This is a genomic window from Bacillus sp. EB600 (assembly GCF_024494385.1).
Lineage (GTDB): Bacteria > Bacillota > Bacilli > Bacillales > Cytobacillaceae > JAEVLT01.
In genome coordinates, this window is record NZ_JAEVLT010000036.1 from 1 (window position 1) to 46,509 (window position 46,509).

At 37.5% G+C, this 46,509-nt stretch carries 42 protein-coding genes, 3 pseudogenes and 1 other annotated feature; of the genes and pseudogenes, 34 read left to right on the plus strand and 11 right to left on the minus strand.

The window, feature by feature from the left end; all coding sequences use genetic code 11:
* Positions 1–99: 99 nt before the first annotated feature.
* From JN080_RS23165 to JN080_RS23175, 3 genes are all read left to right on the plus strand, one after another.
* The gene (locus JN080_RS23165) at positions 100–1,845 is read left to right on the plus strand and encodes a GMC family oxidoreductase (protein WP_256238347.1); all 1,746 of its coding nucleotides are present in this window, start codon (positions 100–102) and stop codon (positions 1,843–1,845) included.
* Between the two features lie 361 nt (positions 1,846–2,206).
* Positions 2,207–2,476: a hypothetical protein gene (locus JN080_RS23170; RefSeq protein WP_256238349.1), complete on the plus strand. Its 270-nt coding sequence runs from the start codon at positions 2,207–2,209 to the stop codon at positions 2,474–2,476.
* 1,434 nt (positions 2,477–3,910) lie between these two features.
* The gene (locus JN080_RS23175) at positions 3,911–4,762 is read left to right on the plus strand and encodes a D-alanyl-D-alanine carboxypeptidase family protein (protein ID WP_256238350.1); all 852 of its coding nucleotides are present in this window, start codon (positions 3,911–3,913) and stop codon (positions 4,760–4,762) included.
* A 241-nt stretch (positions 4,763–5,003) separates the two neighbouring features.
* On the opposite strand, the pseudogene JN080_RS23180 reads toward JN080_RS23175, so the two are convergent.
* Positions 5,004–5,771 (minus strand): annotated as a pseudogene (locus tag JN080_RS23180) (IS3 family transposase).
* A 53-nt stretch (positions 5,772–5,824) separates the two neighbouring features.
* On the opposite strand from JN080_RS23180, the pseudogene JN080_RS29985 reads away from it, so the two are divergent.
* From JN080_RS29985 to JN080_RS23215, 8 genes and pseudogenes are all read left to right on the plus strand, one after another.
* Positions 5,825–6,037 (plus strand): annotated as a pseudogene (locus JN080_RS29985) (AAA family ATPase); the annotation flags it as partial.
* 35 nt (positions 6,038–6,072) lie between these two features.
* A pseudogene (locus JN080_RS29990) lies at positions 6,073–6,299 on the plus strand (D-alanyl-D-alanine carboxypeptidase); the annotation flags it as partial.
* Between the two features lie 107 nt (positions 6,300–6,406).
* Positions 6,407–6,856 (plus strand): DUF2935 domain-containing protein, encoded by a 450-nt coding sequence (locus JN080_RS23190; protein ID WP_256238351.1) that lies wholly within the window; start codon positions 6,407–6,409, stop codon positions 6,854–6,856.
* Positions 6,857–7,061: 205 nt separating this feature from the next.
* Positions 7,062–7,706, plus strand: a complete 645-nt coding sequence (locus JN080_RS23195; RefSeq protein ID WP_256238353.1) for a LytTR family DNA-binding domain-containing protein — start codon at positions 7,062–7,064, stop codon at positions 7,704–7,706.
* A gap of 126 nt (positions 7,707–7,832) precedes the next feature.
* Positions 7,833–9,347 (plus strand): succinyl-CoA:acetate CoA-transferase ScpC, encoded by a 1,515-nt coding sequence (scpC, locus tag JN080_RS23200; RefSeq protein WP_256238354.1) that lies wholly within the window; start codon positions 7,833–7,835, stop codon positions 9,345–9,347.
* A 374-nt stretch (positions 9,348–9,721) separates the two neighbouring features.
* Positions 9,722–10,939, plus strand: coding sequence for a DEAD/DEAH box helicase (locus tag JN080_RS23205; protein WP_256238355.1), 1,218 nt, complete (start codon positions 9,722–9,724; stop codon positions 10,937–10,939).
* Positions 10,940–10,986: 47 nt separating this feature from the next.
* A complete protein-coding gene (locus tag JN080_RS23210) occupies positions 10,987–11,619 on the plus strand; it encodes a branched-chain amino acid aminotransferase (RefSeq protein WP_256238356.1) in 633 nt (210 codons plus the stop codon).
* A 75-nt stretch (positions 11,620–11,694) separates the two neighbouring features.
* Positions 11,695–12,459, plus strand: a complete 765-nt coding sequence (locus tag JN080_RS23215; protein ID WP_256238357.1) for a cobalamin-binding protein — start codon at positions 11,695–11,697, stop codon at positions 12,457–12,459.
* A 120-nt stretch (positions 12,460–12,579) separates the two neighbouring features.
* Here the strand turns inward: JN080_RS23215 and JN080_RS23220 are convergent, their stop codons facing one another.
* On the minus strand, positions 12,580–12,864 hold the full coding sequence (locus tag JN080_RS23220; protein ID WP_256238358.1) for a hypothetical protein: 285 nt from the start codon (positions 12,862–12,864) through the stop codon (positions 12,580–12,582).
* Positions 12,865–13,121: 257 nt separating this feature from the next.
* Here JN080_RS23220 and JN080_RS23225 point away from each other — a divergent pair, with 257 nt between their 5' ends.
* Complete coding sequence (locus JN080_RS23225; RefSeq protein WP_256238359.1) at positions 13,122–13,607, plus strand: PaaI family thioesterase; 486 nt, start codon at positions 13,122–13,124, stop codon at positions 13,605–13,607.
* 62 nt (positions 13,608–13,669) lie between these two features.
* Here JN080_RS23225 and JN080_RS23230 read toward each other — a convergent pair whose 3' ends face one another.
* On the minus strand, positions 13,670–13,969 hold the full coding sequence (locus JN080_RS23230) for a hypothetical protein (RefSeq protein WP_256238360.1): 300 nt from the start codon (positions 13,967–13,969) through the stop codon (positions 13,670–13,672).
* 323 nt (positions 13,970–14,292) lie between these two features.
* Between JN080_RS23230 and JN080_RS23235 the strand changes: the two genes are divergently transcribed.
* From JN080_RS23235 to JN080_RS23280, 10 genes are all read left to right on the plus strand, one after another.
* On the plus strand, positions 14,293–15,240 hold the full coding sequence (locus JN080_RS23235; RefSeq protein WP_256238361.1) for a phosphotransferase: 948 nt from the start codon (positions 14,293–14,295) through the stop codon (positions 15,238–15,240).
* A gap of 339 nt (positions 15,241–15,579) precedes the next feature.
* Positions 15,580–16,728 (plus strand): cell division protein FtsZ, encoded by a 1,149-nt coding sequence (gene ftsZ, locus JN080_RS23240; protein WP_256238362.1) that lies wholly within the window; start codon positions 15,580–15,582, stop codon positions 16,726–16,728.
* 529 nt (positions 16,729–17,257) lie between these two features.
* Entirely contained in the window at positions 17,258–18,199 is a 942-nt protein-coding gene (locus JN080_RS23245; protein WP_256238364.1) for a metal ABC transporter substrate-binding protein, read from the plus strand.
* 91 nt (positions 18,200–18,290) lie between these two features.
* Positions 18,291–19,439 (plus strand): stage II sporulation protein P, encoded by a 1,149-nt coding sequence (spoIIP, locus tag JN080_RS23250; protein WP_256238365.1) that lies wholly within the window; start codon positions 18,291–18,293, stop codon positions 19,437–19,439.
* Between the two features lie 31 nt (positions 19,440–19,470).
* A complete protein-coding gene (locus JN080_RS23255; protein WP_256238366.1) occupies positions 19,471–20,286 on the plus strand; it encodes a uroporphyrinogen-III synthase in 816 nt (271 codons plus the stop codon).
* Positions 20,287–20,656: 370 nt separating this feature from the next.
* Positions 20,657–21,796, plus strand: coding sequence for an acyl-CoA dehydrogenase (locus JN080_RS23260; RefSeq protein ID WP_256238367.1), 1,140 nt, complete (start codon positions 20,657–20,659; stop codon positions 21,794–21,796).
* 53 nt (positions 21,797–21,849) lie between these two features.
* On the plus strand, positions 21,850–23,187 hold the full coding sequence (locus tag JN080_RS23265) for an acetyl-CoA carboxylase biotin carboxylase subunit (protein ID WP_256238368.1): 1,338 nt from the start codon (positions 21,850–21,852) through the stop codon (positions 23,185–23,187).
* Positions 23,188–23,227: 40 nt separating this feature from the next.
* A complete protein-coding gene (locus JN080_RS23270; RefSeq protein ID WP_256238369.1) occupies positions 23,228–23,440 on the plus strand; it encodes an acetyl-CoA carboxylase biotin carboxyl carrier protein subunit in 213 nt (70 codons plus the stop codon).
* Between the two features lie 94 nt (positions 23,441–23,534).
* Positions 23,535–24,317 (plus strand): enoyl-CoA hydratase, encoded by a 783-nt coding sequence (locus JN080_RS23275; RefSeq protein WP_256238370.1) that lies wholly within the window; start codon positions 23,535–23,537, stop codon positions 24,315–24,317.
* Between the two features lie 31 nt (positions 24,318–24,348).
* On the plus strand, positions 24,349–25,893 hold the full coding sequence (locus tag JN080_RS23280) for an acyl-CoA carboxylase subunit beta (RefSeq protein ID WP_256238371.1): 1,545 nt from the start codon (positions 24,349–24,351) through the stop codon (positions 25,891–25,893).
* A gap of 124 nt (positions 25,894–26,017) precedes the next feature.
* Here JN080_RS23280 and JN080_RS23285 read toward each other — a convergent pair whose 3' ends face one another.
* A complete protein-coding gene (locus JN080_RS23285) occupies positions 26,018–26,542 on the minus strand; it encodes a hemerythrin domain-containing protein (protein WP_256238372.1) in 525 nt (174 codons plus the stop codon).
* A gap of 377 nt (positions 26,543–26,919) precedes the next feature.
* On the opposite strand from JN080_RS23285, the gene JN080_RS23290 reads away from it, so the two are divergent.
* From JN080_RS23290 to JN080_RS23300, 3 genes are all read left to right on the plus strand, one after another.
* Positions 26,920–29,160: a DEAD/DEAH box helicase gene (locus JN080_RS23290; RefSeq protein ID WP_256238373.1), complete on the plus strand. Its 2,241-nt coding sequence runs from the start codon at positions 26,920–26,922 to the stop codon at positions 29,158–29,160.
* Between the two features lie 363 nt (positions 29,161–29,523).
* Positions 29,524–30,648 (plus strand): glutamate 5-kinase, encoded by a 1,125-nt coding sequence (proB, locus tag JN080_RS23295; RefSeq protein ID WP_256238375.1) that lies wholly within the window; start codon positions 29,524–29,526, stop codon positions 30,646–30,648.
* On the plus strand, positions 30,645–31,886 hold the full coding sequence (locus JN080_RS23300) for a glutamate-5-semialdehyde dehydrogenase (RefSeq protein ID WP_256238376.1): 1,242 nt from the start codon (positions 30,645–30,647) through the stop codon (positions 31,884–31,886). Before proB ends, JN080_RS23300 begins: the two co-directional genes overlap by 4 nt.
* Before the next feature lie 238 nt (positions 31,887–32,124).
* Here JN080_RS23300 and phaC read toward each other — a convergent pair whose 3' ends face one another.
* From phaC to JN080_RS23315, 3 genes are all read right to left on the minus strand, one after another.
* Positions 32,125–33,213, minus strand: coding sequence for a class III poly(R)-hydroxyalkanoic acid synthase subunit PhaC (phaC, locus tag JN080_RS23305; protein ID WP_256238377.1), 1,089 nt, complete (start codon positions 33,211–33,213; stop codon positions 32,125–32,127).
* 77 nt (positions 33,214–33,290) lie between these two features.
* Complete coding sequence (gene fabG, locus JN080_RS23310) at positions 33,291–34,070, minus strand: 3-oxoacyl-[acyl-carrier-protein] reductase (RefSeq protein ID WP_256238378.1); 780 nt, start codon at positions 34,068–34,070, stop codon at positions 33,291–33,293.
* A gap of 43 nt (positions 34,071–34,113) precedes the next feature.
* On the minus strand, positions 34,114–34,566 hold the full coding sequence (locus tag JN080_RS23315) for a poly(R)-hydroxyalkanoic acid synthase subunit PhaE (protein ID WP_256238379.1): 453 nt from the start codon (positions 34,564–34,566) through the stop codon (positions 34,114–34,116).
* A gap of 461 nt (positions 34,567–35,027) precedes the next feature.
* On the opposite strand from JN080_RS23315, the gene JN080_RS23320 reads away from it, so the two are divergent.
* The 7 genes from JN080_RS23320 (at position 35,028) to JN080_RS23350 (ending at position 39,754) form a co-directional block, all read left to right on the plus strand.
* Positions 35,028–35,576: a hypothetical protein gene (locus JN080_RS23320; protein ID WP_256238380.1), complete on the plus strand. Its 549-nt coding sequence runs from the start codon at positions 35,028–35,030 to the stop codon at positions 35,574–35,576.
* Positions 35,577–35,843: 267 nt separating this feature from the next.
* Entirely contained in the window at positions 35,844–36,263 is a 420-nt protein-coding gene (gene phaQ / locus JN080_RS23325) for a poly-beta-hydroxybutyrate-responsive repressor (protein WP_375141742.1), read from the plus strand.
* Between the two features lie 136 nt (positions 36,264–36,399).
* A complete protein-coding gene (locus JN080_RS23330) occupies positions 36,400–36,927 on the plus strand; it encodes a hypothetical protein (RefSeq protein WP_256238382.1) in 528 nt (175 codons plus the stop codon).
* Positions 36,928–37,306: 379 nt separating this feature from the next.
* Positions 37,307–38,377, plus strand: coding sequence for a branched-chain amino acid aminotransferase (locus tag JN080_RS23335; RefSeq protein ID WP_256238383.1), 1,071 nt, complete (start codon positions 37,307–37,309; stop codon positions 38,375–38,377).
* A 167-nt stretch (positions 38,378–38,544) separates the two neighbouring features.
* Complete coding sequence (locus JN080_RS23340) at positions 38,545–39,057, plus strand: hypothetical protein (protein ID WP_256238384.1); 513 nt, start codon at positions 38,545–38,547, stop codon at positions 39,055–39,057.
* Between the two features lie 47 nt (positions 39,058–39,104).
* A complete protein-coding gene (locus JN080_RS23345; RefSeq protein WP_256238385.1) occupies positions 39,105–39,347 on the plus strand; it encodes a hypothetical protein in 243 nt (80 codons plus the stop codon).
* A 158-nt stretch (positions 39,348–39,505) separates the two neighbouring features.
* Complete coding sequence (locus JN080_RS23350; RefSeq protein WP_256238386.1) at positions 39,506–39,754, plus strand: hypothetical protein; 249 nt, start codon at positions 39,506–39,508, stop codon at positions 39,752–39,754.
* Between the two features lie 573 nt (positions 39,755–40,327).
* On the opposite strand, the gene JN080_RS23355 is transcribed toward JN080_RS23350, so the two are convergent.
* The 3 genes from JN080_RS23355 to JN080_RS23365 form a co-directional block, all read right to left on the minus strand.
* Positions 40,328–41,506 (minus strand): glycosyl hydrolase family 18 protein, encoded by a 1,179-nt coding sequence (locus JN080_RS23355; RefSeq protein WP_256238387.1) that lies wholly within the window; start codon positions 41,504–41,506, stop codon positions 40,328–40,330.
* Positions 41,507–41,607: 101 nt separating this feature from the next.
* The gene (locus tag JN080_RS23360) at positions 41,608–43,140 is read right to left on the minus strand and encodes a 2-isopropylmalate synthase (RefSeq protein WP_256238388.1); all 1,533 of its coding nucleotides are present in this window, start codon (positions 43,138–43,140) and stop codon (positions 41,608–41,610) included.
* Between the two features lie 41 nt (positions 43,141–43,181).
* Positions 43,182–43,415, minus strand: a binding site (T-box leader).
* A 165-nt stretch (positions 43,416–43,580) separates the two neighbouring features.
* Complete coding sequence (locus JN080_RS23365) at positions 43,581–44,645, minus strand: phosphodiester glycosidase family protein (RefSeq protein ID WP_256238389.1); 1,065 nt, start codon at positions 44,643–44,645, stop codon at positions 43,581–43,583.
* A 249-nt stretch (positions 44,646–44,894) separates the two neighbouring features.
* On the opposite strand from JN080_RS23365, the gene JN080_RS23370 reads away from it, so the two are divergent.
* Both JN080_RS23370 and JN080_RS23375 read left to right on the plus strand, forming a co-directional pair.
* Complete coding sequence (locus JN080_RS23370; RefSeq protein ID WP_256238391.1) at positions 44,895–45,116, plus strand: hypothetical protein; 222 nt, start codon at positions 44,895–44,897, stop codon at positions 45,114–45,116.
* Between the two features lie 51 nt (positions 45,117–45,167).
* The gene (locus tag JN080_RS23375; RefSeq protein WP_256238392.1) at positions 45,168–45,335 is read left to right on the plus strand and encodes a hypothetical protein; all 168 of its coding nucleotides are present in this window, start codon (positions 45,168–45,170) and stop codon (positions 45,333–45,335) included.
* A gap of 75 nt (positions 45,336–45,410) precedes the next feature.
* Here the strand turns inward: JN080_RS23375 and JN080_RS23380 are convergent, their stop codons facing one another.
* The gene (locus JN080_RS23380) at positions 45,411–46,247 is read right to left on the minus strand and encodes a methyl-accepting chemotaxis protein (protein ID WP_305474855.1); all 837 of its coding nucleotides are present in this window, start codon (positions 46,245–46,247) and stop codon (positions 45,411–45,413) included.
* Positions 46,248–46,509: the final 262 nt, after the last annotated feature.

The following is a 46,509-nucleotide window of genomic DNA, read 5'->3' on the forward strand; positions in this document are numbered from 1 at the left end:
ATGGCAGGTCAGTGCAATAAGACACAATTTATTACAAATTGATTAATCTCCATTATCTTGGACTTTCATAAGCTGTTGTATGAAAGGAGTTTGATATTTTTGGGTAAAAAACAGGGCATTGTTAAAGTTATATTTGATTATATAGTCATTGGTGCTGGAACAGCTGGAGGGGTAATCGCTAAGGAATTAACAGATGACAAAAAAACTTCCTTACTCGTACTTGATGCAGGAACAAATATGACGAATGAACTAATCAGCCCTTCTCTTGAGACAGCAACCATTTTTGCTGCCTATAATAAGTTTTCATATAATATACTTTCTCAAGAGGAGCCAGCCATTGGACGGCAGCTTAGATTAACAGGTGGCAGAGTATTAGGGGGAAGCTCACAATATAATACTATGTATGCAGTTCGTGGCAGCCGAGACCTTTATGATGCGTGGGCTGAAATCGGAGGAAAGCAATGGAGGTATGATAATATTCGTTCTTTATTTAAAAAAAATGAGGCTTATACTGGAACGACACAAAGCTCAATCGAAAGGGGAAAAAAAGGTCCGATTTTTGTTAGACAACAAATCATTCCGAATAATGGACTAATACAAACTTTAGCAGAAGCTACCTCAACTATTTTAGGAATACCAATTGTCGAAGATTATAATACAGGCGTAAGCGATTGTACATTTTTCAAATCACAATTTACCCAAAAAGAAGTGGACGGGATGTTTGTCCGTTCATCAACGGCAACCGGGTATTTAAATAGTAATATTCTAACCCACGGAAATCAGTTAAATCCGTATGAGTTTGGCGTTGGTAATAGAAAATTAGTCATTTTTGCAAAAACAACAGTGAATAAAATTCTTTTTAAAGAAAGAAATGGGGTTCAAATTGTTGTTGGTGTAGAATATGTGAAAGATGGAGTGTCTCAAATCGTTTTTGCCCGAAAAGGAATCATTGTCTCTGCTGGTAATTTCTCCTCGGTCATTCTGCAACGTTCAGGAATCGGAAAATCGACCGATTTAGCAGAAGCAGGGATAACAACATTGGTGGAAAGCCCCAATGTTGGTCATAACTTTCAGGCTCATCATTTTGTTGGAATGGGAGTAGAAGTAGAAACAAAACGACTTCAACAGGTATTGGATGCTGATCCTAACCAGCCAATTACAATCGGTGCTTTCAAAAAAGAAACTGGAGCAGGTCGCCGTCTTCAATTAGTGGGCGTTCCAGTACCACTGTTTCTCCCAGTCCAGGAAGTGTTTATTAATAATTGGAAGTTTGATCCAGTAAAACCTAGCAATATAATGAGTATAGCGATTATTGATCTAAACCCTAAAAGCAAGGGTACGATAACGGTAGCACACAGCGATCCCGAGGCTTATCCTTCGGTTACGTTTAATCCACTTGAAAATCCGGATGACTTAAACTTTTTAGTGGATCATTACATTGAAACGTTCAAAATTATGATGAAGGCCCGTGAACTGGATCCAGGCGGTATTTATAAGGTTGTATTCCCTCCTGAAAATATATTCAATCTACCGAATGAAGTAGAAAAACGAAACCAACTTGCTGCATATGCCAAGGCATATTATGCGAATTTCGACCATTTTGGAGGGCAATGTAAAATGGGAAGGAATATTGAAGAAGGAGTTGTTGACGGATTTCTAAATGTCTTTGGTACCAAAAATCTTAAAGTTGCTGATCTCTCCATTGCCCCTATATTACCAGACGGTAACACGTCCATGCCTGCTCAGATGATCGGTTTAAATGCTGTAAAATTTATTCAAACTAATCCTCACGCTTTTGTAGTTGATGATGATGAATTTGAGGATTACCCAACAACAAATAGATAGAAAGAACAGGAAAAAGCATGGCTACTATGGATACCATGCTTTTTTTTTATAGTTCTTCTATAGAATTGAGAAATTCAACTAGTCTAGCTTTCAATTTTAAAGCGTTTGGCCCAGTTATTTGCTTGGTTACACGTTTCCGTAACTCCTGTGCGATCAGAATATTTTCCGAATCCTCTTGTTCATACTTATATTTTCCGGAAAGGGTGTTTGTCTAATCAAAATGTTATTTAAAACGTATTTTGAATAAAGAGCATGTTATTGAATCCAGTCAAAACCTTTTCTTAGAATATAAGGGGTGTTTACTTAATGTTTCCCTATCAAGGAGATGAAATCCAAAGTGCAGTTGACACGATGACTGAAAATGGATTATACGATTACCTATACCAAGAACCTTTTTACAATAGAACCAGTCGGTCTCGAAGAGCAAGCAGCAGTAGCCGTTCCCGGAGTAGATCTAGAAGATCAAGCAGCAGTAGCCGTTCTCGGAGTAGATCTAGAAGAGCAAGCAGCAGTAGTCGTTCTCGGAGTAGTGCTAGAAGATCACGTAGTTCCTACAGCAGATACAGAAGGTCACGTCAATCCCGCAGGAGCCGTTCAAGTCGAAGTTCGAGCCGTCGTTCACGTTTGTTGATTATATTTAGATCGCGTAGAAGTCATTCAAGGAGTAGATCAAGCCATCATTTTAGCCGGAGTTCAAGAAGTCGTTCGAGCCGAAGTCGTTCAAGCAGAAGTCGATCTAGAAGTTTCCGTCGCAGCAGAAGTTCAAGATCCCGCCGTTCCAGCAGTTCCAGAAGTTCTAGAAGTTCCAGAAGATCCAGATCAACTGGTCGTGGTCGTCGATCAAGCTCTAACACTTCTTTTCAAACGAGATTTTGGGAAAACGGCAATATGGAAGAATTACGCTTACGGAGATTATTATGACGCCTAAGGGCAAAGGGCTGCTCGATGCCCTCTTGCCATGTTCGCTTTAGGATCGGACGAAAGGGAGCCTTCTTAGATCTTTTCAATAATGAATGCGCTAATTATCACGTGAAGAGCGGGCATAAGGCAAACAAAATCGGCAAAGTAGGATAATGGACAGTAAGGAAGCAAAAAAGCTTCCAATCTGCCCATATTCATTCCTAGGTTTTCTATGGATCTTACTAAGGGGTCCTAAGTTGCTTTGTTCTTCTCACTGTTATAGATTCATTCATTTCCATTTATTATTGCCTCAAATAGATTCGAGTTCCTACCAAGGCAAAAGGAAAAAACAAAAAACAAAAGCAGCCGATTTCGTCATCTTTTCTTTGGGTATTAGAGTCACCTTCTTATTTTATTTTTCATTAAATATGGTGTACAAGTACTAAAATATACACTGGAGGGAACGTTTTTGTTGAAAAAAAAGAAGGAATCTAAATATGATCGAATAAAAAACGTCAAGAATAAAGGCTATAAAGTTGGAAGTATAAAAATCTTATTATAAACTTCCTAAACAACAGAAATCCCCTAATAACCAAAAACATAAATGACGCAGGCATTTCTAAAATATTTGTTAGACTTTGAACGAGTTAGGAGAGACTTTGCAAGAGCGTACGAAATTTGGAATGGCAAATTGTAGCTATGTTGCGCCGGATGGGATATGAACCCCCAAATACAGATGTATTAGGAACAGAAGATAAATTTATTTAAGACTAAATGGTTTTGAGTTTTTTACATTGTTTTACCTCCAGGTGCAAGAGTTGAAGAGAGCTAGTGCCATTATGGGTAGCTATTTCTTTTTGAACAAAAAATTTGTGAAGGGTTCTACTTAAACAAACGGGAGCTTATTCAAAAAATGAATTCGGTTGAAGGATATAAAATATATTAAGTTAGCAAAAAATCAGGGAAATTTATATAAGGAGCATTGGTTCAAGTAAAACCGATGCTCTTGTTATTTATCTCAAATTTTTTGTGAACGTAAACACACATTTAGGAAGTAATTCTAACTGTATTGAGCAAAATAAAATGGATAAATTGATGAATACCACATTAGGTAATTTACTTCCATTAGAGGATGAATTAAGGTTTAAAAAACTGGAGGTACAACATGCCAAAGAATATGAAAGTTGTTGTAACAACACTGTTAGTCGTTTTTTTATTGAATGGAATGGTAACAATACAGGTCGGTATGGCAGAAGAATGGGTCCCGCAAATTAAGGGGGAATTTGGAGTCGCTATAGACGCCAAAAGTGGCGAGATTTTATACAACAAAAATGCCAATTCAAAAGCCTATCCTGCGAGTATGACTAAAGTATTAACGGCCATTATTTTAGATGAGCGAATAAAAGATGGGGAAAAGTTAACGGCTAGTTTAAATGCTGCCAATCAAGAATGTGTCTGTTATGGGCTGGCAGTTGGAGAAATGATTTCTAAGGAAGATGCTATGAAAGCTCTGTTATTGTTAAGTGCCAATGATGTGGCCGTTGCAATTGCTGAAAACGTAACTGGAAGCGAAGAGAGATTTGCAAAACTTATGAATCAAAAAGTGAAAAAATTGGGGCTTAAAAACACCCATTTTGTTACCGCAAGTGGGCTGACCGACCCCGAACATTATACAACCCCTTATGATATGGCCCTCATCGCAAAAGAAGCGTTGAAACACCCAAAAGTTTTAGAGGACATGTCCACACAAGCAGCATTCATTAAAACAAGCATACAAGAAAAGAACATCATTAATCGGAATATAAAGTATTGCAGAAATAATGTCATTGCTAGTAAAACAGGGTATACAGATGCAGCTCAATATACGCTTGTACAATATTTAATGAAGGACAATAAAGAGATCATTTGTGTTGTGATGAAGTCGGATGAAAAGTCTCGATTTAACGATATTCAAACCATGGCAAACTATTCATTTGCTCATATGAAAGCCCCTGAAACTGATTCCGAAGATAATTAGTGAATATGAATAAGAAAAACTTTGCGAGCACAAAAATTTGCTCGTTTTTTTATATTCATTTTTTCTTGTTAACACATTGGAAATCCATTACATTTGATTTAGTCAATCAATGTTGAGGTGAGTAAATTGAAAATCGTTATTGGTATGAATAGGATAAAATTAACTGCTGTTCCAGATGAATCTGAGTTAAGTAAAGAGCCCATATATTATGTTTACAAATGGTTGGATTGTCAACACCAAACTAGACAACTTTTTTAAGGTGTGTAAGTTTGTATTCAATCGCGCTTAAATAGTCTAGCGTACCGTGAATACGAAGAAGATTAAACCAATGTATATAATCATGTAACTCACGTGTCAGATCTTCCAGTGAATCAAAGGAAGGTCCTATGACAAACGCTGTTTTAATGATTTTGAACGTGGCTTCAGCTACTGCATTATCATATGGCATCCTTTCATACGAGGGAACGTTTTATCTTAAAAGTCTCTAGGGCTTCATCAATCAGTTTGTTTTTAAACTCATTTCCACGGTCTGTATGGAAAAGCTGGATCTTATGGAGGTCTGCCTTAATAGAGGCGAGAGCCCGATAAACCAGTAAGGCATCTTTATTCGGACCGGTGCTGTACCCAATGATTTCTCAATTAAAGAGGTCAACAAATACACATATATAATGCCATTTTTTATCAACTCTTACATATGTCAAATCACTAACAATTGCTTTAACTGCTCGTCCTGTTTAAACTCACGGTCCAGTTCATTAGCCTGGGCTGATTCGTTACACGTTTTTGCATGTGGCTTGAACTGAGCGACTGTGTAGGAGGAGACAAGGCCTTGTTCATTCATAATACGATCAATTCGTCGTCTAGAGACGATTTTCCCTTGCTTTTTTAATTCGAACTTTATTTTACGAGTCCCATAGTTTTGACGACTCGCCTGGAAAATCTCAATAATATCAGAAGTAATATCATCCTCTGAAACTCTTTCTTTCACTTTTAAAGCTTGCTGATTCAGGTAAAGGGAATTACAAAATCATACGTGGGGATGGGAGAGATGCGGAGGCCACTTTGAGTGAAGGTGAAAAAACCTTTATTACGTTTTTATATTTTTATCACCTTATTAAGGGAAGTAATAGCACAAAACAGATCACTGTTGATAAGGTAATAGTGATAGATGATCCCATCTCAAGTTTAGACAGTGATATTCTTTTTATTGTCAGTTGTTTGATAAGGAAACTTATAGACGAAATTCGTGAAGATAAGCACACTAATAATAAACAGTTAATCATTTTGACCCACAATGTATTCTTCCAGAAACAGAAAAAATGTATGGCGGAACATTACGAAACCGTCTTAAAGAACCGACTGTTCGGGGAAAAGTTAAAGCAAAAACTGGAACCATTTCCACGGTAGGTCGCTTTCTGGTTATGTTGACACGAAAAGTGTCAAAGGCTTATTTTTTCTATCTTGTTAAATAACCTACTGATGAAGACAATGGAAAAAAATTGAAGATAAAATTGTAACTATTTTAGCCAATCAATAACAGGACTTCGCTGCTTTTAACTCAGTTCCGATTGGACAAGGTGCATAACTTTCTTTTCTCACCCATAAGATTGAAGGGAAGTGGAAGTGAATTAGGGGGGAATGTTTGTGCAATTTTACTATGGAATTCAAATGCCTTTACGAATTTTGGATGAAGCTGAGTTTTGGAAGCATCAGGAAGAAGAACATACTGTTGTCATTCGCGAGCTAGTGTCAAACCTTGAACAAACATTTGTTGATGCACTAAAGCAGTGGGAAACGGCCCTTGGACAAACACATCAACAGATTATTCGTTTTATAGAATCAGTTGTCCGTTTAGGAGAGTATGTACCGAACGAATTGTATCATCAGGTTATTCAATTGGTTTCATTTTGTTTACAACAGAGCCAGTCATTCATTCAATTATGTGAACAAATTAAAACACAAAGTAGTGCTGTAAGCCAAAACCCAACTGCCAAAGTGGTTATAAACCATATCATCCGTGAATCAGAATATTTTACCGGAATTTCTCAAGCTTTGTTATCCAGCAGTGCAAGTAGTAATGATTCATCGCAATAATACTGGTAAAGGAGGCAAGAAAATCTTGCCTCCTTTTTTTGCGAAATTATTCATTTTTTGTACTATTTTGTCTAAAAAATTACCAAAAGTAGACCATTTGTCTATATAATAGAAAAAGATAGTCTATTGTTAGCGATGTTAATTGAGAAAAATCTAATGGAGCTTTTTTGCTATCAGCCCAATCCGTCATGGAAGGAGCTTTACTATGGAACTTTTAACAGTTGATTCCCTTCTAAATGTTATTAGTGAATTACTATCAGATGAAACTTCCTTTGCTGTTTCAAACGAAACCGAATATATTTACTATCATTCAAGTAAACGAATTGATTTAAAAATTAAACCTGGTGATCCGGTAAAAGAAGGAACGATTACATATAAGGCCCTAACAAGCAAACAGAAGGTTTCTGAATTTATAACTCGAGATGTTCTTGGGGTTCCATACCACGGAATAGCTGTTCCTTATTATCATGAAGGAAAAATGAAAGGCTGCATCACAGCCATATTTCCCGCACTAGCAGATGCGAAATCCGTTGTGACAGTTAAACTAAATGATGGGTGGGTACCGATTCCATTTTCAGATGTTATTTATATTGAAGCAAGGGATCGGAAAACCTACGTTTTTGGTAAAGAAACAATTGGTACACATAGATATACGTTGAATGAGTTTGAATATTTTCTTCCGAAAGATTTTTTTGTGCGCTGTCATCGGTCCTTTATTGTTAATGTCCATTACATTAAAGAAATTTATCCAGATACCCATTCAACCTTTATTCTTGTTATGAAAAATAATACGAAAGTCCCTGTTAGTCAATCGTATTCTTCCTATTTTCGAAAATTGCTTTTATTCTGAACTTTCCTATTTTATACATGGTATTTTCTGATTCGTCGTTATTTTTGCTAATTCTATCCAAAATCTACTTTTTCGGCAGTGAAATCGCTTACAATATGACAAAAGGGGTAGAAAGAGGGATGGATAGTGGAAGATAAATTACAACGTTTACGAAACAAACAACTTTTTGATCGTGTTGTTACACCTGAGGAAGCAGCCAGTTGGATACAAGATGGTAATACAATAGGTTTAAGTGGATTTACTAAATCGGGAGATGCCAAGGCAGTACCTTACGCACTCATAGATCGTGCTAAAACTGAAAAATTTAAAGTTAATGTGTATACTGGGGCTTCTATGGGTTCAGACGTTGATAAATTGTTTGCTGAGGCTGGAATCATTAACAAGCGCCTGCCTTTCCAAGCAGAACCTTCGATGAGAAAATCTATAAATGCAGGAGAAATGTATTTTTCTGATCAACATTTATCACATACAGCCGAATGGATCAGAAACAATGTCATAGATCCCGTTGACTTCGCCATTATTGAAGCTGTAGCGATCACTGAAGATGGTCAGTTGATTCCAACAACTTCAGTCGGAAATTCAATGGTATTTGCGCAAAATGCCAAAAATGTAATTGTTGAAATAAACTTAGCTCAGCCAATGGAATTAGAAGGAATCCACGATTGTTATGCTCCAGCTCCACAAGGTCAGCGTACACCGATTCCATTGACAAAGCCATCTGATCGAATTGGAACGATTGGAATTCCATTGGACCTTGACAAAGTAAAAGGAGTAATCTTTACAAAACAAGCGGATTCTCCGTCTACAATCGTTCCACCTGATAGTGAAACAGTGATCATGGCCCAGCATTTAATTGAATTTTTGCGAGGAGAAATAAAGGCCGGCAGATTAACGAATTCACTTGCTCCATTGCAATCAGGAATAGGTTCAGTCGCAAATGCAGTATTTCATGGTTTTCTAGATTCGGAATTTACGGATTTAGAAGTGTATTCAGAAGTTCTTCAGGATGCTGTATTTGATTTGTTTGATGCCGGAAAAGTTAAATTTGCTTCCAGTTGTTCCTTAACTCTATCTGAAGAAAAAATGAAACATTTCTACGCAAATTTTAATAAATATCGTGATCGGTTAATTTTAAGACCACAAGAAATTTCAAACCATCCGGAACTAATCCGCCGCATGGGATTAATTTCGATTAATACTGCACTTGAAATAGATATTTATGGTAATGTTAATTCAACACATGTTCTCGGGACAAAAATGATGAATGGAATCGGAGGCTCTGGTGACTTTGCAAGAAATGCACGTCTTGGCATTTTTGTCACCAAATCAATTGCAAAGGATGGAAAAATCTCAAGTATTGTTCCATTTGCTTCTCACATTGACCATACAGAACATGACGTCGATGTAATTGTTACGGAACAAGGATATGCGGATCTACGTGGATTAGCACCAAGAGAACGCGTGAAGCTTATCATTGAAAATTGCGCTCATCCAATGTATCGTGACCAATTAAGAGAGTATTACGAAGAAGCTTTGCAAAGCGGGGGACAAACTCCACACATCCTCGAAAAAGCTTTTTCCTGGCATATCAATTTTGCAAAAAACGGAACAATGCTTCAAAAGGTTTTACAACAAAATTAATTTTTTAAAATCAAACAACAAACATGACCTTATCCAAAGTGGGTAAGGTTTTTTCCATGTTTTAGGAAACTATAGATTTGGTCACTGTGGATAACTTTTTACTGAGTGAGACTCGTCCAGCTCCAGCGCCCAGCGGCTAGTGTCCTTCGCTCATCTCCCTTCGATAAGTCAACATCGGATCGCTATCGCTCTCCGTGTTTCCTTTATCTCAGTCGAAGTGCTCTAGGCCATACGCCGCTAAACGGGCGCTTGCGCTTTTGTTCTTTACAAAATCTAATCCAAAAGAATATTTGCTATTTTAAAGATAAACACTCAATATTAGGGCAGGATGCAACTCTTATGAAAGTAAGTTAAAAAAGAAAGAAGGGATTTTTTTGCCTGATTTTGTATCATTGGGTGTATCAAAAGTTTTAGCAAAAACGTTGAGTACTTACGGTGTTGTCACACCAACCCCCGTCCAGGAACGAGCCATTCCTTCGATAATGGCAGGAAAAGATATCATCGCACAGGCCCAAACTGGAACAGGTAAAACACTTGCGTTTATTCTGCCAATTCTCGGAAAAATCAATCCAAATACTAGCCATCCCTCTACATTAATTGTTACTCCTACAAGGGAATTAGCTTTGCAAATTAAAGAGGAAATTGAAAAATTGATCATGAATTTGGATGGAATCCACGTTTTGGCTGCTTATGGGGGGCAAGACGTAGAAAAGCAATTGAAAAAGTTAAGGAGAAATGTTCAGATTGTCGTTGGAACACCTGGACGTTTGTTGGACCATATCAGAAGAGGAACATTACAACTCTCACAGATAAACTGTCTTATTCTTGATGAAGCAGATCAAATGCTCCATATTGGTTTTTTAAATGAAGTTGAACAAATCATTAAGGAAACCCCTTCAAACAGGCAATCTCTGCTGTTTTCGGCTACGATTCCAGCTGAAATTAGAGAAATAGCACATAAATATATGCTTAATCCAGAATATATCCAAATTGAAAAAGTTCAAGGCCCTGCGGAAAATGTGAAGCAGATGGCATACCTTACAACCGATCGTGCTAAACAAGCAACTCTTATCGAATTAATTGAAACCCATCGGCCCTTTTTAGCAGTTATTTTTTGCCGAACAAAGCGAAGAGTGAGCAAGCTTTATGATGCGCTTAAATCCAATGGATTTAATTGTGATGAATTACATGGTGATCTATCACAAGCAAAGAGAGAAAGGGTCATGAAGCGTTTTCGAGATGCAGAGATTCAATTACTGATTGCGACGGATGTAGCAGCAAGAGGTCTAGATGTAGAAGGCGTTACACATGTATATAATTATGATATACCTCAAGACTCAGAAAGTTATATTCATCGGATTGGGAGAACAGGGCGTGCAGGGACAAGAGGCATCGCCATAACACTCTATTCTTCAAAAGACCACGCTTTTCTTGCTATAATTGAAAAAGAACTGAACATAACAATACCAAAACAAAATCTAGTGAAAACAAGCCAAAACCCAGAAGATAAACCTATTACACATAAAGGCCAAGGATCAAATACTGGAAGAAATTCTTTCAAAACAGCTCCAGTGAAAAGGAGAAGAAAATAATTGGCAGTGCAGGGTTACTAGAAATGATAAAGGAGGAGACATCACAAATGTTAAAAGACAGAATCATTCAAGATTTAACAAAACGGATAGAGGAGCAACAAACGCTACAGAAAAAGGATAACGTAAAGGTTGAACTCTTTAATGAGGAATTAAATTATAGTATAATCCATCAATTGATTCCCGAAGATGTGCAAGAAAAAATCTCTTTTGTTGAAAAAAACGCTGATTTACGGCTTTCAAATGCCTACATAGAACGATGCGATAAAGAAACCGAGGAAATGATTTCTAAAGAGGAATCTGACTTTTTAAAACAGCCGCTTGAATTTCTAAAAAAGCATAAGAATGAGTTTATTTATTTTGAATCTGAATGGCTTGATTTGATTGGGGTAGATGCTATTTCCCTTGAGGCAGATGATGTCTTTGGAACCTATGATGTCATGTTGGGATTAAAACTTCAGAAGAAATATGAAACCGTCTTAAGAGAGCAGTTGAATCGTTTCTTATCAGGAGAGGAACCCAAATTTGATTTGGTGTTTAATCATGATGATGGCTTATGGGATTTAAATTTTACGCTAAACTATGTAGCAGGTTTCAAAAATGAGCTATCAGTAGGTGAAACATTCCTGATGATCTATCGGTTCTTATTTAACCTTGTTGATCAAGTAGAAAGTAACCATTAATAAGTAAATCATTACTAATGACATATACATAAGGGATGATTATTTTTAAAAATTTAAAAGAGATTAGGTGAGATAGTGAGAGTGATCTCCATTTGTCCAAGCAATACAGAACTAATTGACTACTTGGGATTATCGAATCAACTTGTTGGAATCGATGATTATTCTGATTGGCCAAAGTCGATTACAAACCTACCACGGTTAGGCGCGGATTTATCAATTAATATGGAGATGGTTGAGCAATTAAAACCAGATCTAGTCCTTGCCTCTTTAAGTGTTCCCGGTATGGAAAAAAACGTTGTTGCTTTAAAAGAGCGAGGAATTCCTCATCTCGTTTTAAATCCACAGTCTTTGAAAGATATTGAAACGGATTTGATCAGAACAGCTGAGGCCCTTCAAAACAAGGAGAGCGGTTTGGAGGCAGCTAGCAAGTTTCGTGCTAGGCTTGAAAGTCTAAGAGAAAAATGGGGGAATAAAGAATTTAAGCCATCCATCTATTGGGAATGGTGGCCGAAGCCTATTTTTACCCCAGGAAAATTAAATTGGCTAACCGAAATATCAGAAGCTGCCGGAGCACAAAATCTCTTTGCTGATGTTGAATTGGCAAGTGTTCAAACAGAATGGCAGGATATAGTAAATCGAAAGCCGGATTTTATTTGCCTCGCTTGGGTTGGTGTAAGAAGAGAAAAGATCCAGAAGAGCATGGTGAAGAAGCGTCCAGACTTTGAATTGCTTACCGAATTAAATGATGAGAAAATATTGATTCTTGAGGAAGAACTTTTTTGCCGGCCATCACCAAGACTGCTGGATGGTCTTGAAAAGCTTGCTCGCCTAATTCACTAGCGCGATTATGGCTTAGGAGGCTGCAGGAGTTGGTTTAACATACCATTTTGATTCAAAGAGACCCACCAATACTTTTAATGTCTTAAAGGCACAATCCATATTACGGATTGTGCCTTTTTTTTAAAATCCTCCGCCTCTTACATTGTCACTGGATTCATTGCCGGATTCTGAAGGGCCTGACCAAAGCCCTCTTTGGTTTGTAGTTAATCTGAATAAGGCAACAATTAATGCAATGCGAATAGCTAAGCGTACTGAGCGACCTCTAATCCTTGACTGTAGAATAATGGTATCGGATCCAACATAAACAAGTGTACCGGTATAAGTACCTTCAGATGTAATTACTTCGACCTCTTTGTTTAAAAGACCATGTGCAAATGTATTGAAATTTTGTCCTTGTCTGCTCATGTATGTCAACACTCCTTTCTTATCTTATTTAATGCAGTTCTTGATAAATTGAATGGACTTTTAAATAGGCAGCAGTGGATTTTTTTAAAAGAGATAAATGTCTAATTCGGGCCATCTGTCTAAGCAAACGAATTAATTTTTTATAATTGAAAAAAACCTTTAAATTGATTTTCTTAGCAAATTTGAATAAATGTCCTATGCTCACCATTTATCGGAATAATATGTTATAATATTCTGAAAAAAAGAGGTGTAAGATATTGGAGGAGAAGGTAGTAGAAGCGATTCAAGACGACTATCCGGATGATTTTTCATGGTGCTATGGATGCGGCCGTTTAAATGAAAAGGGCCACCATTTACGAACGGGGTGGCAAGGGGATCAGACATTGACCATTTTTACACCCCAACCAGAACACACAGCATTACCTGGTTTTGTATATGGGGGGATTATTGCGTCATTAATTGATTGTCACGGAACAGGTTCAGCTTCACTTGCGTTGCATCGAAAAAATGGACATATGAATGGCGATGGATCTGAACCTCCTCGATTTGTAACAGCTTCTTTGCATGTAGACTATGTTAAGCCAACACCACATGGGGTACCATTGAAAGCGATTGGAGCCGTGTATGAGATTCATCCGAAAAAATGGAGAGTAGAGACTGAGGTATTTGCTAATGGTGTTGTTTGTGCACGAGGCGAGGTTGTTGCTGTTGTCATGCCAAGCACTTTCGTTCAAAAGAACTAAATTATGTATCTATTTTTTTGTTTGTTACAACACTTCAGTAAAGAGAGCCCTTCAGCTCTCTTTTAGCTTAAATTTTCATCTGAAGCAGTGTACGGTGATCCGGTTGACGTGTGTTGATTTATCCAGCCAAGGGATGCTTCAGAAACAGCTATCCAATTTGGGATTTTCTCTTTATGTTGTTCCACCCAGCTCATACCATACTGTGGGTCTAAGTTATACTCATCACATTGAGATAAGAATGACTGAATCGTTGTTTCATTACAATTTTCCCATGAACCACATGTATTGCTCCAAATGTTTTCTATCTTAGTCTGTAATGAAACTTCATTTATGAAATCTGAAAATTGGTTTTCATTTGTCATGTCAACACCTCCTCATGTTAAATTTCTAATCAATCCATTACAGTATTTCCAAAGTGATAAATTTCAAATAATCATTTTAAAAAATTTTTTTAAAGCCAATCGTGTATAACATGCTCTGTGACCATTTAAAGTAGAGTTTATGCGAATTCATTTGATATTGATATTTATATGCTTTATTAAGGTTAGCGCATTCAAAGGAATTAGGCTCTCTTTGAGCAGTATTTTTTAAAAAATTATGCAATTATACTATAATGCTGTTGATGTAAGAAAGAGAAGATGTAAACAAGAATATACAGTTATTATTGAAAGCAGGCATGTGTGTAATGATTGAATGGCAAGGTAATATTGTACTTGAAAATGGGCAATTAAATGAAATGGTCATTTTAAAAAGAGAACCTTTATATACAGGAACGAATGGAAAAGTGATCGAAAGATTTTTTATCACTCCTAATGAAAGCTTTATTTTTAAGCCGTTAACCAACGACGAACAAATCGGTAAGGAAGTTTGGGTCCAAGAAAATATCTTATCTGTATTTCCAGATTTCTATCCTAAGATAATCGCAAAATCATCAGTCAATAGACCGGAAAATAGTTGGATCGTTTATTCGGATCTAGGTCCTATTAAACACGAATTCACATTAGAAATTCTCAAAAATGTGACCAAACAAATGGTCTGGTGGCATTCACTTCCAATAGATGGATGGAAGGATGCACAATTAAACGGGCCAAAACCAAAAATTGAAACGATAAAAGCCGAACTGTTTCGAAGCAAAGACAAGGTAATTGAAACAGTAACAAATCTTAACCTGCCAAAAAAGACAATGAGCAAGTTGTTTTTGCTGCTTGAAAAAAAGATTTTTTCAAAAACGCTTGTATTGTCTCACGGTGATCTTCACCTGGGTAATTACGGAACTTCTCAAAACAAGTTAGTAATCATCGATTGGGAATACGCTCATTTAAATACACGGTTTTGGGATTTATATCATTTAATCGATCTTTCACATCCTTTACACTCAAAAACGGTTACAAGTGAATTGAGAAATAAAATTCTTACCGAATACTATGATCAAGCAAGTACATATGGGATTGAGACAAATCGAGAAAATTTTAAAAATGAATATTATTTGTTTTCTGCAACTTTCTCCTTGTGGATGATCATGCTTATCGAAGGTGATTTGAAGCGAAAAGACGACAGATGGCCGGAAGAAATTTTAAGAAACCAGCTCTTTGAAACAGCAGCAAGTCTTTTTCATTGTATTGAGGAGCTCTGACTTCGTGGAAAGTACCTACCACCTTTACGCACTGTTCTATTTTTTTCCAAATGAAACGAAGCAGTTAAATCTATGCCATTATTGGAAGAGGAAAAGTTTCAAAAGTAGTAATTTTTCATTACAAATATTTCGAGAAAATGACGAAACTTACAGTTTGACAAATAAATAGGAATTTCAAATTTTTTTGTCGAAATAATAGACTTAGGGGAAAATATTAAGATGTTTGAAAAAGTGTTTCTTGTCTTTCCAGGATGTAAAGGTACTGACGGGATTTTTGCATAATCTCTATAGGTACTCTTTTATTTGGATAAAATCAGTTTGTTATGTTGGAGGAATAATATGTTGGAATTTGATACTAATTTTGATCAATTTGCGGCCATAAAGGTCATCGGGGTTGGCGGTGGGGGTAACAATGCTGTGAACCGGATGGTTGAAGATGGAGTAGAAGGTGTAGAATTTATTTCGGTCAATACAGATGCGCAGGCGCTTAAGCAATCCAGGGCGGGGATCACGATGCAAATCGGTGCTACATTAACAAGAGGCTTAGGTGCAGGAGCAAATCCGGAAATAGGTAAAAAAGCAGTAGAAGAAAGCAAACGCCAGATCCAAGAAGTGCTACAAGGGGCAGACATGGTTTTTGTTACGGCTGGAATGGGAGGAGGTACAGGTACGGGGGCAGCACCCGCGATAGCGGAGATCGCCCAAAAGCTGGGTGCTTTGACGATCGGCGTTGTTACCCGTCCGTTTAAATTTGAGGGCAGGAAGCGGGCAGCAAATGCGGAAAAAGGAATTGAAGCAATGAGAAAAGCGGTCGACACCTTAATTATTATACCTAATGACCGCTTATTGGAAATTGTTAATAGGAATACGCCTATGCTTGAAGCATTCCGTGAAGCGGATAATGTTCTGCGCCAAGGTGTACAGGGGATTTCTGATTTAATTGCGGTTCCTGGTTTAATTAATCTTGATTTTGCAGATGTGAAAACGGTCATGTCTAATAAAGGAACAGCCCTAATGGGAATTGGCATCGCCAAAGGTTCAGACCGTGCAATTGAAGCTGCACAGAAAGCAATTAACAGTCCGTTACTGGAAACTTCCATTAATGGGGCTCAAGGTGTGCTGATGAACATCACCGGCGGTAGGAATTTAAGCCTTTTTGAAGTACAGGAGGCGGCAAATATCGTTGCCTCTGCTGCTCATGAGGATTTAAATATGATCTTTGGTTCAATCATTAACGAAGACTTAAAAGATGAAATTATCGTAACTGTCATTGCAACCGGATTTATCGAGGATGAGTCGCCTATTTCAGAAACAATTTCCCAACCGACACTGGAGGAATGGTCTAATCCAATTCAAAAGGAACGGAGAAGGCAGCATAATCCGAAAATTGAAGAGGCACCAGTTCAAGATTCTGAACGCCAAACAAACCAATTGGAGGACTCTCTTGATATACCAGCGTTTTTTCGCAGACGAAATAGACGAAGATAAGGAAGTTTTCCCTTCTACTTTCTGATTCCTTATGGTAGACGGAAAAGGGATATAAACCCGGGTCTTTCTTTCCGTTGTTTTTAAAAATTAAATGGGTGAGTCTATTAAAATGAGATTAGCAACTTTGCATACGATCCTCAATAAAAAATAACCTGATATTAAATCTTGATCTAGAAAGTTTTGGTTGGATTTTAATAATATTTGCACAAATGCAAGTAGGGGAACTAGATGGCAGAATTTCTAGTTCCCTTTCTTTTTCTACTTATTTCACCCTTGTTTTGTTCTTGGCAACCATGCGCTCAGTCCTGAAGCTTGAATAGACATTCAAACTAGTATTCTACACTTTTCTTAACTGCAACAGATCACTTACCTAGTGTGAACCAGTGATTTAAAAGAGATTGACTTTACCCATCAAACAAGATATGATACCATTCGTAATAATTACGATTTGAACCGTACTTTCTACAAAAATATTTATTTTGTTTAAAAACAATTAATCTTAAAGCAATAAGTTGAAGGGAAGAGACTAGTGAGAAAATTATTGTGGACATTCATTATATTTCTATTAATCCTAACGGGTTGTACTAACGGAAATCAAACCCAAGGGAAGAATGATGGGAACGGCCCCAAAAAGCTAGAAATTATTACCACCTTTTATCCAATGTATTATTTTACGAAACAAGTGGCAGGAACAATAGCAAACGTCACCCTGTTAATCCCAAATGGAGTAGAACCTCACGATTGGGAACCAACAGCAAAGGATATGGCAAAAATGCAGGATGCTGATGTATTTATCTATAATAGCCGTTACTTTGAAACATGGACGGGGAAAGTACTTAAAAGTCTCGATACATCCCATCTAAAAGTGGTTGAGGCTTCAAGTAAGATCAAGCTTATGGATGCTAATGGTCTGGAAGGACAAAAGAGCAGTCAATCAACTAAGGACCCTCATGTATGGCTTTCACCTGTTTTGGCAAAACAAGAGGTTGATGAAATCGCAGGTGCTCTAAAACAAAAAGATCCTAAAAACAGTGACCAATATGAAAAAAACGCAGTGGCATTTAAAGCAAAGCTTACTGATTTAGATCAATTATATAAAGAAACAATTGATAAAGCTCCAAAAAAGGAATTTGTTACCCAACACGCTGCCTTTAGCTATTTAGCCAAACAATATGGATTAACACAAATCCCGATCGCAGGTCTATCCCCTGACGTTGAACCTACTCTGGGCAAACTAGCAGAATTAGCGAAAATAACGAAAGAAAAACATATTAAAATTATCTATTTTGAAGGACTTACCTCTTCAAAGGTTGCCACCACATTGGCGAATGAAATTGGTGCGAAAACTGAAGTTTTAAATCCACTTGAAGGCCTAACAGCCGAGGATCAGAAACAAGGCTTAGACTATCTGGGTGTTATGAAAAGTAATTTAAACGCCCTAAAAAAAGCTTTATTTCAAACGAATAACTAATCTAGCAATTAATATCTGCTAAAAAGAGATAAAGGTTACTTCTATCTATTTTCTAGTTTGCATAACTATTAATAGAAGGAGGCAGCCTTATATGAAAAAAAATAAGCAGATCAACATTTTTGTCCGGATCAATAGTGCATTTTTGTCGATTTTAATTGTTTTTTTATTGATCGCAGGAATGACAACTTTTTTCTCGATGACGATGTCTTCTAATTCTGTAGGGACAGTTCTTGAAAAGACGGATTTGAATAAACTATATTTGTATTTTTATGGATTTGAAAACAACTACTTTACGCAAAAAAATCCAGAAGTCAATGATATCCCGTTAACAAAAATAGGTTTTCAATTAGCAACCAATCTTAAAGTAAACGACGTTCGAACCTTTTTTGCGAGAGAACTGCCGGGATTTTCTGATTTCAATACAAAAATTCAGGTGGCCGGGGAAGGTACCAATATCACTACTTTACCGATGGAATCCTCACCGCCTATGGATGTTCTCTTAAAAGAAAGAGAAATTGCCCAAGATGCACTAAAAGGTAAATCAACAGAACGATCATCACAGCCGCCAGCACAAACAACGAATGGAAAAAAAGTGGTGTACATCTATCATACACACAGCTGGGAGTCATATTTGCCGCTTCTTAAACAGGTTCAATCACCGGATGATGCCACAAGTTCTAATAATTCGGTCAATGTTGTTGGTGTAGGGGACCATCTTGCTGATGATCTAGAAGCAAAAGGGATTGGCATCGAACATAGCACAGTAAATGCTGCCCAAATGCTACAGAATAAAGGTTGGAATGCAAATAGTGCCTATCAATTCTCGCGGGGGCTTGTCAAAGAAGCGATGGCAAGTGACACAGACTTAAAATTTATGATTGATATCCATCGTGATTCGTTGAGAAAGGACAAAACAACGATAAAGATAAACAATAAGAACTATGCCCGTTTAGTCTTCATAGTTGGTGAAGCAAATCCAAATTTTAAACAAAATCTTGAACTGGCTAAACAACTGCACGCTGCCATTGAGAAGAAATATCCCGGCTTGAGTCGCGGCGTATTTTCTAAAGATAAGAGTATGGGGAATGGAGTCTATAATCAGGATCTTTCTCCAAGAGCACTATTAATGGAAGTAGGCGGGGTCGATAACAACATGGAAGAACTTCAAAATGCAATGGATGCATTTGCAAACGTGTTTAGCGAATATTATTGGCAATTAAAGGGTGCAGGGCAGTTTTAATTATATGAGAAAAAATTAGAGGTGAATAAGAATGGGAAACGGTTTAGAAGGAAAACGAATAGCGATTGGCGGTTCACGAAAAATTGAAGAAATTAGCACATTAATTGAAAAACAAGGTGGGATTCCCATTGTGCGTTCGCTCCAAGGAATGGTCTTTTTGGCGGAAAAAGAGGTTGAACCCGATTTATTGAAGTTTGTCAATGATGGTGCCGATTGGGTCGTGTTTACCACAGGTATTGGATTAGAAACTCTTGTCAATCTAGCAGAAAAACTAGCAGTTAAAGATGCTTTTCTTAACAACATACGTCATGCTCAAATCGCTTCAAGAGGCTATAAAACTTTAGCTGCATTGAAAAAATGGGATTTAAAACCAATTGCAGTAGATGAAGACGGGACGACAAAAGGGCTAACTCGTGGGTTAGAAAACGTTGACTTTTCAGGGAAAAGGGTTATGATTCAGCTTCATGGCGAAACAGCACCTGCCTTAACAAAGTTTTTTGAAGACCGTGGGGCTGAGGTTTTGAAAATCCTTCCGTACCAGCATATTGCTCCAGAATCTGAAACGGTTACTAATTTATGCGATGAAATGGCAAACAATGAAATCGATGCAGTCTGTTTTACTACAGCAGTTCAGGTCCGCTCTTTATTTAACTTTGCGAGGGAAAAGGGCAAGCTAACTGACATCTTAAACTGTTTTCACGAGAAAGCTATCGCTGTGGCTGTTGGAAAAGTGACAGCGGAAGCCTTAAAAGAAGAAGGTGTTGAGCGATTGGTCACACCTGAAAATGAGCGAATGGGTGCAATGATTATCGAGCTATCCCATTTCTATGAGAATCAGACTGATTAATGAATCATTCCCCAAAAAAAAGCAAAGCATCTCAATTGATTGAGGTGCTTTGCTTTTTTTAGCTTTGAGAACTCTTTGTTTATATTCATATATTGTAAGAGCCAAGTGTATGTTGAGCAGCTGTTTGCTATTAGAACCAAGGGATAAACTTACAGGCTGGTAGTTCAATCCAGCTTTTTCCGTTTCTGAGACACTTAGTTAATTTTCAAACGATCCAATTAACATATAGATAACAAATTTTTAATATTTATAGTTATAAGAAAATCATAAAATGTAAGTGGTTTCATTTTGATCCTGGAAATGGATCTTATTATATCGCTTCATTAATTGATGCTCCATTTATTTTTTTAAATGAAAGGTTGTGTGTTTTATGAATTTTGATTTAACAGAAGAACAATCCATGATCCGTAAGTTGATTCGTGATTTTGCCGAAGGAGAGGTGGCTCCGGGGGCTGATGATAGAGACCGAAAGGGAGAATTTCCAAGGGAGGTTTTCACTAAATTAGCCCAGTTAGGCATCATGGGGCTACCATTTCCTGAACAATATGGTGGTGGAGGAGCAGATACTGTCAGCTTTGCCACCGCTGTAGAGGAATTAAGCAGGGTTTGTGGATCTACTGGTATAACTTATTCTGCTCATATCTCCTTAGGTGGTGCTCCAATCAATTTGTTTGGGACACATGAACAAAAGGTATTGTATTTAACCCCTATTTGTACAGGGGAATATTTAGGGGCGTTTGGACTAACTGAACCAAATGCTGGATCTGATGCAGGAGGTACACAAACAACCGCTACCCTTAATGGTGATAAGTGGACAATTTCCGGTTCTAAATGTTTTATCACGAATGCCAGCTATGCGAAAAACCTCGCGATTACAGCCGTCACCGATCGTTCAAAAGGTACGAACGGAATAAGTTCGTTTATTGTATCGACAGAAGCCCCCGGGTTTAGCGTTATAAGTAATTATGAAAAAATGGGCCTTCATGCTTCCAATACAACGGAATTAATTCTTGAAAATGTAAGTGTACCAAAAGAAAATCTTCTTGGAGTAGAAGGAAATGGTTTTAAACAGTTTTTAGCCACTCTTGATGGCGGAAGAATCGGGATTGGCGCTATGGCTGTTGGAATTGCCCAAGGTGCTTACGAAAAAGCACTTCAATACGCGAAGGAAAGAAAACAGTTTGGCCAGAGCCTTTCAAAGTTTCAAGCGATCCAATTTAAACTTGCTGATATGGCTATGTACATTGAATTGGCACGAAATATGGTTTATAAAGCGGCATGGTTAAAGGATCAGGGACGTAAATTTAAAAAAGAGGCAGCAATGGCAAAATTATTTGCCTCCGAAATCTGTACACGAGTTTGTGACCAGGCAATTCAAATTCATGGTGGTTATGGGTATATGAGGGAATACCAGGTAGAACGTTTCTACCGTGACGCGAAGCTTCTTGAAATAGGGGAAGGTACATCAGAAGTCCAGCGAATGGTGATTTCCCGCGAAATTGGTTGTTAAAGGTAACCAACATCCAATTAGTTCAATAGCTGACCAATAAAGGGGGAAATGGAATGTTCAAGAAGGTATTGATCGCGAACAGGGGAGAAATTGCCTCCCGAATACTCCGGACTTGTAAATCACTAGGCATACGTACTGTCGCTGTTTATTCAGAGGCGGATAAAGAAGCCCTCCATGTCAAAGAAGCCGATGAAAGCTATTTACTTGGCGGTTCAAAAGTAGTGGAGAGCTACTTGAATATCGAAAAAATCATCGAAATCGCGAACGTTTCAAAAGCAGAAGCAATACACCCTGGTTATGGTCTTCTCTCGGAAAATGCTGAATTTGCAAAGCGCTGTGAACTGGAAGGGATTACTTTCATTGGTCCGTCCCCAGAGGTTATTTCTAAAATGGGAAACAAAATTAAAGCTCGAAAATTGATGGATGCGTCAGGTGTTCCGGTCGTCCCCGGGATCCTTCATCCCTTAGCAGATGTTGAGGAGGCTGCAGCAGTGGCAGAAAATATCGGTTATCCTGTGATGCTTAAAGCTTCCGCTGGAGGCGGGGGGATTGGCATGCAGATTGTCCATAACGAAGAAGAAATTCGCAAAGCCTTTGAAGGAAACCAAAAGAGGGCCGAAAGCTTTTTCGGTAACGGTGAAATGTTTATTGAAAAATATGTAGAAAATCCACGGCATATTGAAATTCAAATTTTAGCAGATTCACAGGGAAATACCGTTTATTTATGGGAGCGGGAATGCTCCATCCAACGGCGCCATCAAAAAGTCGTCGAAGAGGCACCTTCACCATTTTTAGATGATGCGACTCGTTTAAAAATGGGAGAAACTGCTGTAAAGGCAGCTAAATCCATCGGGTACTATAATGCAGGAACCGTTGAATTTTTAGTTGATAAGGAAAAGAATTTCTATTTTTTAGAAGTGAATACCCGCCTGCAGGTTGAACATCCTGTTACGGAAGAAATTACCGGATTGGATTTAGTTCGAGAGCAATTACGAATTGCTGCAGGTGAACCCTTAGCTTTTACTCAATCAGGCATCAAGAAAGAGGGGCATGCGATTGAAGTCAGAATCTACGCAGAAGACCCAAAAACATTCTTTCCTTCGCCGGGTAAGATTACGAAATTAGTATTACCAGAAGGGCAGGGAATTCGCCACGAATTAGGGGTTAGTGACCAATCAGTTGTTACACCTTTTTACGATCCGATGATTGCCAAGCTTGTGGTAAAAGGGAAGAACCGAATTGAGGCAATCGACCTTCTTCAAAATGCATTACGCCAATATGAAGTCGAAGGAATCAAAACAAATATCCCAATGCTGCGAAAAGTCGTGGAACATCCTGCCTATTTAGCAGGTGATACAACAACAAATTTTGTAGAAAAGTATCTTCAGTAAAAAACACAAAAATTTCAAAGTAAACGAGGAGGGAATATCGATGACGAATGTAGTAGCGGTAATGGCAGGAAATGTATGGAAGGTACTCGTAAAGCCAGGCGATCAGGTGGAAGAAGGGCAAGAGGTAGTCATTCTCGAATCAATGAAAATGGAGATTCCAATCGCCGTAGATTTTGGCGGGATGGTCAAGGAAGTTAAAATCAATGAAGGTGACTTTGTGAATGAAGAGGACGTATTAATTGTCTTAGAATAGATTACTAGAGTTGAAGGGAAGTTGAAAGCTTGAAGTCGCCTTAAATGACCATGAAAAATTGTCTGAAGCTAACCACTTGAGAAAGGAGAAAAAAATGGAGAAAACGGTGCTGATGTCAACACTTGAGGAGGGAATTGCCCTTATAACCCTCAATCGTCCGCAAGCTGCCAATGCATTTTCATTACAGATGTTAAAAGAACTTCAAGGAGTAATTGATACCTGTAAGTTTGATCCCTCCGTGCGCTGCGTGGTTATTACAGGTGCTGGCGAAAAAGCCTTTTGTGCAGGGGCTGATTTAAAAGAACGGGTCGTAATGGATCTACAAACAGTTCGCAGGGCGGTTTCAATGATTCGCAACAACATTAATCAAATCGAGGCCCTGCCACAGCCCGTCATCGCAGCCGTAAATGGGGTAGCATTTGGCGGTGGAACAGAATTAGCATTAGCCTGTGATATCCGAATTGCTTCAGAAACAGCCAAGTTTGGACTAACTGAAACTTCACTTGGAATCATTCCTGGAGCTGGCGGTACACAGCGCCTGCCACGATTAATTGGCAAAGGCAGAGCAAAAGAGCTCATTTTTACGGCAAGAAGAATAGCTGCCCAGGAAGCGAAAGAGATCGGACTAGTTGAATTTATTCAACCATCTGAAACCGTATTAGAAAAAGCACTTGAAATTGCGCAACAGATTGGTAGAAATGGACCTATCGCAGTAAAACAAGCAAAGTTTGCAATTGAAAAAGGGCTTGATGTTGATTTAAATACAGGACTGGCGATTGAACAAAATGCCTATGAAATAACGATTCCTACAAAGGATCGTCTGGAAGGACTGCAAGCATTCAAAGAAAAACGAATTCCTGTTTATAAAGGGGAATAACTGCAAGCAGTTTGAAAAAGGAGGAAAAGACATGTCCACAGAAGTAAATTCGAAGGAACAAACATTAAAAGTGTTGTCCGAACGTATTTATAAGGGAGGGGCACCAAAATATCATCAAAAAAATAGTGAACAAGGAAAGCTGTTTGTTCGAGACCGTTTAAAGCGTTTGTTTGACGCTGAGTTTGAATTTGAGGATGCATTATTTGCAAACTGTATAGCGGAAGAACTTCCAGCAGATGGTGTAGTGACAGTGATGGGGAAAATTAATGGCCAAGTGGTATGCGTCATGGCAAACGATTCAACAGTAAAAGCCGGGTCATGGGGAGCACGCACTGTCGAAAAAATTATTCGCATCCAGGAAACAGCAGAAAAATTAAGAGTACCTTTCATTTATCTTGTCGATTCGGCTGGAGCCCGGATTACAGATCAAGTGGAAATGTTTCCGGGACGCCGCGGGGCAGGACGGATTTTTTACAATCAAGTAAAATTATCTGGAAAAATCCCTCAGATTTGTGTTTTATTTGGGCCTTCAGCTGCAGGAGGAGCCTACATACCCGCATTTTGCGATATAGTCATCATGGTTGATGGGAATGCTTCCATGTATCTTGGTTCACCGCGGATGGCGGAAGAGGTAATTGGCGAAAAAGTAACTTTAGAGGAAATGGGCGGTGCCCGCATGCACTGCTCAGTTTCTGGATGCGGTGATGTCCTAGCCAAAAATGAAGAAGAAGCGATTAGGCTGGCTCGAACCTACCTCGCATATTTTCCTGCAAACTACACGGAAAAACCGCCGCTTTTGGAAACGGCTGCACCTAAGAATTACGAGAAAACAATTGAAGATCTTATCCCGGATAATCAGAATACCCCATTTAATATGCATGACTTGATTGATCGAATTGTTGACGAAGGATCTTTTTTTGAAATTAAAAAACTATTTGCAAAGGAATTAATTACAGGATTGTCGAGAATAAATGGAAAACCCGTTGGCATTATTGCCAATCAACCACGTTTTAAGGGCGGCGTGCTTTTCCATGATTCAGCCGATAAAGCCACGAAATTTATTAATCTTTGTGATGCCTTCCATATTCCACTGCTGTTTCTTACTGATGTCCCTGGGTTTATGATAGGAACAAAGGTAGAGCGAGCCGGAATCATTCGCCATGGAGCAAAAATGATTTCCGCCATGGCTGAAGCAACAGTTCCGAAAATATCGGTTATTGTCCGTAAGGCGTACGGCGCAGGTCTATATGCGATGGCCGGCCCTGCCTTTGAACCAGACTGCTGTCTAGCCTTGCCTTCGGCACAAATTGCAGTAATGGGACCAGAGGCCGCTGTAAACGCCGTTTATTCAAATAAGATTGCTCAATTACCGGAGGCTGAGCGGACTGCTTTTATTGCTGAAAAACGCGAGGAATACAAACAGGATATAGATATCTATCGGTTAGCGTCTGAAATGATTATAGATGGAGTGATCCCTGCCAATTCGCTGCGCGACGAGTTAATAAAACGTTTCGAGGTGTATTCCTCAAAGTATGTCATTTTTTCAGAACGGAAGCATCCGGTTTATCCGGTGTAAGCGATAATTTAAAAAAAGGTGGTTAATTCAGTGAAAAACGTTAAACTCTAAGGTTGCTTTGTAATGGTTGAAAAGGCGAAGCAGATTCAAAAGCTCGTTAAAAACAGCTTTTGAATCTGCTTCTTTAGTTAATTTCTTGCATTTTGCTATATAATTCTGCCTTTTCCTGTTCTGACAGCAGGCTTTCTGCCTTCGGGAACAGGATGTTCTCTTCTTTTGCAAAGTGATTTTTTAACAGATTGGCAGCGCTTCTGATGCCTTCTATGGATTCTTTTATTTCCCTTAATGTAAGCTTATCATTTCCTGCTTTTTCAAGAAAAGCCCCTAAAAGAGCCCTTGCCTGTTTGTGTTCATCTGTATTGACTACAACCGGACCTGAAGTAGTACCGATATATATCCCCAACAATTGAAATAATCCCTCTTCTTCGCGCTGTGAATGGGGCTTAAGTTCCAACTGAAAGAGCTCTACCAGGTTTTTCAAGTCCGCAAAGCTCTTATGCGAGTCTTCTTCATTTTCAATTTGCTCTGATAATAACAGGATGCTGTCTATTTTTTCTAATAGGGGAACATGTTCTTCTTTTAGACGTGTAAGTCCTGCGCAAAGTTCAACTGACTGAATATTTCTGAGAGCGTTCATACTATTGGACATTTTTCTTCACCTCATAAAAATTTTCTACATTTAGTATAACGTGAGCAGAACAGCAAATGTTGTGACTCCTATCACTTTTGCGATACAGTGGAAAGGACAATCGGTTTTTTGATAAAAATGATATCATTAGATTAATTAACGTGTTTAAGTAGATAAGGGAGAATTCTTATGAAAATGGATGGAATCATAGGAGGATTAGGATCAGAATCTACAGTAGATTATTACCAATGATTAAAAGAGACAATCTGCAAGGAATAATATTATGCTGCACTGAACTTCCTATTTATAATGAAGGAAGATCAAAAATTATTTTGTTAGTAGCGATTGTAGTTGGGTATGAATCAAGTTTTTACTAATGTAAAAAAGGAAGTCGGTAAATGACAACGACATTAACATATATAAAAGAGTGGCAGCAGGCACTTCAAAAGGAAATTGCCCATTTAAAAAAATATGGCAGCAACAAATTCAAAGTGACAAATGGAAGGCTGCTTGCTAACGATGATTCGTTTACCTATTATTTTGATACTGCCTTTTCATTAAAAATTCCGATCGGGGCTTCTGTGAGGCTTGAATGGGGACAGGTAAGACAAAGTGGCCGCGTGGTTTCCTCTGAAGGGAGAGGGGTAATGATTGCTTTGGAGCAGTCATTTGGAGATTTAATTCATGAGGCACTGTTATATCACGATCCTTGGGAACTGCTTGAACAGCTTATTCAACGATTTGATGAGATAAAAGGAAGAAAACAAAAACGGATAAGAATTAAAAAATTAATGGATCCTTCCATGCCCGCAAAACACCCTGTGGATAAAATAAAAAGCAATGTACACGAGTTACTACTTAGATCAAAATATAATCCTGTTACATTTGTCTGGGGCCCACCAGGAACAGGAAAAACCTATACACTTGCCCGCGTTGCCGCAAACAAATACTTTCAAGAAAAACGGGTTCTGATCCTCTCACATAGTAATCAAGCTGTTGATGTTCTTTTAAGTGAAGTAACCACGTTTATTAAAAAGAAGGAACATTTCCATGAGGGGGATATTTTACGTTACGGCTCTAATATAAGCGAAGGACTTACGAGTCAAGCGGCTATTTCCACAAGCCAGCTTATTAAAAAGCAAGACCCGGCTCTAGCGAAAAATAAAGAAATATTAGTTGAGGAAAGAACAAAAATGAAATCCGACCTAGCCCATTCTTTTAGTAAGCGGGATTCGAACAACTTAATTGAGCTTGAAACAAAGATTGCTAGACTGTTGGAAAAAATTCACAAGTGGGAATTGCAGTTTTTAAAAGATGCTTATATTATCGGGACCACACTTGCAAAGGCTGCAAGTGATCCTTCCATTTATGAAAAGGATTTCGATATTGTCATACTTGATGAAGCGAGCATGGCTTATGTTCCACAAGCCGCATTTGCTGCTACGCTAGGAAAACGGGTCATTATTAGTGGTGATTTTAAACAATTACCGCCGATTGCTTCATCCCGCGATTTGCTGGTAACAAAATGGCTAAAGGAGGATATTTTTCACAAATCAGGAGTTGTCGATTTTGTCAAAGAAGGGAAGCTTCATCCCCATTTATTTTTATTAAAAGAACAAAGAAGAATGCATCCTGAAATATCGTCTTTTACTAATCGATACATTTATCACTCTCTCGTTGGTGATCACGAGAGTGTTTTTACTAATCGAAATCGGATCGTGGAACTTCCACCGTTTCCTCATCGTGCAGCTATTCTTTTAGATTCAAGCTATATGGGAGCTCATTGTATGACGGAGAAGTCATCAAATTCCAGAATGAATTTATGGCAGGCCTTATTATCCTTTCAATTAATTCACGAGGCCTACCTTGGTGGAGCCAGGTCGATTGGATATGTGACACCGTACCGTGCCCAAGCGAATATAATGGAAATGCTGTTAGATGATTTGTATGAAAAAGAACGATCAACAGCAGATATTATTTCCGCAACTGTTCACAGGTTCCAAGGAAGCGAGCGGGATGTCATGATCTTTGATACGGTAGATAGTGAACCACTGGAAAGAGCCGGCATGCTTTTAACAGGCAGGGAGAGTGAGCGGCTCATTAATGTTGCGATTACAAGAACAAAAGGAAAGTTTATTCACATCAGTAATACATCCTTTATACGCCGCCATGTCTACCAAGGAAAGATTTTAAGACAGCTCGTTGAGCATCAAGAGAAACAGAAACAAACAGTTAGGACAAAAGAAATTGGTTCATGGATTCACAATCAACACCCAAGATTATACTGGATCCATGCGCTTAGGCTTGGCCCAGTTTTTCGAGATATCGAATTGGCTCGTTCATCGATTGTTATTTCGTTACCGGGACAAGCTATGCTTCCAGACGAGTGGAAGGAACAGCTGAAAAGCAGGAAAAAAGCCAAATTAATTGTTATTTCAGAAAAACATTGGAAAGATCTTCAACCCAATAGGAGGGTACAAATAAACGCTTCTTTTCCATTTGTTATGATTGATCACCGACTGCTCTGGCTTGGTTTTCCATTAGAAGGGACAACAGGTGTTCGGCCGCCTTATATTGCAGCAAGACTACATTCAGAGCGGGTTTGCGAATATTTATTAAATCAATTTAATGTGGAATAAAAAAAACGAGAGGGAGAAGTCTTATGTCTGATAACAACATTTTATATTTGCCTATGTTAGTCTTGACAAAAACCCTTTTTCCATGGATAATATCAGATAAATCATGATATCGGAAATGGTATGGGATTAGTAAACCTTTGGAACGTGATAGAGAGTGGAGCCCATCGGCTGGAAGGTTCCTAACGGAAAAAAGATTGAACCTGCCCTAAGCAGACCGCTTATGCAAACATAAGCCGTGTTCCCGCGTTACGGGGTAAAGTGGGTGCTTAGCACCAATTAAGGTGGTACCGCGGAACGATTTTTCCGTCCTTTTATAGGATGGAAAAATCGTTTTTTATTTTATAAAAGGAAGGCACGATTCATATGAAAAAACAACTTATTGTTGTTAAAATAGGCAGCAGTTCCCTTACAATTGAATCAGGGGCTTTATCAGAACAAAAAATGCGCGACCATGTTGAGGCTCTTGCCTACTTAAAACAACAGGGACATGACGTTATTCTCATTTCTTCAGGGGCAGTAGCAGCGGGTTTTGGATCCCTCGGATATCCAAAACGGCCTAAAAAAGCCGCCAGTAAACAAGCTGCAGCAGCTGTTGGTCAGGGACTATTGATGCAAAATTATATTTTACTATTTAAAGAATATAATATTGTACCCGCCCAAATATTAATAACCCGTGAAGACTTTTATAGCCGGGAACGGTTTCATAATTTGCACGCGGCAATGACAGAATTGCTGCAAAAGGGCGTTATTCCAATTATTAATGAAAACGATTCAGTATCAATTGAAGAGCTAACATTTGGGGATAATGATATGCTCTCAAGTCTTGTGAGTGGTTTTTTACATGCAAATGCACTCATGATTTTGACCGATGTAAATGGTCTTTATGATGGAAATCCAAAGCATTCAAAGGATGCCAAAAAGTATCACTTTATCCCGGAAATTTCTGAAGAACTCCTTGGAATTGCAGGTGAAAGTGGGTCTTCAGTCGGAACCGGCGGAATGAAATCTAAGCTTTTAGCAGCCCAAAAAGCATTGTCTCTTGGGGTTAGTGTATTTGTCGGCACTGGACATGGCAAACAAAAGCTTGCAGATATCTTAGAGGGTAAAGGGGATGGAACCTATATTGGCGGTCCATTTCATGCCCAAATGCAAATGAAAAAGCAATGGATTGCTTATCACTCACATGTTAACGGTAGTATTGAAATTGACGAAGGCGCTGAAAAAGCAATTGTTCAAAATGGCAAAAGCTTGCTCCCTGTGGGTGTTACAAAGGTAGTCGGCGACTTTAACGCTATGGATGTTGTTGTCGTACACAATCCAAAAGGGCAAATAGTTGGAAGAGGACAAATTTATTATTCTGCAGAGGATTTACAAAAAGTAAAAGGTTTACCTAGCGAACAGGCGAAAGGGTTTTCTGTAAATAAACGGCCAGAAGTGATTCATCGTGATAATTGGGTCGCAATGACGAAGGAGGAAATGATGAAATGAGTGAACTGTTAGATAAAGCTAAGAAACTAAAAAAAGCAGCAAAAACATTAGGAATGCTCAGTTCAGAGAAAAAAAATGAAGCCTTGGCTAAAATGGCTGACTATATTATTAGTGAAAAGGAATTTATTTTAGCCGAAAACGCAAAGGATATTCAAGCTGGAAAGGAGAAAGGGTTATCTGATTCCTTATTAGATCGACTATTGCTAACAGAGGAGAGAATCGAGCAAATTGCAGACGGTATTCAGCAATTAATTAAATTAGTGGATCCAATCGGTGAAACAATCGAAACATGGGAGAGACCAAATGGCTTACGGATTCAAACCATTCGTGTACCGCTTGGTGTAATCGGAATGGTTTACGAAGCGCGCCCAAATGTGACTGTTGATGCCGGAAGTCTTTGTTTAAAAGCAGGGAATGCTGTGCTACTTAGAGGAAGCACATCTGCCCTCAATTCAAATAAAGCACTCGTTCAAGTAATGCGTGAAGCACTAGATCAAACGGCTATTCCTGCAGACTCAATCCAGTTGTTAGAAGATACAAGCCGTGAAACCGCATCACAAATGTTTAAGCTGAATCAATATTTAGACGTCTTGATACCAAGAGGCGGAGCAGGATTAATTCAAACAGTGATTCAGAATGCAACTGTTCCAGTTCTGGAAACAGGGGTGGGCAATTGTCATGTATTTATTGATGAAAGCGCAGAAGAAAAAATGGCGATCGAAATTGCTATTAACGCCAAATTGCACCGGCCCTCTGTTTGTAATGCAGCTGAAACCGTTTTGATCCACGAAAAATGGCCATATATTACTGAATTAGTAACAGCTCTTCATGAAAAGGGGGTTGAACTGCGAGGTGATGAGAAACTAGCCGCTGACTATTCATTTGTAAACCAGGCAACTGAAGAGGATTGGTATAAGGAGTTTTTAGCACCAATCTTAGCAGTTAAACTTGTTGGAAATGTGGAAGAAGCGATTGGGCATATTGACCAATATGGAACCAAGCATTCAGAAGCGATTATTAGTGAAAACGAGAAAAATGTTTACTTATTCTTCCAAGCAGTTGATGCTGCCGTGTTATATCATAATGCTTCGACCCGTTTTACAGATGGTGAGCAATTCGGCTACGGTGCTGAAATTGGGATCAGTACACAAAAGCTTCATGCACGTGGACCAATGGGTCTTCGAGCAATAACAACAACAAAAGCGATCGTTTATGGAACAGGTCAAATACGGTATTAAAAAACGAGCAGCGTAAGCGCTCGTTTAGCGGCCGATATTCCCAAAGTCAAAAATTAATACATCCTTATTTATAGATAAAAGACCCATTCAGATCTTTCTTAAGTGATCAGAATAGGGTCTTTTTCTTTATCTTTATTGGCATTTTACTGTATAGGTGCTATATGGATATAGTATCTGTATAAATTATATTAGAAAAAACCCCTTCGTATTAAGATTGAACGAAGGGGATAAGAGTATCTTATTTTGTATGTTCTGTTAACCATTGATCAATAGTTGGATATGTTTTCTTAACAGCAGTTCCACCTACAACAACGGAGACATGTCCTGTAGGCATGAGGTGAAATGTTTTATCCTTACTGGATACCTTATCTAATAACGGCTTAACTTGTTCAGGAGCAGCAATATGATCCCGCTGTGCGGCAATATTTAATATATTTGCTTTAATATTGCTTAACTTTACTTGTCTGCCTCGAATGTATAATTCATCATTGATTAGTTTGTTTTGTTGATAGAATTCTCCGATCCATTGTCTAAAAGCAGCTCCTGGGAATGGTATACCATCAGCAACCCATTTTTGCATTAAAGACCAGCTCTTAACGAAGCCTTCATTTTCTGCTCGATCTACTAAAGAAATGTATGGACCGATGTAATTGACAAGTGGTTTTAACATTTTATTTCCAAGATCAATCACTTCACCAGGGATAATGCCCAATGTATCAACCATTTTATCTAAATTAAAATAGCGCTCGTCCAGCCAGTTGCTAAATAAGCCAGTATCAGAAAAATCAAATGGGCTTGTTAAAAAGATAATGTTACGAATTGGAAGGTCAGGGTGAAGAGCGGCAAAAATAGACGTCATCGTTCCGCCCATGCAATAGCCGAGCATACTTACTTCTTCAGCACCCGAAGCTCGCAGTACCTTTTTAACAGCGCGGGGAATGTAATCCATGATAAAATCGTCAAGTTTCATGTCACGATCCTCATAGCCTGGGGTTCCCCAATCCAATAGAAATACGTCATGACCTTGATTGGTGAGGTATTCTATTAAACTGTTTCCAGGAGTTAAATCCAAAATATATGGTTTATTAATAAGTGCATAAACAATGAGCAATGGAATTTTGCTTGTTTTCTCAACAGGTGAAACATATCGGTATAGCTTAGCTTTATTTTTTGTCCAAATAACTTCCTTTGGAGATTGACCAACCTGTGGCTCAGGTTGTCTTGTTAGTACATCGGTTACTTTTTTAAATCGGTTGTAGTTTTTTTGAACAGGCTCTGGCATCGAATTAAACCAGTTTTCTAATTCTTTATCAAATGTGTTAACCATTAATATCCTCCTTCAAACAAATAACTATCAACTAGCAAAAACTAACAGGGAGACCGTGAGGAATCCCCGTTGATATATTACATATATACGCCGCCGTTGACATTTATGCATTGACCTGTAATATAATTAGCATTAGCTAGGAAAATTACGGCTTCAGCAATCTCAGTCGTTGTACCTAAACGTTTCATCGGAATTTTAGAAACAATTTGATCCATAACATTATCAGGAATTTCAGCAGTCATTTCTGTTAAAATGTAACCAGGGCAGATTGCATTAACTGTGATCCCATTTTTTGCTGTTTCTAATGCAAGTGATTTTGTAAAACCGATAATCCCAGCTTTTGAAGCAGAGTAGTTCGTTTGTCCAAAAGCACCTGCTTGACCAACGATTGAACTAATGTTGATGATACGGCCAAATTTTTGTTCAAGCATTGAATTAATAACTGCAGAAGTTGTATGGTAAACACTGTTAAGGTTGGTATTAATAACCTCATACCAAGCTTTTTCGTCCATTTTCTTGAAAGTTTTATCTCTTGTAATCCCAGCGTTATTAACAAGGATATCAACTCTGCCAAAATGAGCGATCGTTTGCTCAATTAAGACTTTTGCATCTTCAACATTTGATACGTTTGCTTTAACAGCAATTGCCGTACCACCTAGTCCTTCAATTTCTTCAACAACCTTTTCAGCACCTGCAGCACTTGAGTTGTAGTTTACAACAACATTTGCTCCATGTTTGGCTAATTCTTTAGCAATAGTTGCTCCAATTCCTTTTGAGCTTCCTGTAACAACTACTACTTTACCTTTTAAGTTAGAAACTTCTTCGTTTTGGACAAGATTTTTTTCAACAGTCGTCATTAATTATTTCTCCTCACATAAATTATTTATTAAACTTTATTTTTTAAGTATTAGGATTCTTTTTGTTATCTTCTGCTGGAGAAGCGGGTATTGTTTCAAAAGGAATCTGAACAGCCTTTAAAATGCTGTCTAATTTCTTATCTAACTTACCAAGACTAGTTTTCAGTTTATTCATCTCAGCAGAAGAGGAATTTCCTAATAATTCATCCTCAATTTTTTGGTCGAGGTTCTCTACTTTTTCTTCTAAATTAATTATTAATGAAGCTACATTAGATATTTCATCACGTGTAGGCAAATTAACTTGTTTTAAGTAGTTATCAGTTGTTTTTTGAACGAATTGCTGATACTGCAAATAAGCATTTTGGACTTGTCCCAACCATTCAGAAAAAGCTTCCTTCTGCATGGTCTCATGGATAGCTTCATTCCATTTTGCTTCTGTTTTATCATACATGCCTTTCCAGACTGCAAATGGATCTAGATACTTTTGTTCAGTCACCCTTATCCAACTCCTTATTGTTTCTATTTGAATTTTAATAATTCTCACATTACTTAGAATAAAGTATTTCGACATTATTTCAACATAAAAAAACCGTTAAATTTCACACAATTCCATCAATTAACGACAAAAGGAAGGTTGAAATTTGTCGAATTCTCCTTATTCTGTCTTTTTATGAAGATATTTGCATGGTTGACATATAATGCACCTAGGTGTAAATTACACATATAAGTTGGATTATTTTGTTGAAGGTGATAGAAAAAGACTTGAAATTTCATTCTTTACTGTCAATTCTTTTTACCACCCGATTTCCTTCCCTATAAGGAAGATAGAAAAAAGAAAATTAGAAAACTAGCATCATACCATTTTTAATAAAATTTATACTTTAATGTATAAATTTTTATCAAAAGGTCATATTTTGACCTTAATAAATTAAACTAAATTTTTTGGAGGGTTTTAAAATGGCATTGAAAAAAGATGAAAAAGGATTAAATGTAGATGAAAAAGGACTAAATGTAATTGATGTTTTTTGGGATGGTTGGTTTAACAGCTTTAAAACATTTAACTCGCTGCAAAGCGGTGCTGAACAGAGATCATTGCAAGCTTTTGAAAGTCAAAAAGAATGGATTCAATCAACTCGTGATCAACTTTCACAACTGGAAGAAGAATCAAAAAAATTGACAACAGAATGGAAATCGAACTTACAGGAAGTATTCAATAAAGCTCAAGTAGATTTTGGTACTCAAAATTTAGCTGAATGGGCAGATAAGTTTGAAGAATTTGGACACAAAGCTGAAACCCTAGCATTTAGCCCAAGCAAAGCAACAATTGAATTGCTTTCAAAATCACACGCTCAATTAGAAACAGCTTTAAAGAAAGCAATTGAGCAACAACAAAAAAATCGTGCTGAAGTTCTAAATGCAATCGGTGGATATGTTGATCAATTGAAACAAACTCAATCTGGAGTATTAAAAACTTTTGAACTATATAATCCTCTTATTGCAAAATAAGCCGTTAAAAAAGAAAGCAAAGAGAACTTTCTTGCCAAAGCTGAAAAGAATAAACTTTTTTACGGCTGGACTTCCCTGATTTTGGGAAGTCCTTTTCATATATATTTTAATAATTTGACATAAAAATTTTTAGAATCAACGATTTAGAGCCTTGTTGAAGCTTGTGAAGGAGCCTGCTTTTGCCTTTTTATGAAGTTATTTGCATAGTTGACATTTAGTGCACCTAAGTGTAAATTACATATATGAGTTAAATTATTTTTGTTGAAGGTGATAGAATTGGACTCAAAAAGTAAGCAAGCAAAGGAAGATAAAGACGGAAAAAAGAATATTGTTGGGGCACCAAAAAACTTTGTCCTTCCAGTACTCCTTTTATTATTAAAGGATTGGAACGCACATGGTTATGAGCTCATGCAAAAACTTACTCAATTTGGCTTTCATACCCTTGATCATGGTAATTTTTATCGGATACTTCGTCAACTTGAAAAAGATGAACTAGTCACTTCTGTATGGGATACATCATCAGGCGGTCCGGCTAAACGTATTTATTCCATTACTTCAGCAGGTGAGGAATATTTAGAAATATGGGCTGATTCAATGGGGCAATACCAAAAAATGATTGGTCAATTTTTCGATATGTACAGCCAATTTTTTGTACCTCCAGGTTTTTTATCCAAAAAGGAAGACTAACATAACCAAATAAACCAACATCTTAGATAAGTCACCAAAATATTTTTGTGAAATTTATACGATTAAGTATAAATTTTTATAAAAAGGTCTGTTTTGACCTTAATAAATTAAATTGAATTTTTTGGAGGGTTATAAAATGGCATTGAAAAAAGATGAAAAAGGACTTAATGTAATCGATGTTTTTTGGGATGGTTGGTTTAACAGCTTTAAAACATTTACTTCGCTTCAAAATGGAGCAGAACAGAAATCATTGCAGGTGTTTGAAACCCAAAAAGAATGGATTCAAGCCACCCGTGATCAGTTATCAAAGCTAGAAGAAGAATCGAAAAAATTGACATCAGAATGGAAAGAGAACATACAGGAAGTTTTAAATAAAGCTCAAGTTGATTTTGGAGCTCAAAATCTAACTGAATGGACAGATAAGTTTGAAGAAATTGGCCAAAAAGCCGAGGCAGCAGTATTTAATCCAAGCAAAGCAACTTTCGATTTGCTATCAAAATCACAAGCACAGTTAGAAACAGCTTTAAAGACAGCTATTGATCAACAACAAAAAAATCGTGCCGAAGTTCTTAACGCAATTGGTGGTTATGTTAATCAACTAAAACAAACTCAATCTGGAGTATTAAAAACCTTTGAACTCTATAACCCATTAATTGCAAAATAAGCTGATAAAACGGCTGACAAAGCAAGAAATTCTCCAATAACATACGGAAAAAAATAATTATATTTTGAAAAGAGGACTTCCCTACAAACGGAGAAGTTCTTTTTTCGTTACAGAACAATTCTATTGCGCCTATGTCTCTTTCAAGATGATCTCGCCCTTTATCGCGAAGTTTTTTATTTGTTTTTTAGAAAATTTCTAAATTAATTAAAAAACTGTGGTAAAATTTTATTAGAAAAAAGATTTTAAAAAAATGCAAAAAATCAATCAAAGTGTATGCAGAATTCTTTTCTTCTAACAATAAGTGGAGTAGATTAATTCATAAGAAGTCTAACTCTAAAGTTGGAGAATGGAAGCTTTAATCACCTAGGAGGTAAAAATGATGAAAGATCTTCAAATTGAAACAGTTATCAGCCAAAATAGAAAACCAAAACCTGATCCGGATCATCTTGTGTTTGGACATACTTTTACCGATCACATGTTTATGATGGACTATACGGAAGGAGAGGGATGGCATCACCCTCGGATTGTACCATATCAACCGCTAACATTAGAGCCTTCCTGTATGATTTTCCATTATGGTCAATCGGTGTTTGAAGGATTAAAAGCGTATGTAACAAAAGATGGAGGGGTTTTATTATTTAGACCAGACCAAAACTTTAAAAGGATGAATCAGTCAAATGACCGATTATGTATCCCGGAAATTGACGAAGATTTTGCGTTGGAGGCATTAAAACAACTTATTAAATTGGACAAAGACTGGATCCCGTCAGCGCCTGGAACATCTCTCTATATTCGTCCATTTATTATATCGACTGAACCATATTTAGGGGTGGCCGCTTCGAGCCGTTACTTATTTATGATCATTTTATCCCCTGTTGGTTCCTACTATAAAGAAGGGATAAATCCTGTTAAAATTGCGGTTGAAAAGCAGTATAAACGTGCGGTAGTTGGCGGGACAGGTGCAGCAAAAACAGGCGGAAACTATGCAAGCAGCTTAAAGGCCCAAGAAGAATCAAGTAAAGTAGGCTACTCCCAGGTTCTATGGCTAGACGGAAGAGAAAATAAGTACATAGAAGAAGTCGGAAGTATGAATATTTTCTTTAAAGTTAACGGCGAAGTCATAACACCTGCATTAAATGGCAGTATTTTACCGGGGATCACGCGAGATTCGATTATTCAATTACTAAAGCATTGGAATGTTCCTGTTGTCGAAAGAAGAATTTCAATGGACGAAATCGCTCAAGCATATAAGGACGGCTTATTGGAAGAAGCTTTCGGGACAGGAACAGCAGCTGTTATTTCCCCAATTGGCGAATTCTTATGGGAAAATGAAAAGCTTGTTATCAATAATGGTGAAATTGGAAAGATGTCGAAGGAATTGTATGATACTTTAACTGGAATCCAAAATGGTACCCAACCGGATCCATTTGGATGGGGCATTAAGTTATAATGAAGGAATGAATTAAAATAAGGATCACAAGCGTCTATCGTGATGGTGGGCGCTTGTTATCTGTCAACAAGGCTAAAGTTCTAGCAAGGTGAGTGGAAAGACGTACTTGTAATCGTGTTATAATCAAATAATATGAATGTTAGGTTATCGCGAGAGGATGTGGAAGGATGACCAATCATGTGCCGCTATTAAGTAAAAGAATAATTCAGTATATTCCTCCAAGGGGAGTTTTCGAATTATTTCGTGATGATGAACACTACAAACAAATGGTAAAGGAATGGGGCTTATCTGCTGCAAAGGAAGCAAAAAAGGAATTTTGGTATAAAGAGAAGGATACTCAACAGCTTGTTACAATCAAAGGGTATGAAATATACGGTACATCAGCCGAATTTAATACTGTAGTCATTGAATTTGATGATGGAAAGCTAACCTGCATTCACCCTGCTTATTTAAAAGAAATGCAGCAAGCAAGCTTTGGAAAAGAAAGTATGTGGCAGGAAGTGAAGGAAGGAAGTCATGCAGAGCAAAACGTAGGGAACACGACAACTGATTCTGTACAGGAGATACCTGCTGAGCCAATTAAAGATAAACCCAAAAAAGCTGATGCAAAAAAACAAAAAAAGAAAAACCAGCTACAATCGAGCTTCCCATTGAGAAAGTTCATTTTACGGCAAGTGTGAAACAATTTGCGATGACGTACAACCCTTTTACAGAGGAAAATGACGAAGTGGTGATTTTAGAAAACGTACAAATTCATGACGAACCTCTGATTACCATTGAATATGCTTGGTGCAGTCACAGCAAAACACTTAAGAAATGGGAATTAGTTGAGGGGGATTCACTTGAATTCGATGGTAAAATAACCGCAAAGAAATTACCAAAAGGAAAAGAAGTTCCTAATGAATATAGTCTGGACGTAACGGTACAATATAAAATTAATAATCCTTCAAAAATTGGCAAGCTCCTATGAAATTTGAATTTAATCGTTTGGAAGAACGATTGATTTAAAATTAAAAAAGCATCCAGTCCATAAAAGTGGACTGGATTTTTGCTTTTGGAAAAAATATGTATGTATAAAATGAAATAATGGAATAATACTAAGAAGATGAAGAAAAAGGAGCGAGTTGAATGCAGATTGAAGAAGGTACCAAATATCAAATATCTCAAAATATAAAAGGCTTTTTTAATTCAGCAGAAACGTTGACCGTCATTCGTGATAACGGGGTGACGATCCAATTTACGCTTGCAGATAGCAAAGGTCATGGTGCAATGCCCGTTCAACATTTAAATTACTTATTAAAAAGGTCCGAATTAACCCAAATTCCTAATAAAAGAGCATTTTTAAATACAGAAAATAATGAGGAACAAATCGGATAGGTATAGCGTGTAATGGAGTCAGTTCCAATAAAATCTCTACTAATACCTAGATCTGGCCTTAAATATTTAGATTTGAATCTAAATTTATTATTTACCTCAAACAAAAAAGGAATAGGCACCATCCCACGTGAATGGATGGTGCCTATTAAAATTAAATGAAAATACAAGTTTCTAGTCTTCGTTATGAGCATCGCTTAACAATTTAGATATCTCATATGTGAGACCAATATAGTTAACGAATGCGTATTTATTTTCTACTACTTCTTTATTTTTTACGTCTGTTTCCCTATCTAGTAAAAGAACGTTTGTCATTTTTACCTACTCCTTTTAGTGTGTTTTTGTATAAGTGACTTTTAAACCATTTATAGCAAATCTAAAGAAGTGTGCTACAATTTCTACCATTTATTTCTATAGTTTTTATTATACGCTTTTTGTAGAAAAAAGTCGAAAATAGAATGTGATAAAATTGTGAATTATTGTTTGTAAAATTCCTTACCTGATTAAATAAAAAAAGCTGTTAATTCACCTCTTACGGATGAATTAACAGCCCTTTTTTGTATAACAAGTATATACTTAGTTAGCTTCTGCTACTTGTTGTTTTGAATGATCCTCAGAGCTTTTCAAAACGGCTGAAAGAGTCTCGGTTATGCTATGTGAACCAGAAGCATCTAGCCCAGCCTCCCACAGCATCATCCCTCCAAAACCATTGTCCAGCGCAAGCTTTGTTTTCCTTTCAATCGTTGGTTCACCATTGTAATAATAGGTTGTCCCGTTCAAGCTAACACTGTCATGCTCCGCATTGACCGGATTGTCCTTGATAATTGCAGCATAGGACATCTGTTTAATGGCAGGGTTTTCTGGCTGTGCGTAAGAAGGTACGCCCAACACAAGTTTCTCTTTAGAAAGGTTGTTTTTATCAAAAAGATCTGCCCAATAGTTTACTATTTTTTCAGCAAATGAGTATGGGGACAAATTGGCGGCATTGTACGTGCCGTCCCATTGACCATCATAGGCCATAATATTGACGTGATCTACATATTGAAACATAGACGGATCATAGACCACATAATTGGACTCAGTCCCTGTATTACTATTTATTTTAGCATTGACAGCAATGGATAGTTCTTTATGTTTATCGTGGAGCCTTTCGCTCAACTCTCTTGTAAATGCAGACAAATTCAGTGCATCCTCCTGTGAATGGGGATGTTCAAAATCAATATCAATACCATCGAGTTGTTCACGATCAGCAATACTCTCAAGCTCACTGACAAGCTTTGATCTTGATGAAGGTTCAGTAATGGCCGGCTTAAAATACTTGTACGATTCTCCGCCCTGGATATTATACCATCCGCCGACAGCAAGCATGATCTTAGTGTTATGTTGATGTGCTTTTTTAACCGTTGCACGGAGGTTGTCCATCGCCATTTTCCCATTAAGTAATAGACCGCCATCCTTAGTGGGATGCGCAAAGGAAAAATTAACGTATGTCAGCTTAGAAAAATCGACTACATCAGGGTTTCGAAAATCCTGTACATAACCGATTAGTACTTTTGCCTGCTCAGCTTTTAAGTTTGGTTTTGCTTTTAAGCCGGGTGTCGTTTCTGATTTAGGCAACTTTCCAAATTTTCTTTCGTTTGGAGAAGTGGATGGGGTCTTTGAAGTGTTAGAAGTGGTGAAAAAGACCCCTGCAAAAACTCCTCCAGTGAAGGTAATGACCAATATCAATGCAAGAAGAAGATAACGTGTTTTCATCGGTAATATCTCCTCCCAATATTTCTTCCTTTTAAAATTGTATCAAAAAAAGAAGAAGCAGGGGATGGTAATATCAACCTGTCATATTTGAACTTAAATAATTATATTTTCATAAAGTTTGGACTTGCAGATTTTAATCTATTTATTGCATCTATATATGCATTAGCACTCGCGACGATAATATCGACATTAATGGCTCTGCCTTTCACCATGGATTCATTATTTCTTACTTTAACAAATACTTCCCCAATTGAATCTTTTCCCTTTGAAATTGAATTGATTTTATAATCAATTAACTCTACATCAAGGCTAAGGGCAGAATCAATTCCTTTATAGATCGCATCAATTGGCCCGTTTCCTTCACCAACTCCTTCAATGGTAGATTGGTCACTGCCAACAATGTGGACAAAGGCACGGTATTGATTTTCGCCAAGAATTTGGAGACTCAAATCTTTAAATGTATAGGAAGCAATTGTACCCTTGTTTGGCTGTGTTTCTAACAAGGCGATAATATCTTCATCAAAAATTTCTTTCTTTCGATCAGTTAGATCTTTAAAATTTTTAAAGATTTCCTTTAGCTGCTCATCAGTTACAACATATCCTAGTTCTTCATATCTCTTCTTTAGAGCATTTCTGCCAGAGAGTTTACCTAAGACCAACTTTGTCTCAGTAAAACCAACGCTTTCAGGCTTCAAAATTTCGTAAGTAGATTTATCTTTGATTACTCCATCCTGATGAATCCCAGAAGAGTGGGCAAATGCGTTACCGCCAATAACTGCTTTGTTAGGAGGGATGGCTATCCCAGTAAGTCTGCTGACAAGTTTGCTTGTTTTAGCAATTTCCTTTAAATTAATCCCTGTTTCTTTTTGATAATGGCCCTTCCGTGTTTCTAATAAGGCTGCAACTTCTTCAAGTGCCACGTTGCCGGCTCTTTCACCGATGCCGTTAACACAGCCTTCAACCTGTAAGGCTCCAGCCTGGATTGCTGCAATACTATTGCTAAGAGCCATACCAAGGTCATCATGGCAGTGGCAGCTCAGGCGGACCTTCTCAACGCCTTTCGTATTTTCCATGACATATTTAAATAAATTGGAATATTCTTCAGGCGTTGTATATCCGACTGTATCTGGAAGGTTTAATACAGTTGCTCCAGCTTCAATTACTTTTTCACAGATTTCACTTATAAATTCCAATTCGGTACGAGTAGCATCCTCACAGGAGAATTCGATATGTTTAAAATGTTTCGCAGCATATGATACACTCTCTACCGCACTAGCAATAACCTGTTCTTTTGTCATCCCTAATTTTCGTTCCCGGTGAATAGGGGAAGTAGCGATAAAAATATGAATACCTGTATTTTCAATATCTCCAATGGCTTGAATCACAGCGTCAATATCTGCCTTGTTTGCTCGTGCAAGGCTTAAAACCACTGGCTTCGATACTGCTTGTGCCACTTCTCTGACAGCTTGTGCATCACCAGGTGAGGCTGCCGCAAAGCCAGCTTCAATAACATCTATGCCTAGACTCTCTAATCTTAATGCAATCTCAACCTTTTCATCTTGATTTAAATTTACACCAGGTGTTTGCTCACCATCTCTTAATGTCGTATCAAAAAAATAAACTCTATTTTCCATCGAAAAAACCTCCTTAAAATATAAAAAGACCCTTACTAGACCAGAGGGGCGATTATTCTCGCGGTACCACCCTCTATTACTGTTTCCTCACGGATAACAGCCTCGGCAAGTAAAGGCATTTACTTTACAAAATTAACGGTTTGCAATCCGTTCTTCCTACTATTATTTCAGAAGAATGTCTCCAAGGCGAGACAGATTAATTTTTCTACCTGTTTCCACCAACCACAGGCTCTCTGAAAGAAAAGTTTAATCTTATTCCTTTTCACTGACAATTATTAATATTCGGATTTGGTTAATCAATATACTACTACTCGAGGGATATAAATTCAATCTTTTTTTATTATTTTTGTTAATTTAAATTTTAACCTTAAAAAAAACATACCATTTCTTCACATATGGTATGTTTTTTTAAGGATCTAACTTAGAAATAAACAATAAAATTAGTTATGTGGAATCACAACCCATGCGTCAGGCAAGTAGCGCATGCCAACATCGGTATTTGTTGCTGGTTTCAAGAGCAGTTGCCTATCTTTAATCATCGTAGTCGAACCGCCGCCATCCATTGCAATAGCATTTGTCACATCATATTTTTGAAAAAGATGGACCATATCAGACATTGAGGCTCCACGGTGCGTTTTATCCCAATAAAAACGACCGTCTGTAATAATCATCACGACTCTTCCATTAACTGTTTGTCCAATTGCTGTCCGCGGTGCCCATCCCCATGCACCATCCACTGAAGGAGTTACCCGATTTTTTCCATTGACGATAAGCTGGGGACCAAAACTTATTGCCTCTTTAACGCCCATCTTTAATAATTCATTAGCTGAATAACTCCCAGTGACAAATCGGCCGTCTTTAAGAAATGCTCCAACAAGAGCATTGGCCGTATAACTTCCTCCCGGAGTTGACAAGACTTTCCCATTACTTATAATAAGCCCAAGCATTTGACCACCGGAACCATTACCATGAGGGTCGTTGAAACCACCGCCATTAATCCCGGCGATTCCATGGTTGTTTTTTATTAATTCCGAAAGTGCCTGTCCTTTACTAGTATACTTGGTAGCAACGACATGAACAGTAGTCGGGTCAGGAATAACCAAAATTTTTGCCGTATAATTGGCTGTAGTAACTGTATCAACAATGATTGAATCAGAAAAGGACTTTAACCCGGCTGCTTCTGCTGTATTTTCACGTTTTATTTTCTCCTGGTTAATATTTGTTTGTTCTGAAGAGGGGTTATTAAACGCAGAATACAGTTGGTCGAACTCTGACTTTGAAAGTAAAAAACGCATATATTTTACATATTGTGGATGCTGGCTTGAGAGAACCGAGCCCACTAGTAATCTTCGAAATTGCAGTCCCTGATTGGTGCCATATAACCAACCTCCTCCGATTAAGAGGATGATCAGTAAACTGATCCAAAAGACCCTCCAAAAACGTCCGCGTTTTGGTTTTGGCCTCGAGCGAGGGCCATATGCGGTATTGTCCGTAATAGAATCCATAATTAAGCTCCTTTAAGTTCATAGAGATAAGAAACAACTTTATCATACAATTATCCTAGTTAACTTCCAAGTTAAATTTTCATTAAAAATGGGAAAATAGTAATATAAATATATTAAAATAGTTTTTTGGATAACGATATAGTGAACGTAGTCCAGATTTATTATAAAAGAAATAACTATTATGAATAATATTAGTTAAGATATGGAAAACTACTTAAGATTTCTTTCTATACAGAGAGGAGTATTAATTTGAGAAATTTTCGATTTCCCATCAGTGATCAATTTAGCGCTGCTAATATCGCTAAAGACCTTCAAGTTCAACTAGAAATAAATCGTTTTAGTCATGTGAACGTCGTAGCAGCAGACAACCGTAATGAGGTCATTGTGCAGGTTCCTGAAGCCAATGAAGGATTAGAGGAAGCAGTAGAAAGTTTTATGAAAAGCTATCAAACAGGTGTGATTCTTGAATAGAACACAAATCCGGCTATCATACTTAGAGTCGATGGAGAGGGGGTGACTATATTGGATAAAGATTTAGCAGGACAAGAAAATAACGAAATAAGAGGGACTTTGTCAAATAAACAAGCTAAAGAAAATATTGAGATTAGCTCAACTGGCTATGGATATGAATCTGTAGAAGAAGAATCGAAACAAAAACAATCGGCTTTAGGAATAAATGGTTCAAAATAAAATAGAATACCCGCAGAAAGGATACTGCGGGTTTTAACGGTTAATTATTTGAATATACTTCATACCACTTCAAGATCACAATCTATTCGACAAATCCAATAAAAGTTTGGATATTTCTTCGAATTTTTCCATTCTTGAGTTAATTTCTCTTGCTTTTTCTAACTGACTAATAACTGTGTTATTAATAGATGTAATCTCCTCAGTTATTTTCTGTAAATCTTTTTGTAAGTCACTTAATGTTTTTTTAATTTCGATACTAGCGTCATTACTTTCCCCCGATAATTTTCTTATTTCATCTGCAACAACTCCAAAGCCTCTCCCAGCTTCACCAATTCTTGCAGCCTCAATGGCAGCATTCAAGCCAATTAACTTCGTTTGAGATGATATTGATTTAATCGATTCCAGTATTTGATTTGTCTTTTTAAATTTGTTGTTAATTTCAGCAGTTTTTTTCTGTAAAATTTCACTATCATTATTTAGTTGGGAGGCTGTTTTAATAAACTGGTCAATAATATTCCCAACTTCATCACTGGATTCTAATAGTACCTCAGCACTGTTATTTAGACCCAGCCATGTATCAATATTTTTTGCTATCCCAACGGAGCCGATTACATTTCTACGTTCGTCTAAAATCGGAAACCCATATATTCTGACTGGGATTCCATATAAGGAAGCATCCATATTTTTAGCAGCATGTTTCTTCGTTTTCATTGCCTCTGCCATCGCCGATTTGGGATTAACTGGATCACCTGGAGAAATATTTAATTTTACAGTATTCCCGTCTTTTTGAATGATAAACTTTTCTCTATCTGTAACGGCAAAGCCCAGGTCAACCTGGATTATATCAGCAATCCATGGGGTAATAGTAATTAATGCTTCCATTAACTCTTTACCAGTTGCTTTGGTTTCCATCAAATGCTCCTTTCTATATGTACGAATTTAATTGGGTCGATAAAGCAGCGAGCGCTTCTATATTTAATTATACAAAAGATTAATAAAAGTACGTTTACTATCTTTGAAACATAGGTGACAATCGTTTGAAAATGAAGTTAGATATCGGACTGATACTACAATATCAGAAGATACTGTCTCTCTCTAATTCAAAAAATAGTGTTTTACTCATCAATAATCTGCGATATAATAGTAAGAAATTTCATACTAATTATATTACTTT

Excerpts from the sequence above, each read along its gene's own strand:
- JN080_RS23380 (WP_305474855.1), bottom strand. The coding sequence starts at position 46,247 with ATGGAAACCAAAGCAACTGGTAAAGAGTTAATGGAAGCATTAATTACT.
- JN080_RS23195 (WP_256238353.1), top strand. The coding sequence starts at position 7,062 with ATGGAACTTTTAACAGTTGATTCCCTTCTAAATGTTATTAGTGAATTA.
- ftsZ (WP_256238362.1), top strand. The coding sequence starts at position 15,580 with ATGTTGGAATTTGATACTAATTTTGATCAATTTGCGGCCATAAAGGTC.
- JN080_RS23260 (WP_256238367.1), top strand. The coding sequence starts at position 20,657 with ATGAATTTTGATTTAACAGAAGAACAATCCATGATCCGTAAGTTGATT.
- JN080_RS23365 (WP_256238389.1), bottom strand. The coding sequence starts at position 44,645 with ATGGATTCTATTACGGACAATACCGCATATGGCCCTCGCTCGAGGCCA.
- JN080_RS23300 (WP_256238376.1), top strand. The coding sequence starts at position 30,645 with ATGAGTGAACTGTTAGATAAAGCTAAGAAACTAAAAAAAGCAGCAAAA.
- JN080_RS23355 (WP_256238387.1), bottom strand. The coding sequence starts at position 41,506 with ATGAAAACACGTTATCTTCTTCTTGCATTGATATTGGTCATTACCTTC.
- JN080_RS23320 (WP_256238380.1), top strand. The coding sequence starts at position 35,028 with ATGGCATTGAAAAAAGATGAAAAAGGATTAAATGTAGATGAAAAAGGA.
- proB (WP_256238375.1), top strand. The coding sequence starts at position 29,524 with ATGAAAAAACAACTTATTGTTGTTAAAATAGGCAGCAGTTCCCTTACA.
- JN080_RS23330 (WP_256238382.1), top strand. The coding sequence starts at position 36,400 with ATGGCATTGAAAAAAGATGAAAAAGGACTTAATGTAATCGATGTTTTT.
- JN080_RS23235 (WP_256238361.1), top strand. The coding sequence starts at position 14,293 with ATGATTGAATGGCAAGGTAATATTGTACTTGAAAATGGGCAATTAAAT.
- JN080_RS23255 (WP_256238366.1), top strand. The coding sequence starts at position 19,471 with ATGGGAAACGGTTTAGAAGGAAAACGAATAGCGATTGGCGGTTCACGA.
- JN080_RS23340 (WP_256238384.1), top strand. The coding sequence starts at position 38,545 with ATGACCAATCATGTGCCGCTATTAAGTAAAAGAATAATTCAGTATATT.
- JN080_RS23175 (WP_256238350.1), top strand. The coding sequence starts at position 3,911 with ATGCCAAAGAATATGAAAGTTGTTGTAACAACACTGTTAGTCGTTTTT.
- JN080_RS23285 (WP_256238372.1), bottom strand. The coding sequence starts at position 26,542 with ATGTCCAATAGTATGAACGCTCTCAGAAATATTCAGTCAGTTGAACTT.
- JN080_RS23170 (WP_256238349.1), top strand. The coding sequence starts at position 2,207 with ATGGATTATACGATTACCTATACCAAGAACCTTTTTACAATAGAACCA.
- JN080_RS23335 (WP_256238383.1), top strand. The coding sequence starts at position 37,307 with ATGAAAGATCTTCAAATTGAAACAGTTATCAGCCAAAATAGAAAACCA.
- spoIIP (WP_256238365.1), top strand. The coding sequence starts at position 18,291 with ATGAAAAAAAATAAGCAGATCAACATTTTTGTCCGGATCAATAGTGCA.
- JN080_RS23265 (WP_256238368.1), top strand. The coding sequence starts at position 21,850 with ATGTTCAAGAAGGTATTGATCGCGAACAGGGGAGAAATTGCCTCCCGA.
- JN080_RS23280 (WP_256238371.1), top strand. The coding sequence starts at position 24,349 with ATGTCCACAGAAGTAAATTCGAAGGAACAAACATTAAAAGTGTTGTCC.
- phaC (WP_256238377.1), bottom strand. The coding sequence starts at position 33,213 with ATGGTTAACACATTTGATAAAGAATTAGAAAACTGGTTTAATTCGATG.
- JN080_RS23290 (WP_256238373.1), top strand. The coding sequence starts at position 26,920 with ATGACAACGACATTAACATATATAAAAGAGTGGCAGCAGGCACTTCAA.
- JN080_RS23220 (WP_256238358.1), bottom strand. The coding sequence starts at position 12,864 with ATGAGCAGACAAGGACAAAATTTCAATACATTTGCACATGGTCTTTTA.
- JN080_RS23230 (WP_256238360.1), bottom strand. The coding sequence starts at position 13,969 with ATGACAAATGAAAACCAATTTTCAGATTTCATAAATGAAGTTTCATTA.
- JN080_RS23360 (WP_256238388.1), bottom strand. The coding sequence starts at position 43,140 with ATGGAAAATAGAGTTTATTTTTTTGATACGACATTAAGAGATGGTGAG.
- JN080_RS23210 (WP_256238356.1), top strand. The coding sequence starts at position 10,987 with ATGTTAAAAGACAGAATCATTCAAGATTTAACAAAACGGATAGAGGAG.
- JN080_RS23275 (WP_256238370.1), top strand. The coding sequence starts at position 23,535 with ATGGAGAAAACGGTGCTGATGTCAACACTTGAGGAGGGAATTGCCCTT.
- JN080_RS23270 (WP_256238369.1), top strand. The coding sequence starts at position 23,228 with ATGACGAATGTAGTAGCGGTAATGGCAGGAAATGTATGGAAGGTACTC.
- fabG (WP_256238378.1), bottom strand. The coding sequence starts at position 34,070 with ATGACGACTGTTGAAAAAAATCTTGTCCAAAACGAAGAAGTTTCTAAC.
- JN080_RS23350 (WP_256238386.1), top strand. The coding sequence starts at position 39,506 with ATGCAGATTGAAGAAGGTACCAAATATCAAATATCTCAAAATATAAAA.